Source organism: Spirosoma utsteinense, assembly GCF_014282275.1.
Lineage (GTDB): Bacteria > Bacteroidota > Bacteroidia > Cytophagales > Spirosomataceae > Spirosoma > Spirosoma utsteinense.
This window is the reverse complement of record NZ_VFIA01000007.1, coordinates 1-57671: the sequence shown is the minus strand read 5'-3', so window position 1 is coordinate 57671 and position 57671 is coordinate 1. Positions and strand designations below refer to the sequence as shown.

At 51.9% G+C, this 57671-nt stretch carries 46 protein-coding genes and 1 rRNA gene (1 of these 47 running past the window's edge); 32 read left to right on the top strand and 15 right to left on the bottom strand.

From position 1 onward, the window contains the following. From FH603_RS07395 to FH603_RS07360, 8 genes are all read left to right on the top strand, one after another. Window positions 1–1302, top strand: the 3' portion of a protein-coding gene (locus tag FH603_RS07395; RefSeq protein WP_186736826.1) for a TolC family protein. Its footprint begins 168 nt before the window's first position; only the last 1302 of its 1470 coding nucleotides appear in the window; its start codon lies beyond the left edge, outside the window; its stop codon occupies window positions 1300–1302. Window positions 1303–1366: 64 nt separating this feature from the next. Further along, entirely contained in the window at window positions 1367–2062 is a 696-nt protein-coding gene (locus FH603_RS07390) for an ABC transporter ATP-binding protein (protein ID WP_186736825.1), read from the top strand. A 58-nt stretch (window positions 2063–2120) separates the two neighbouring features. After that, complete coding sequence (locus FH603_RS07385) at window positions 2121–3368, top strand: ABC transporter permease (protein ID WP_186736824.1); 1248 nt, start codon at window positions 2121–2123, stop codon at window positions 3366–3368. 75 nt (window positions 3369–3443) lie between these two features. After that, entirely contained in the window at window positions 3444–4598 is a 1155-nt protein-coding gene (locus FH603_RS07380; protein WP_186736823.1) for an ABC transporter permease, read from the top strand. A 4-nt stretch (window positions 4599–4602) separates the two neighbouring features. Beyond that, window positions 4603–5985 (top strand): sigma-54-dependent transcriptional regulator, encoded by a 1383-nt coding sequence (locus FH603_RS07375; RefSeq protein WP_186736822.1) that lies wholly within the window; start codon window positions 4603–4605, stop codon window positions 5983–5985. Window positions 5986–6048: 63 nt separating this feature from the next. Then, window positions 6049–7332 (top strand): sensor histidine kinase, encoded by a 1284-nt coding sequence (locus FH603_RS07370; RefSeq protein WP_186736821.1) that lies wholly within the window; start codon window positions 6049–6051, stop codon window positions 7330–7332. Between the two features lie 138 nt (window positions 7333–7470). Beyond that, window positions 7471–8382 carry a DUF488 domain-containing protein gene (locus FH603_RS07365; RefSeq protein WP_186736820.1) on the top strand — a complete coding sequence of 304 codons (912 nt, stop codon included), beginning with the start codon at window positions 7471–7473 and terminating at the stop codon, window positions 8380–8382. Window positions 8383–8384: 2 nt separating this feature from the next. Next, window positions 8385–9191 carry a hypothetical protein gene (locus FH603_RS07360; protein ID WP_186736819.1) on the top strand — a complete coding sequence of 269 codons (807 nt, stop codon included), beginning with the start codon at window positions 8385–8387 and terminating at the stop codon, window positions 9189–9191. A 101-nt stretch (window positions 9192–9292) separates the two neighbouring features. Here FH603_RS07360 and FH603_RS07355 read toward each other — a convergent pair whose 3' ends face one another. Then, on the bottom strand, window positions 9293–10222 hold the full coding sequence (locus FH603_RS07355; protein WP_186736818.1) for an AraC family transcriptional regulator: 930 nt from the start codon (window positions 10220–10222) through the stop codon (window positions 9293–9295). A 288-nt stretch (window positions 10223–10510) separates the two neighbouring features. Between FH603_RS07355 and FH603_RS07350 the strand changes: the two genes are divergently transcribed. The 3 genes from FH603_RS07350 (at window position 10511) to FH603_RS07340 (ending at window position 12839) form a co-directional block, all read left to right on the top strand. After that, a complete protein-coding gene (locus tag FH603_RS07350) occupies window positions 10511–12037 on the top strand; it encodes an aldehyde dehydrogenase family protein (protein WP_186736817.1) in 1527 nt (508 codons plus the stop codon). Window positions 12038–12122: 85 nt separating this feature from the next. Further along, window positions 12123–12434, top strand: coding sequence for an EthD family reductase (locus FH603_RS07345; RefSeq protein ID WP_186736816.1), 312 nt, complete (start codon window positions 12123–12125; stop codon window positions 12432–12434). A 21-nt stretch (window positions 12435–12455) separates the two neighbouring features. Beyond that, window positions 12456–12839, top strand: a complete 384-nt coding sequence (locus tag FH603_RS07340; RefSeq protein ID WP_186736815.1) for a DUF779 domain-containing protein — start codon at window positions 12456–12458, stop codon at window positions 12837–12839. A 200-nt stretch (window positions 12840–13039) separates the two neighbouring features. Here the strand turns inward: FH603_RS07340 and FH603_RS07335 are convergent, their stop codons facing one another. Both FH603_RS07335 and FH603_RS07330 read right to left on the bottom strand, forming a co-directional pair. Beyond that, entirely contained in the window at window positions 13040–15472 is a 2433-nt protein-coding gene (locus FH603_RS07335) for a TonB-dependent receptor (protein ID WP_186736814.1), read from the bottom strand. A gap of 292 nt (window positions 15473–15764) precedes the next feature. After that, window positions 15765–18050, bottom strand: coding sequence for a GH92 family glycosyl hydrolase (locus FH603_RS07330; RefSeq protein ID WP_186736813.1), 2286 nt, complete (start codon window positions 18048–18050; stop codon window positions 15765–15767). Between the two features lie 298 nt (window positions 18051–18348). On the opposite strand from FH603_RS07330, the gene FH603_RS07325 reads away from it, so the two are divergent. Beyond that, window positions 18349–19863, top strand: a complete 1515-nt coding sequence (locus FH603_RS07325; RefSeq protein WP_186736812.1) for an amidase — start codon at window positions 18349–18351, stop codon at window positions 19861–19863. A gap of 40 nt (window positions 19864–19903) precedes the next feature. Here FH603_RS07325 and FH603_RS07320 read toward each other — a convergent pair whose 3' ends face one another. The 3 genes from FH603_RS07320 to FH603_RS07310 all read right to left on the bottom strand — a co-directional run bounded on the left by FH603_RS07320 (window position 19904) and on the right by FH603_RS07310 (window position 24401). Continuing rightward, window positions 19904–21139, bottom strand: a complete 1236-nt coding sequence (locus tag FH603_RS07320; RefSeq protein ID WP_186736811.1) for an MFS transporter — start codon at window positions 21137–21139, stop codon at window positions 19904–19906. 129 nt (window positions 21140–21268) lie between these two features. After that, on the bottom strand, window positions 21269–22966 hold the full coding sequence (locus FH603_RS07315) for a sodium:solute symporter family transporter (protein WP_186736810.1): 1698 nt from the start codon (window positions 22964–22966) through the stop codon (window positions 21269–21271). Window positions 22967–23153: 187 nt separating this feature from the next. Continuing rightward, a complete protein-coding gene (locus FH603_RS07310; RefSeq protein ID WP_186736809.1) occupies window positions 23154–24401 on the bottom strand; it encodes an MFS transporter in 1248 nt (415 codons plus the stop codon). Between the two features lie 206 nt (window positions 24402–24607). On the opposite strand from FH603_RS07310, the gene FH603_RS07305 reads away from it, so the two are divergent. From FH603_RS07305 to FH603_RS07290, 4 genes are all read left to right on the top strand, one after another. After that, window positions 24608–26209 (top strand): serine hydrolase, encoded by a 1602-nt coding sequence (locus FH603_RS07305; protein ID WP_186736808.1) that lies wholly within the window; start codon window positions 24608–24610, stop codon window positions 26207–26209. Window positions 26210–26356: 147 nt separating this feature from the next. Beyond that, the gene (locus FH603_RS07300; protein ID WP_186736807.1) at window positions 26357–27010 is read left to right on the top strand and encodes a DUF4142 domain-containing protein; all 654 of its coding nucleotides are present in this window, start codon (window positions 26357–26359) and stop codon (window positions 27008–27010) included. A gap of 178 nt (window positions 27011–27188) precedes the next feature. Continuing rightward, complete coding sequence (locus FH603_RS07295; RefSeq protein WP_186736806.1) at window positions 27189–27740, top strand: gluconate 2-dehydrogenase subunit 3 family protein; 552 nt, start codon at window positions 27189–27191, stop codon at window positions 27738–27740. A gap of 219 nt (window positions 27741–27959) precedes the next feature. Then, window positions 27960–29672, top strand: a complete 1713-nt coding sequence (locus tag FH603_RS07290) for a GMC oxidoreductase (RefSeq protein ID WP_186736805.1) — start codon at window positions 27960–27962, stop codon at window positions 29670–29672. Window positions 29673–29845: 173 nt separating this feature from the next. Here the strand turns inward: FH603_RS07290 and FH603_RS07285 are convergent, their stop codons facing one another. Then, entirely contained in the window at window positions 29846–31651 is a 1806-nt protein-coding gene (locus FH603_RS07285; protein ID WP_186736804.1) for an acyl-CoA dehydrogenase, read from the bottom strand. Window positions 31652–31803: 152 nt separating this feature from the next. Here FH603_RS07285 and FH603_RS07280 point away from each other — a divergent pair, with 152 nt between their 5' ends. Together FH603_RS07280 and FH603_RS07275 are read left to right on the top strand one after the other, a co-directional pair. Beyond that, a complete protein-coding gene (locus FH603_RS07280) occupies window positions 31804–32328 on the top strand; it encodes a DUF2911 domain-containing protein (RefSeq protein ID WP_186736803.1) in 525 nt (174 codons plus the stop codon). A 268-nt stretch (window positions 32329–32596) separates the two neighbouring features. Beyond that, window positions 32597–33463 carry a hypothetical protein gene (locus FH603_RS07275; RefSeq protein ID WP_186736802.1) on the top strand — a complete coding sequence of 289 codons (867 nt, stop codon included), beginning with the start codon at window positions 32597–32599 and terminating at the stop codon, window positions 33461–33463. Window position 33464: 1 nt separating this feature from the next. On the opposite strand, the gene FH603_RS07270 is transcribed toward FH603_RS07275, so the two are convergent. Beyond that, window positions 33465–34379, bottom strand: coding sequence for an SDR family oxidoreductase (locus tag FH603_RS07270; protein WP_235985439.1), 915 nt, complete (start codon window positions 34377–34379; stop codon window positions 33465–33467). 95 nt (window positions 34380–34474) lie between these two features. On the opposite strand from FH603_RS07270, the gene FH603_RS07265 reads away from it, so the two are divergent. Next, window positions 34475–36457: a sialate O-acetylesterase gene (locus tag FH603_RS07265; protein WP_186736801.1), complete on the top strand. Its 1983-nt coding sequence runs from the start codon at window positions 34475–34477 to the stop codon at window positions 36455–36457. A 118-nt stretch (window positions 36458–36575) separates the two neighbouring features. On the opposite strand, the gene FH603_RS07260 is transcribed toward FH603_RS07265, so the two are convergent. The 3 genes from FH603_RS07260 to yidD form a co-directional block, all read right to left on the bottom strand. Then, on the bottom strand, window positions 36576–36956 hold the full coding sequence (locus FH603_RS07260; RefSeq protein WP_235985438.1) for a DUF4174 domain-containing protein: 381 nt from the start codon (window positions 36954–36956) through the stop codon (window positions 36576–36578). 127 nt (window positions 36957–37083) lie between these two features. Further along, window positions 37084–37458 carry a co-chaperone GroES gene (locus FH603_RS07255; protein ID WP_186736799.1) on the bottom strand — a complete coding sequence of 125 codons (375 nt, stop codon included), beginning with the start codon at window positions 37456–37458 and terminating at the stop codon, window positions 37084–37086. 151 nt (window positions 37459–37609) lie between these two features. Then, window positions 37610–37819, bottom strand: coding sequence for a membrane protein insertion efficiency factor YidD (gene yidD, locus FH603_RS07250; RefSeq protein WP_186736918.1), 210 nt, complete (start codon window positions 37817–37819; stop codon window positions 37610–37612). A gap of 96 nt (window positions 37820–37915) precedes the next feature. On the opposite strand from yidD, the gene lgt reads away from it, so the two are divergent. The 7 genes from lgt (at window position 37916) to FH603_RS07215 (ending at window position 46966) form a co-directional block, all read left to right on the top strand. Continuing rightward, complete coding sequence (gene lgt, locus FH603_RS07245) at window positions 37916–38758, top strand: prolipoprotein diacylglyceryl transferase (protein WP_186736798.1); 843 nt, start codon at window positions 37916–37918, stop codon at window positions 38756–38758. A 237-nt stretch (window positions 38759–38995) separates the two neighbouring features. After that, window positions 38996–41119 carry a S9 family peptidase gene (locus FH603_RS07240; protein ID WP_186736917.1) on the top strand — a complete coding sequence of 708 codons (2124 nt, stop codon included), beginning with the start codon at window positions 38996–38998 and terminating at the stop codon, window positions 41117–41119. Between the two features lie 39 nt (window positions 41120–41158). Continuing rightward, the gene (locus tag FH603_RS07235) at window positions 41159–42799 is read left to right on the top strand and encodes a M1 family metallopeptidase (protein ID WP_186736797.1); all 1641 of its coding nucleotides are present in this window, start codon (window positions 41159–41161) and stop codon (window positions 42797–42799) included. Between the two features lie 109 nt (window positions 42800–42908). After that, a complete protein-coding gene (locus tag FH603_RS07230) occupies window positions 42909–43811 on the top strand; it encodes a dihydrodipicolinate synthase family protein (RefSeq protein WP_317171263.1) in 903 nt (300 codons plus the stop codon). An 11-nt stretch (window positions 43812–43822) separates the two neighbouring features. Further along, entirely contained in the window at window positions 43823–44821 is a 999-nt protein-coding gene (locus FH603_RS07225; protein WP_186736795.1) for a 4-hydroxyproline epimerase, read from the top strand. 118 nt (window positions 44822–44939) lie between these two features. Then, window positions 44940–46190, top strand: coding sequence for an NAD(P)/FAD-dependent oxidoreductase (locus tag FH603_RS07220; protein WP_186736794.1), 1251 nt, complete (start codon window positions 44940–44942; stop codon window positions 46188–46190). A gap of 203 nt (window positions 46191–46393) precedes the next feature. Continuing rightward, window positions 46394–46966 (top strand): transposase, encoded by a 573-nt coding sequence (locus FH603_RS07215; RefSeq protein WP_235985437.1) that lies wholly within the window; start codon window positions 46394–46396, stop codon window positions 46964–46966. 107 nt (window positions 46967–47073) lie between these two features. On the opposite strand, the gene FH603_RS07210 is transcribed toward FH603_RS07215, so the two are convergent. Together FH603_RS07210 and FH603_RS07205 are read right to left on the bottom strand one after the other, a co-directional pair. Continuing rightward, window positions 47074–48009: a carbohydrate kinase family protein gene (locus tag FH603_RS07210; RefSeq protein WP_186736793.1), complete on the bottom strand. Its 936-nt coding sequence runs from the start codon at window positions 48007–48009 to the stop codon at window positions 47074–47076. 150 nt (window positions 48010–48159) lie between these two features. Further along, window positions 48160–49536: an MFS transporter gene (locus FH603_RS07205; RefSeq protein WP_186736792.1), complete on the bottom strand. Its 1377-nt coding sequence runs from the start codon at window positions 49534–49536 to the stop codon at window positions 48160–48162. A gap of 120 nt (window positions 49537–49656) precedes the next feature. Between FH603_RS07205 and FH603_RS07200 the strand changes: the two genes are divergently transcribed. Next, window positions 49657–51093: a BamA/TamA family outer membrane protein gene (locus FH603_RS07200; protein ID WP_186736791.1), complete on the top strand. Its 1437-nt coding sequence runs from the start codon at window positions 49657–49659 to the stop codon at window positions 51091–51093. Between the two features lie 72 nt (window positions 51094–51165). Beyond that, on the top strand, window positions 51166–51753 hold the full coding sequence (locus FH603_RS07195; protein ID WP_186736790.1) for a hypothetical protein: 588 nt from the start codon (window positions 51166–51168) through the stop codon (window positions 51751–51753). 107 nt (window positions 51754–51860) lie between these two features. Here FH603_RS07195 and FH603_RS07190 read toward each other — a convergent pair whose 3' ends face one another. Together FH603_RS07190 and FH603_RS07185 are read right to left on the bottom strand one after the other, a co-directional pair. Next, window positions 51861–52931, bottom strand: coding sequence for a branched-chain amino acid aminotransferase (locus FH603_RS07190; protein ID WP_186736789.1), 1071 nt, complete (start codon window positions 52929–52931; stop codon window positions 51861–51863). Window positions 52932–53059: 128 nt separating this feature from the next. Then, window positions 53060–53611: a cob(I)yrinic acid a,c-diamide adenosyltransferase gene (locus FH603_RS07185; protein ID WP_186736788.1), complete on the bottom strand. Its 552-nt coding sequence runs from the start codon at window positions 53609–53611 to the stop codon at window positions 53060–53062. 199 nt (window positions 53612–53810) lie between these two features. Between FH603_RS07185 and FH603_RS07180 the strand changes: the two genes are divergently transcribed. The 4 genes from FH603_RS07180 to FH603_RS07165 all read left to right on the top strand — a co-directional run. Further along, window positions 53811–54320, top strand: a complete 510-nt coding sequence (locus FH603_RS07180) for a hypothetical protein (RefSeq protein WP_186736787.1) — start codon at window positions 53811–53813, stop codon at window positions 54318–54320. Next, window positions 54313–55557: an S-adenosylmethionine:tRNA ribosyltransferase-isomerase gene (locus tag FH603_RS07175; protein WP_186736786.1), complete on the top strand. Its 1245-nt coding sequence runs from the start codon at window positions 54313–54315 to the stop codon at window positions 55555–55557. The genes FH603_RS07180 and FH603_RS07175 overlap by 8 nt, the downstream gene beginning before the upstream one ends. A 105-nt stretch (window positions 55558–55662) precedes the next feature. Further along, entirely contained in the window at window positions 55663–56964 is a 1302-nt protein-coding gene (gene tyrS, locus FH603_RS07170; protein WP_186736785.1) for a tyrosine--tRNA ligase, read from the top strand. Between the two features lie 609 nt (window positions 56965–57573). Then, window positions 57574–57671, top strand: a 16S ribosomal RNA gene (locus FH603_RS07165); the annotation flags it as partial.

The following is a 57671-nucleotide window of genomic DNA, read 5'->3' as shown; positions in this document are numbered from 1 at the left end:
AAATACCGCTCGTTTCTGGCTGATTTCAAGCCCCAGCTAAGCCTCGACGGGTCGCTGCCAGGCTTTACACGCTCGTTTGTAGAGGTGCAGCAACCCGATGGTACGGTGGCTTTCCAGCCGGTGTCGAACAACAACTCGACACTGAACCTGTCGCTAAACCAGAATATTCCACTGACGGGCGGTTCGGTTTTCGTGCAGCATCAGTTGCAACGATTCGACAATTTCCTCAATCGCAGTACGCTCTATAACGGCATCCCGTTTGCTGTAGGGCTGTCGCAGCCGCTGTTTCGCTTCAACCTGATGAAATGGGATCGCCAGACGGAGCCCCTCCGGTATGCCGAAAGCAATCAGCAATACATTGAAGCGCTCGAAAAAGTATCGCTCGATGCTATGAGCCTCTATTTCGACTTGCTGGTAGCCCAGGTAAATCTGCAGATCGCCGAAACGAACCGCGCCAACAACGATACCTTGTTCGTCATAGCCCAGCATAAACTAACGATGGGTAAGATCTCCCGCAACGACTTGCTGCAACTGCAATTAAGTGTGCTCAATGCCCGGAAAGATGTAGCGTCGGCGCGGCAAACGGCAGAAGTGGCGTCGCTGAATCTGCGCTCATTCCTGAACCTGCGCAATGCGGCCAGTGATCAGCCCCGACCGCTCATACTGGGTATTCCAAACCAGCTGACTACGTTTCTGATAGACATCCGGCAGGCCGTGACTGAAGCCTTCGCCAACCGTTCCGACGCCATTGGTTTTCGGCGTCAGTTGCTCGAAGCGCAGCGTGACGTAGAAAAGGCGCGTCGGGAAAACGGCATCAACGCCACGCTGAATGCGGCCTTCGGGCTATCGAACCGGGGCGTTCGTCCTATCGATGTGTATACACGACCGCAGGACCGGGAATTTGTTGAAATTCAGTTTACGGTACCCATTATGACCTGGGGGCGGGCACAGGCGCGCACCGAAACGGCCCGCGCCAATCAGGAACTGGCTTTGCAGACCGTGGAGCAGAGCAAACGGAACTTCGAACAGCAGATTTACACGCAGGTAACGTTGCTGGATATGCTTCGGCAGCAGGTACAGCTAACGGCCGAGGCCGACCAGATCGCCCAAAGTCGCTACCAGATTGCGCAGGATCGGTTCAAACTGAGCGACCTGAGCGTAACCGATCTTGGTATTGCCACTCAGGAAAAAGACCGCGCCCGGCGCGACGCTATCCTTGCGCTGCGCGACTACTGGCAGTCGTTTTATACACTTCGCCTGCTGACGCTCTACGATTTTGAACGAAACCAGAAGATCAACTAACCTGCTTTACCCGTCTTCACCTCCGGGGCAAGACCTGTAAGGCAGCCTAACCAACCAAACGCTCATGATTACGCTGAAAAACATCGAAAAGGTCTACCGTACCACCCGTATTGAAACCCTGGCACTGACCAACATCAACCTGAGCATAGCGCCGGGTGAATTTATTTCCATTATGGGGCCGAGCGGCTGTGGTAAGTCCACCCTGCTCAACCTCATGGGCCTCCTCGATGAACCCAGTGCGGGTCAGGTCCAGATTGGCGGGGAGGTTGTAACGCAGTACCGCGACCGGGAACTGGCCAGACTGCGCAACCGGAAGATCGGGTTTATCTTCCAGAGTTTTCACCTTATAAACGATCTGTCGGTGATCGACAATGTCGAGATTCCGCTGCTATATCGGAAGGGGGATGCCGTTGGCGCATCCCGCCGGGAGATGGCCCGGGAAGCGCTGGAAAAAGTAGGTCTCAGTAACCGGATGAAGCACTTTCCCGGCCAGTTGTCGGGCGGGCAAAAACAGCGGGTAGCTATTGCCCGTGCCATTGTGGGTCGCCCCGACATCATTCTGGCCGATGAGCCAACCGGCAACCTCGACAGTGCGATGGGGAACGAGATCATGAACATACTGCAGCAACTCAACGCCGGAGGAGCCACTATCGTGATGGTTACCCACGACGAAACTATGGCTAAGCAAACGCACCGGCTCATCCGGTTGTTCGACGGCGCACTGGTTGGCGATTCGGTATTAGCAAGAACTGATGATTGATAAACGGACTCTGTCGTCTGGCTCCACCATTTCGTACTCCTCATTCCTCTGTCAACATATGCTGGCTAACTACATTAAAATCGCCTGGAAGGTGCTGCTTCGGCATCCGTTCTATACCTTCATCACGCTCTTCGGCATCAGCCTGACGCTAACGGTGCTGATGGTGCTTACGTCGTTTCTCGACCATCTGTTCGGGAGCCATTATCCCGAAACCAGCCGGTACCGGTCGCTGTATATTCAGCAGATGATCCAGCGGGACTCAGCACGGACCTCCCGAAACGGGGGACCCATGAGCTTCAAGTTCCTGACCCAGTATGCCAAATCCCTGAAAACGCCCGAACGGGTTTCGATCTCTACGTTCTATAGTACCTCAAATGCCTATGTTGGCTCACGGCGGATCAAGCTAAATACCAAATTCACCGATGCCGATTTCTGGCAGGTAACGGACTTTGAGTTCCTGGAAGGAAAGCCATACAACGAACAGACGATTGCGGGTGGCGACCACGTCGCCGTAATCACCGACGATTTTAAACGGCAGTATTTCGATAACCTGGAGGAGTCTGCCGTTGGTAAAGATATTGAGATAGAAAACCTTCATTATAAAGTGATTGGCGTGGTAAAAGGCAGCCCGGTGACGCGCATTTTTACGTATGCCGATGTCTATTTCCCATACACCGCTCCCAAGAGCAATTACCAGCGAACCGGTTTCCGGGGCGATTATGTAGCCATACTGCTGGCTAAGAACAAACAGGATGTGCCCGTCATTCGAACGGAGTTTCAGGATCGTATCAACCGGATTCCGATGCCTGCCGTTTCTGATGGGTTCAAGTTTGATATATTGGAGGTGCCGAGCGAGCCCTATGTCGAAAACTTTATCGGTATGATCTTGGACGGCGGAGCTGGTCTGAGGATGCTGTTTTTTAGCCTGATCGCGTTCATTCTATTCATGCTGTTGGGTTTACCAGCCATCAACCTCGTGAACGTAAATGTAAGCCGCATTTGGGAGCGTGCTTCGGAGATCGGGATACGAAAGGCGTTTGGGGCTCCCGTACGGACCCTGGTATGGCAATTTATTGTCGAAAATGTGTTCATCACCTTCATCGGCGGTGCCATTGCGTTGATACTGAGCTTTATCATTATCAAACTCATCAACGCCAGCGGCTGGATCGCCTACGCCGACCTGACGATCAATCTTAGTGTGTTTCTGGTCAGTGTGCTGGTATGTCTTGTGTTTGGGCTACTGTCGGGTGTTTTGCCCGCCCTGCGCATGTCGAAGCTTAGTATTGCCGAAGCGCTCAAATCCTGATTTCCACCGACTCTATATCAGGCGCGACTAAGTCAAGTGGTCTGTTGCGCTATCATTTATAACTCATCATTAGTCATGATCTCCCATCTCTTTAAATTGATCTGGAACAAGAAAAAAGCCCATGCGCTGCTGATTATAGAGATCTGGGCATCGTTCATGGTACTCTTCGGGCTACTGTCGCTGATCGTTTTCAACATCAGAAATTACAGTCAGCCCCTGGGATTCACCTACGAAAATGTCTGGGCCATCGGCTTGCAGAGTAATCAGGATACCGTTGGCATTCCACAGAAAGCCCAACGCATTTTTCAACGCCTGAAGGCTTACCCGGAAGTAGCGTCAGTCTCCAGAGCCAGCAACAATTTTCCTTTCTCGTCGAGCAACATGAACACGCGTGTTGACCACGAAAAAAGGCATACCATGGTGGAATATTATATAGTCGATGCGCATTTCTCGAACACGCTAGAAATGCCCCTGGTTGCCGGGCGCTGGTATCGGGGAGCCGATAGTGTAGGGAAGTTCAAGCCCATTGTCATCAATCAAAAAGCAAGCGAAGAACTGTTCGAAAACGAAAATCCACTAGGCAAAATCATCAGCAAGGACAAGCAGGTAATTGGCGTGGTCGGTAATTTTAAGGGGAAAGGCGAGTTTATGTCGAACCAACCAGCCCTGTTCGAACAACTGGACGAAAACAACGACTGGAACAAGACGATGCTCGTTCGGGTGAAGCCCGGCACCGACGCGATGTTCGAAGCTAAAGTCGTGAAAGATCTGTCGGCTATGCAGGCCGGGTGGAGCGTGGAGGTCGACCACCTGACCGACTCCCGAAAAACACAGCATAATCTGACACTCGTACCCGTTATTATTGCCTTGATCGTCAGTGGGTTCCTGCTTGTCAATGTAGCCCTGGGACTGTTTGGTATTTTGAATTTGAGCATTGCCAGACGGCGTGGCGAAATTGGGTTGCGCCGGGCGTTGGGCGCTACCGGCAGAGGAATCTCTACCCAGTTTATCGGGGAAATATGGGTATTGGCTACCTTCGCACTGCTTATCGGCTTGCTCTTTGCCGTTCAGTTTCCGCTACTGGACGTATTTGACCTGCAACGAGGCATATACGTAACCGCGATGCTGATCGCGGTGGGCATTATCTACGGAATTGTTACGCTTTGTGCGCTATTCCCAAGCAGGCAGGCTGCTATGATTCAACCCGCTGTGGCTCTGCACGAAGAATAAACCTATGCTGCTCATTATCGACGATGATATTGCCGTACAAACCTCGCTCTCGCTGCTTTTTCGGCGAGAAGGCTTTGCGGTACGGGTAGCCGATGGGCCGTTCGAAACCCGGGAGGTACTGATCGAAGAAACCCCCGAACTGATTTTGCTCGATATGAATTTCTCGATCGACACGTCGGGGATGGATGGCCTGCGGTTGCTACAGGCCATTCGGGAAGCGCACCCCAACGTGCCGGTGATTCTGATAACCGGCTGGGGCAGTATCGACCTCGCTGTAGCCGGGATGAAAGCGGGTGCTCGCGATTTTATTACCAAACCCTGGCAGAACGATCATCTGGTGCAGTCGGTCCGGACGGCGCTGAAACTGGCCGGTGGCGAACCACCTTCGGCGGGTCGGCGGCAGCTGAACCAACAGTTTCAGTTCGATAACATTGTGGGCGAAGACCCGAAACTGCTGGATATACTGGCTACCATTGGGCAGGTGGCACCAACGGACGCACCGGTGCTGATCACGGGAGAAAGCGGCACCGGGAAAGAACTCATTGCCGAAGCCGTACACCAGAATAGCCGTCGCAAACGACAGCCGTTCGTAAAGGTAAATCTGGGGGGTATCTCGGCTCAGCTATTCGAAAGTGAGCTGTTCGGTCACGTGCGGGGTGCCTTCACCGACGCCAAAACAGATCGTGTCGGGCGGTTTGAACTGGCCAGCAAGGGCAGCATTTTTCTGGACGAAATCGGCGATCTGGACCTGGCTTCGCAGGTGAAGCTGCTGCGGGTGTTGCAGGACCGGACCTTTGAACCGCTGGGCAGTAGCAAAAGCCGAACGGTAGACGTACGGATTATCTGCGCCACGAACCGGAACCTGGAAGAAATGGTCGCCAGGGGGCAATTTCGTGAAGACTTGTTCTACCGGATCAACCTGATATCGGTACGGCTGCCCGCTCTTCGCGAACGCCCCGCCGATATCCCGCGCCTGGTGAGCTTCTTTATCGACAACCTCAAGACGCTCTATGCCCGGCCCAATCTGCGCATCAGCAAAGAGGCCTTGGGCTGGCTTAAGGGACAGCCACTGCCGGGCAATATCCGTCAGTTGAAAAACGTGGTGGAACGGGCTGTGCTGCTCACCTCCGGCGATACCCTGAACGTCATGGATGTAGAGAAACACCTCGTTCCGGGCGTTGCCGCTCAGGCATCAGGTGCCGCCCTGCCCGCCCTGGGCCTTCTGACACTGGAGGAGATGGAATACCAGATGATTACTCAGGCCATGGCCCATCACCATAATCACGTTTCCAACGTGGCGCGGGCGCTTGGTATTACCCGATTTGCCTTATACCGGCGATTAGAGAAATTTGGAATACCTTACAAGTCAGACTCTGAATTCTCCTGAACACGGTGCTGTCCGGGTATTCCCTGAGTCCCACCTTTCTCCGTTTTCGCTGTGTTTACTTTCATGCGCCTTACCTTCCGCACCCGTTACCTACTTTACATGGTCGCCGTTCATGCGGTGCTGGTGGCGCTGACGTTCCAACTGCTGAAAGAAAATAAACCGCTGTTTATTGCCTCGGAGATGCTGCTTGTTGCATCGATCTACGGAGCCATTCGCATCTACCGCACCTTCCGCCAACCCGCCGAGTTTATCCAGTCGGGCATTGAAGCGATCCGGGAAAAGGATTTCACGGTCAAGTTCGTACCGACGGGTAATGTAGAGGTCGATGAGTTGATTCGGGTATATAATCTGATGATCGATCAGCTGCGGCAGGAGCGGACCCGGCAGGCGGAGCAGCAGTTCTTTCTGGATAAACTCGTTGAGGCTGCTCCCATGGCCATTCTTATTTTCGACTTCGACGGGCGGCTGTCGGCGGTCAATCCCAAGGCCCGGCAGTTGCTGCATGTCACCGACGATACGCTACTGACCAAACCCCTTTCGGCCACGAACCATCCATTGCTCGTTCAACTGTCCAACCTGCCTCCCGACCAGCCGATGACACTCAAGGGGCCGGGGGCCGAAACCTATCGGGCGTTGCTGGGGCAGTTCATCGATCAGGGATTCAGGCGGCAGTTCCTGTTTATCGAAGAACTGACGGCCGAAATTATCGAGACAGAAAAGAAAGCCTATGGCAAGGTGATCCGGATGATGGCCCATGAAGTCAACAACTCCATTGGTGCCGTCAACTCCATCCTGACCGTTACAGAAGGGGATCTGCCCGACTCTGAACTCCGGGATGCGGTGCGCGTTGCCATCGATCGCAACGACCGCCTGAACCGGTTTATGCGCCGGTTTGCCGATGTCGTGCGTTTGCCAACGCCTAATCCTGCCCCTGCCGACATCACCGAACTCGTGCGCAACGTCGCGCGCCTGATGCAGCCCCAGGCCGATGGGCGTCGTATTTCGCTACAGGTAACGATTCCTGATGAGCCGGTCGTATGGTCGATCGATATGGGGCAACTGGAGCAGGTGCTGGTCAACGTGGTGAAGAATGCGCTGGAAGCCTGCGGGCCGGGACATACCGTTGAACTGGTGGTGACGGGGCGGCAACTCGTCGTGCGTAACGATGGGCCGGCCATTCCGGACACGGTGTCGGCTAACCTGTTCGACCCGTTCTTCAGCACCAAAGCCGACGGGCAGGGTATTGGCCTTACGCTTACACGCGAGATTCTGCTCAATCACGGGCTGACATTCTGGTTGAGATCCGACCCGGACGGCTGGACGCGGTTTGTCATCCGTCTGGCATAACCTGAGGGAGAGGAGTAAAGGGTACTGCAGTGCACAAGTGCATTTTATTATCTTTTTGGACGGACTGTCAACGTTATATGGTTACTGTTACTACTTGTTAGATACATGACATGTAATCAGAAAAGCGTCAAACAAGGCATGATAATAGCTAAATTTGCAAACATGATGTATTACAGGAGAAAGATACTTTTAGCGCTTTTGCAAGCTTTTGATGGCCAGTTAGGTAAAACTGATCTACAGAAGCTATTGTTAATTGTAACTAAATTACAACCAAAGCCTTCATTTGATTTTGTGCCACACCGATTTGGATGTTACTCTTACCAATCAAGTTGGGATTTAAGAGCTTTGAAGGCTTATGGTATCGTCGCTGAATCCGACCATGGTTGGGAAATTATAAAAGTTGAGGACTATCGAGGCATGCTTGTAGAAGATGATAAATCTCGCATTAACCATGTAGCGCGGGCCTATAAGGACTATAATACTGATCAACTTACTAAAGCTACGTACATTGAGTTCCCCTATTATGCAATCAGGAGTGAAAAAGCTTCTAAACTATTAAACAAAGAAGAATTAAAAGTTATAGAAAAGTATATTCCAATTGATGAAGAAAAGTCTCTTTTTACTATCGGTTATGAAGGCCTTAACGTTGAATCGTATTTTAACAAGTTAATTCGCAATAATGTAAAAGTGTTGTGTGATGTACGTCGTAATGCTCTGAGTCAAAAGGTTGGTTTCTCGAAGAGTACCTTAAGTAGTGTGTGCGAATCATTAGGGATTATGTATGTTCACATCCCCAGTTTAGGAATACCGTCTGAAAAAAGACAAAACTTAAAGACCCAGAAAGACTACGACGTTTTGTTTGCTGATTTTGAAAGTACATATTTGGTAAATCAAACAAGTAAACTTTATTCAATATTGTCTTTACTCAACATACACAAACGTGTAGCTTTAACTTGTTTTGAAGCTTCTCCTTGTCAGTGTCACAGAAGCAAAGTCGCCAAAGGGATTACTGAGCTCCCTGAATGGTCTTATAAGCTGAAACATCTTTGAAGATGACGAAAACAAAAGTTCTTATTACGGTCAAAACATATCCAGCGATTTCCTCTACCTATGAAGAGTTAGTTTGTACTGCCGGTGTTCTCGAGAATGGAGAATGGATTAGGATATATCCAGTTCAGTTTCGTAAGCTAGATTTCGCGAAACAGTACGCGAAGTATGACTGGATCGAGATTGATTTAGTCAAAAACGATAAGGATTTTAGACGTGAGAGTTACAGGCCCTACAGTTATGATTCTGCTCCAGATGTCGTCGGTCACATAGGTACAGAGAAGCAATGGATTCATCGGGGCGATCTGATTCTAAGAAATGTGTATAATGACCTAAGTCTTCTGATTAACGAGGCAAAAATCAAGAAGACCTCTTTAGCCGTATTCAAGCCAAATAAGGTTATTGGGTTTGACGTCACTCCATGTGAAAGAGAATGGGATAAAGCTAAGCTTGAAGTCTTAAAACAGGGCAATATTTTCCAAGAGAAAAACGACAAGTTCGAAGTTGTAAAGAAGTTACCCTATGAGTTTAGATATATTTTTGAAGACTGTAATGGTAAGAAAAGTAGACTTTTAATTGAGGATTGGGAGATCGGAGCTTTATATTGGAATTGCTTAATTGATGCAGATGGTAATGAAGATATTGCGTTAAAAAAAGTCAGGAACAGATACTTTGATGAGTTTACTGTTAAGAAAGACCTGTATCTATTTTTAGGTACAAGGTATGTTGAACACGCTAGGAACTACTCAAACCCATTTTCGATAATTGGCGTTTACTATCCACCTAGAGTGAAACAATTAAACCTCTTTTAGATTTATGATACCACAAAAGGTAATTTTTCTATAAGATTAATTTATTTCATACTACTCTATAGGCCTTATTTTGAATCGTATACCTTAATTAAAAGAAGTTTTCACACCACTACCTGCTTCCGGTACTGCGCGGGTGAAAGACCGATTTCCCGCCGGAACAGCTTCATGAAATACGTCAGGTTGTTGAAACCACATTCTAGGCTGACATCGGCTAGGCAGCGGTTGGTGGTCTTGAGTAATTTAGACGCCAGGGTAATGCGCTGCTGGTTGATATAGTCGACGGGCGTCATACCGAACGTTTGTTTGAAGGTCCGGTAAAAGTGCGGCTCGCTCATGCAGGCCTCGTCGGCCAGTTCCCTGATCTGAAGATTGCGGTGCAGGTGTTTGTTAATATACTGCGCCACATAAGCCAGCCGGTTCATGTTCGAGAAGGTCGTATCGGGCCCCAGCAGCAGCGAGCGGGCCTGCGTTTGCATGAGCCGGACGACCAGCTCCTGAAGGACCAGATTGGCAAAAACCTCCTTCGCTTTGTTGTTCTCCGTAAAGATATAGATCAGGCGGGTAATCAACTGGTGGATGGGGACATCGTTGGTCAGAAAGAAATTATGCTGACCAAATTGCCAGCCCTGGGTGTTGTCGACGAGAGGTGCGCGGTCGTTGAGAAGGTCGGTGACCTGTTTTACCTTGTCGGGCGCAATAGCCAGCGCCAGGCATTGGGTCGGGTTCAGTGTCTGCGCTTCGGGGAAATCGATACGCATGGTTTCCTGGCCAGATACAATGACCGATTCACCCGGCAAAAAGTCGAAAGAGGGCGTACCGGGTAAGTGCATCACTTTTTTGCCCCGGATCATACTCGCCAGTACGGGCGTGTTGAAGGTTAGTTCAACCTGCTTCGCAATGTGGTGCGTTTCGTAAATGTTCAACTCCGCGGTATCGATCGTGTAAGCCGTTCGGTTCTCTACTTCCTGTTCCAAACGACGGGAGTTCAGGTGGCGGGAGATATCCAGTGACGAAGTCTGTACACGTTTCATGTCGGTGATGAATTAATCGGCTTTTCGGCTCAGAACCAGTGAGTCATAGTCTGCAAGATAGCCAACTATTGGCCTCCGATCTATGTGCAATATTATAAAATTTATACCTATTGTCTTATCGATGGGGTATCAACGGCCAGACTCTCAGCAATACAGCCGCCGTTTCTCGATCAGCTTGTTGAAACAATGATAGGATAGTGCACAGACAGGATACAATCGCTCAATCAAATTTTGAATAATATGGGCAAACTTTGTAACTAATCCAATTTTAACTTTTCTACGAATCAAATGGAAGTCCTAGAAGCACCCAGCAAACTTCTGCCCCGGCCGCAGTTTAAAGCTCAATACGAAAACTACATTGGTGGTCAGTGGGTAGCCCCGGTAGATGGCGAATACTTCAACAACATGTCGCCAGTCGATGACAGCCTGATTGCCCGCGTACCCCGCTCCAAAGCCGCCGATATCGAACTGGCTGTAGATGCCGCCCATAAAGCATTTGCTACCTGGTCGAGAACATCGGCGACGGAGCGCAGCAATATCCTGCTCCGGATCGCCGACCGGATTGAGCAGAATCTGGAGTTTCTGGCCCGGGTCGAAACGGTCGAGAATGGCAAAGCGGTTCGGGAAACGATGGCCGCCGATCTACCCCTGGTAGTCGATCACTTTCGTTACTTCGCCGGTGTAATCCGGGCCGAAGAAGGGGTGGCTACCGAACTGGATGCCGACACGGTATCGATGATTATCAAAGAGCCGCTGGGTGTGGTTGGCCAGATCATTCCCTGGAACTTCCCGCTGCTGATGGCAACATGGAAGCTGGCCCCTGCGCTGGCGGCTGGCTGCTGCGTGGTGATGAAACCCGCCGAGCAAACCCCAATTTCAATTCTGATCCTGATGGAAGTCCTCGAAGGACTCATTCCGCCGGGCGTTATCAACATCGTGAATGGCTTCGGACCGGAAGCCGGTAAACCCCTGGCGCAGTCGAAACGCATTGCAAAAGTGGCCTTCACGGGCGAAACCACGACGGGTCGTCTGATCATGCAGTATGCATCGGAAAACCTGATCCCGGTAACGATGGAGCTGGGCGGTAAGTCGCCAAACGTATTCATGGAGTCTATTGCCGATGCCGACGATGAGTTCTTCGACAAGTGCGTAGAGGGTGCGGTCATGTTTGCGCTGAATCAGGGAGAAATCTGTACCTGTCCATCGCGGCTGCTCATTCACGAACGGGCGTATGATCGCTTCATCGAGCGTGTTATCGAGCGTACCAAAGCGATCAAGATGGGTCATCCCCTCGATCCGGAAACGATGATGGGTGCTCAGGCCAGTAACGACCAGTACGAAAAAATTCTTTCCTACATCGATATTGGCAAACAGGAAGGTGCCGAAATACTGACCGGTGGTGGTCCTGCTACGATGGTTGGCGACGGTCTGGAAACGGGTTATTATATCGAGCCAACAATTTTCAAGGGCAACAACAAGATGCGGATTTTCCAGGAAGAAATCTTCGGACCGGTTGTGTCGGTGGCTACGTTCAAAGACAGCGCCGAAGCCATTGCCATGGCCAACGATACGCTTTATGGGCTTGGCGCGGGTCTCTGGACACGGGACGCCCACGAACTGTATCAGGTTCCACGTCAGATTCAGGCGGGCCGCGTGTGGGTCAACTGTTACCATAACTACCCGGCTCACGCTCCGTTTGGCGGCTACAAGAAGTCAGGCTTTGGTCGGGAAAATCACCACATGATGCTCAACCATTATCGTCAGACCAAAAACCTGCTGATTTCTTACAGCAAGAACAAATTAGGGTTCTTCTGATAAAGGGTAAGAGCGAAAGCGGGTTATTTTTGTTCATTGGATACGCTTTCGCTCTTACATTTTTTTATTCGTTTATTTCTCCGTTATGATACGACTCACAGTACTCTACCCCAAAACAGAAACCAGTCAATTCGACCTGGATTATTACCTCGACAAGCACATCCCATTAGTGAGAGAACGGTTAACGCCTTTCGGTCTGGTGGGTGTCGATATGCAGGAGGGGCTGGCGGGTGGCGCACCAGATTCGTTACCGCTATATGCCATGATTACCGGGCTTATCTTCAACACGACCGATGAACTCGAAACCGGTATGGGTACCCACGGGCCCGAACTGCTGGGCGACATTCCTAATTTCACCGATGTTCAGCCGGTAACGCAGGTCTGCCGGACACTGTAGCCCTACAAACTCAATTTGTCTATGATTTCCCAAACGATTGCCCGGGTAGAGGTCACACCAGCCGCTGCCGATGTCATTGCCAAACTCCGTTCACAACATGGACCACTTATGTTTCACCAGAGTGGCGGGTGTTGCGATGGCTCCTCGCCGATGTGTTATGCTGAGGGCGATTTTATTGTGGGCCGGTCTGACGTATGGCTTGGACAGATCGAAGGATGCAATTTTTGGATGTCGGAAGACCAGTTCGAATATTGGAAACATACCCACCTAACTATTGATGTTACCCCCGGTCGGGGCGCCAGTTTCTCACTGGAGATTCCGATGGGTATTCGGTTTTTGACCCGCTCCCGGATGTTCGCGCCGGAAGAAGTCGACCACCTGACACCCATCCATACCGGCGAGTAATGCCTGTTACCCGGAAAGCCCCGCAACGATTTATCCGTTGCGGGGCTTTCCGGTATCTGGGATCCGGGGAATTTACAGGTCTACCCGAAAATCGGTCGCCCGTCGGGGTGCCAAACCGCCGGTTGCGTTGGTGAGCTATTCACAGGATTATGGTTAAAATAGCCGCGCAACAACGATTGTTTTCCTGCCGGGTTAAGCGTTTAGAATCGGTAGGACAGGGTTGTTATGAACTGACGTGGCGGAATAGGCATAATGCTGTACCGGTCGTGAATCAGATAGTTCAGCTCATTGGTGATGTTGGAGAGCTTGGCCAGCAGTGAGATCTTCCGGTACGTGTAGCCCGCCGACACATCTAAGGTGGTGAAACCATTGAGCGGAATCAACCGGCTAAAAGCTGGTGTCTGACCGTAGGTGTTGTTGTTGCCGCCGTTGCGGGCACCCGTGTAAAAGGCCGAAGCGCCCAGTTTCAGGCCGCGCAGCCGGGGCAGGTCGAAGGTATAGAAGAGGGTTGCATTGGCTGTGTGCGCCGGGTTATTGATTAACCGTTCGCCTTCGATGAAAGACCCCTTAACCGGCGATGTTTTGGTATACCGCATGTAGTTATAGCCATAGCCGGTAATGAAGTAAACGTTCTTCGACAGGTTACCGGTGATGTCGACTTCCAGACCGTCGCTGGTGGTCTGTCCCGTAAATTCTTTTACGTTCGCATCGATGTTCGGTGTACCATCCAGTCTGACGGCGGCCATCTGGGCAAAATCGCTGTTGACGATATGATAGACACCCAGGTTGGCCGAGATAATACCATTGAACAGGTCATTTTTAATCCCGGCCTCAAACTGATCGACAATGGATGGCTTCAGAATCTGTCCGTAAATGTCAAGCCCGGTATTGATGGTGAAGTTGTTCGAATAACTACCGAATAACGATGTCGTTCGGGTTGGCTGGTAAATCAGCGCCACTTTGGGCGAGAACGCGCCATCGATTTTCGTTTCGGCAGCGCCCCGCGTCTCAACCTGATTGGTCAGGTTAAGGACGGTTGTTTGTACCGTTTTCTGCTGCGACCACCGCAGGCCCGCCAGCACTTTGAGCTTATTGGTGAGGCTGATCAGATCCTGAGCATAAAGACCCATCCGAACCGATGGTGATGTGGTTCTCGAAATAGCGTTGGCATCCGGAATGTCGGTGCGCCGTTCGTATTTGTTTGGATCAAGGATATTGAACTTATCATAGATCGGCACGGCCACGCCGTTGCTCGTAATCGTAAATGCGTTGCTGGTACTTACGATACCTACCAGATCGGTTCCTGCCAGCAGCTGATGTTCGATAGAGCCGGTACTGACGCGCCCGTTCAGGTTCAGCTGACCCGTGTAGTTCCGTTCCGATGTTTGTGTCCGGCTCAGAGACCGGTTCCAGTCGCCGTTGGCGGCAATGTTGTTATTGGGTATGCCCGCGCCGTAAGCACTTACTTTCGTATCCTGAGCAGCCCCGATAGCGGTAAGCTTCCAGTTCGTGTTGAATGCGTGATCGATGTTGATCGAGCCAGAAGCCTGGTCTACCTTATTGTACGCCCACAGCGTATTGATGAACCGGGACCGGGGAATGGTGGCGGGAATGACCGCATCCTGATTCTGGTTCAACGAGCCTACGCCGTTGTCGGGCGTCAGGTTCGATTTCAGGTAATCGCCCTGTAGCAGGATCGTCGTCTTCGAACCCAGTTTATAGAGCAGTGATGGATTGACGTAGACGCGGTTCGATTTCACCACATCCCGGTAACTCTGTGCATTTTCATAGGTACCAACTACCCGAAAAGCCAGGTTTTTCGATAACGGCCCGTATACGTCCACAATTGGCTTGTAGAGGTTATAGCTGCCGACACGCATGGATACTTCGCCCCCGGAAGTGAATTTGGGCTTTTTGGTCACCATGTTAATGATCAGTCCACCCGACACGTTACCGTACAGCAGCGACGAGCTGCCTTTCAGCACTTCGATCGATTCCAGGGTGCTGGCTTCCGGGAAACCCATCGTATTGGACAGCACGCCGTTTTTGAAGATACTGCCACCTGCTCCGGCAATACCGATGCTGTACCCACGGGCAGAAAACGTTTCGGCCACACCACCGCGCTGCTGCGTCAACGACACCCCGCTCACGTTCCTGAGGGCGTCGCCCAGGCGGGAAATTTGCTGATTTTCAATGACAATGCTGCTGACAATACCCGTCATCTGAGGCAGGTCCAGCGGAGCAATGGGCGCTTTACCCAGCGTTACCGTTTGTTTGGTTCCCGTCACCTCGACTTCAGTGAGCTGATCGGCATTTTCGGTCAGTGTAAAGTTGGCTTCGGCAGTCTGGCCAGCGGTGACGGTAATCTGCTTTTCCTGAGGAACCAGCCCTACAAACGTGATTCGTAAGGTATAGGTACCCTCGTTGATGCCCTTTATCAGATAAGCACCATCCTCGGTAGTAATAGCTCCTTTGCGGACTTCCTTAAGCCCAACACTGACGAACGAAGCCGGATTGCCATCACTGGACGTTACTGTACCCCGAATAGACCCCTGACTCTGCGCCATCGCATGACGACTAACGCCCATATAGGCAATGACCGTGAAAAGAAAAGAGTAGTAAAGTGGTTTCATTTATTTAGAATAATTATAATCAAGTGCAAAGCTAGTAGCAGGTGTTTGTAAGTCAAGACTTATTTAGAAAAATTCTTAATAAAAATAGATACAGTATAGATTACCCTTTCGTTTGTCGACCATTCAGGCCTATGTCCCCTATCATATAGGCAAAGGTTATTGCTGATAGATCAGGCCGTTTATGCATGAAAAAGCCGCGTCGGGGTCAACTTCCCTAACGCGGCTCCCTGGAGGAAATAAATAGTATTCGTTTCTAACGCATCGGTTGCGCCAGTTGGCAAACGCAGCGGCTTTACTTTATGGTTGGTTTGGCGCTCATGTAAAACACTAATTTTCCTCCTTTCAGAATATCCGAGTGCGTGATAACCGGCTGGGAGAGTGGCTTGCCATTCAACAGCACTTTTTGGACATACACATTCTTATCGCCCTGATTGATGGCTTCGATGGTAAATGTCTGTCCATTTTCCAGGTTCAGCCGGGCGCTCTTTACCAGCGGGCTACCCAGTGAATAGGCCTCAGAACCAGGCGCTACCGGATAAAATCCCATGGACGAAAACAGGTACCAGGCGCTCATCTGACCACAATCGTCATTGCCACCCAGCCCGTCGGGTGTAGGTTTATACTGCTTGCTGAGAATCATGCGGATACGCTCCTGGGTTTTCCAGGGCTGATCGGTCCAGTTGTAGAGGTAAGCAATATGGTGAGCCGGTTCATTGCCGTGGATATATCCGCCAATGATTCCTTCGCGGGAAATATCTTCGGTTTCGGCAAAAAATTCATCCGGCAAATGCATCGAGAACAGGGTGTCCAGACGGGCGGCAAACCGGTTAGGGCCACCCATGTACTCGACGAGGGATTTTGGGTTCTGGGGCACGAAGAAGCTGAAATTCCAGGAGTTGCCTTCTATGAATCCCTGCCCGTCCGTCTTATATACGTCGAATTCTTTCTTGAACGAACCATCAATCAGCCGGGGCCGCATGAACCCAATCGACTTGTCGAACACATTTTGCCAGTTCTGGGAGCGCTTCAGGAAGGTATCATACACGTCGGTCCGGTTCAACTTTTTGGCCAGTTGGGCAATGCACCAGTCATCATAGGCGTACTCAAGCGTATTGGAAACCGAGGTGCCGTTGGATGAGGCAGGCACGTAGCCCCGATCGATGTAGTCGCCAATGCCTTCATACTCGCGCCGATTGGCGGTGGCTATACAGGCATCGAGCGCTTTCTGGGTGTCGCCTTTAAATACACCCTTGACGATGGCATCGGCCAGGACAGATACGCTGTGGTAGCCGCTCATACACCAGTTCTCGTTCGCGTAATGCGACCAGACCGGCAACATCTTCAGCGTACTCTGGTCGTAATGGTTCAGCATGGATTGGACCATGTCACTGTTACGGGCAGGCTGGATCAGGTTGAAAAACGGGTGCAGCGCCCGGTAGGTATCCCAGAGTGAAAACGTCGTGTAATTGGTAAACCCATTCGCCTGATGAACCCCCTGATCCAGCCCTTTGTACTGGCCGTTGGCGTCCATGTACATCGTTGGGTTGATGAACGAGTGGTAGAGGGAGGTGTAAAAGTTTACTTTGTCGGTTTCCGACGCGTCGATCTGAATCTTGTTCAACTCCCGGTTCCAGTCTGCCTGCGCCTTGGCTTTGGTCTGCTCGAAATTCCAGCCCGGGATTTCGGTTTTCATGTTGGCGAGTGCATTCTCCTGACTAACGGGCGACAGGGCCATCTTCAGTTTTATCTTCTCGCCATCTTCGGTATTGAAATCGAAGTACATGCGTATGCGCTTGCCCGCTATCTCCGGAAAGTTTCTGGTCTGGTCGAACTTCCGCCAGAAGCCTTTGTAGACCTGGGCCTTATCCAGATTCTTCTGGCCGTATGCCTTGAACGGTTTCGAAAAGGACAGCGCAAAGTAGACGGTTCGGGTACGGGCCCAGCCATTCGTTTGCCGGTACCCGGTTATCAACGAGTCGTTAACGACCCGCACATACGTCCAGACGACCTTGTCTTCATAATTGTAGATGCCCGACGTCAGGTCGAGCAGGATGTGCGACTGGTCTGATTTGGGAAACGTGTACTGGTGAAAGCCTACCCGGTTAGACGCTGTCAGCTCGGCTGTTATGGAATGATCGTCGAGCCTGACTTTATAATACCCCGCTTCGGCCACTTCGTTTGCGTGCGAAAAAGCCGACCGGTACCCGCTTTTTGGGTTTGCGGCCACGCCCGGATTGAGTTGCAAAGCCCCCTGAGTAGGCATGATCAGGAAATCACCGAGGTCAGAATGGCCGGTGCCGCTGAAATGCGTATGGCTGAAGCCAACGATCGTTTTGTCCTCGTATTTATAACCTGCGCAATACTTGTAAACGTCCCCGTTATACTTGCCGTTCAACTCATATGACAGCGTATCAGTATCGGGACTTAACTGGACGGACCCGAACGGTACCGTAGCTCCCGGATAGGTATGCCCCATCTTTTCGGTGCCAATGAGCGGGTGTACATAAGGCACAAGGTTCTGCTGAGCGAAGGAAACTAAAAAAAGAAACTGGAAAAGGATCGTAAATGTAACGTTCATCTTTTTTTTAGATAGACCCGGCTTACCGGTAATACGGCGAAAAAGGTACGAAAAGCTTTCGTAAGCGCCCCATGGTGAGCGATAGACCTATGGTTTTAATGCCTTTTTTGCCGGTATAGTGTAACGATCACAGCTTTTGTGAAAGTAAAACCAACAGTCAACTCTCTTCCAGTGCCCGGGGTATGACCATGACTAAGTAAACAGGGTAGTAGCGTTGATGGCGTATGGGCCTATCGTAGTATGTCTGTGCGCCATCAGACTTTAGCAGGTATCCCATTCACGACTGTCCCGTCAAATTATGCAAACGTCCCGCCCACCCGCTTTGACCTTCGCCGAATACAGTAAGCACGACGCAACCGCATTAGCGGAACTGGTCCGTAAGGGCGAAGTTACCCCCGTCGAACTTCTCGAAACTGCCATTGCCCGTGCTGATGTCGTCAATCCGAAGCTGAACGCTATCGTCACGCCCTTATATGACAAAGGACGCGACATGGCGAAGCAGTTGCCGACAACGGGTTCTTTTCGGGGGGTACCGTTTTTGTTGAAAGATCTGGAGCTGGAGTGGGCCGGAACACCCCTCAGATCGGGCTGCCGGGGCTACGGGAACTACGTTTCGCCAATCGATAGCGAGGTGGTGAAGCGACTGAAAGCGGCCGGACTGGTATTGTTCGGAAAAACCAACACGCCCGAGTTTGGCCTGACACCGTATACCGAATCGAAACTGTACGGTCCTGCCCGTAACCCGTGGAAACCAACCCATTCGCCGGGCGGGTCGAGTGGGGGATCGGCTGTGGCGGTGGCGGCAGGGATTGTACCGGCAGCTACCGCTTCAGATGGGGGTGGATCTATTCGTATTCCCGCTGCGTGCTGCGGCCTGTTTGGCCTGAAACCCTCACGTGGACGGGTTACGCTCGGTCCCAATTTTAGCGAGATGTGGGGTGGAGCGGTAGTTAGTCATGCTATTACGCGCTCCGTCCGCGACAGTGCCGGATTGCTCGATGCTATAGCAGGCCCCTTTACCGGCGATCCTTACGGTATTGCTGCGCCTGAGTGGCCCTTCGTGCAGGAGGTACGCCGGGAGCCGGGTCATTTGCGGATTGCCTTCTCAACGCAGGCCCTGATGGAAGCGCAGCCCACCGATCCCGTTTGTGTGAAGGCCGTTCAGGATACGGCCCGGCTGCTCGAAAGTCTGGGCCATACCGTGGAGGAGGTGCCACTGCCTTACGAGAAAAGTATCGTGACGAAGGCGTTTTTCCTGAATGTGCTGAGCGAAACAGCCGCTACCCTGCGGGATCTGGCCGAGTTTCTGGGCCGGCCGGTCCGGCGCGACGATGTCGAGTTGAACACATGGGCGCTTAGCCGGATGGCGGCCAGCTACTCGGCTGAGGACGTCGCTTATCAAAAACGACGCTGGAACACGCTGAACCGAAACATGGGGCAACTCCATGAAACCTATGACGTATTCCTAACACCGACCCTGCCTCGTCCGCCTATTGCCATCGGTACGTTTCAGAACACGGCAACGGAGGAGCGGATGCTCAAACTAGTTGACGCCGTGAGCGGACTTAAATACCTGAAAGGGTCTAAACTGGTCGATGAACTGGCCGAAAAGTCGCTCAATTACATAGCGTATACAGTCATCACCAACATGACGGGGCAGCCGTCGATGTCGGTACCACTCCACTGGTCAGCCGACGGGTTGCCCATCGGTGTCATGTTCGCGGCAAAACTGGGCGACGAAGCAACGTTATTGCGGTTAGCGGGGCAACTGGAACAGGCGCAGCCGTGGTTTGAGAAGCGGCCAGCCCTATAATGAGGCCCCCTTTGTAACGCCGTCGTCACGGCGGTATCTATCACTCAGTATAATCCAGCTCTTTGCCAAATGTTTCTTCAATGGTGGCCAGCGCCCAGAAACCGATGAGGAAACAAACGGCGGCTACAACTGCACCAGCGCCCAATACGCCAATGGCCGGTTTCATCGCCTGAAACGCCGGAATGGTTAGCAGGGTCGTTGCCCGGACATTGTTGGCAACCGACGTGGTGGCCGTAGCGCGTAAATTAGTGCCGAAACTCTCGGCAGTAACGGTCAGGAACATGGCAATGTAGCCGATGCCGAAGCCCATTCCCATGCATACCACATAGAAGACGTCGGCCGACCGAATGCCGCCGAATAAATACACGCCGACGAAGACGAAGGTTAGCCCCATCATGAGTCCGATGGCTTTCCGGCGCGACCGGAACCACTGGCTAAACAAGCCACTCAGCAGGTCGCCAACAACGGTTCCTACGTAAGTAAACATGACGCAGCGCCCCGGCTGAATGGCATCGGGAATGCCCAGTGCCTGACCAAATTCATTGCCAAACGTAGCCAGAATACCAATGACGAGATAAGTAGGTACGGCCAGCCCCATGCAGCGCAGGTAGCGGCCTAACCGACCGCCCCCTTGAAACAGGGCCCAGAAATTACCCCGCGCAATACCTGTTTGCTGCACCCGCCTGAACATCGTCGACTCCAGCACGCTTACCCGGAGAACCAGCAGGGCCAGGCCCAGTCCGCCCCCGATGAAATAGGTCGTGCGCCAGTCGAAAAGTGTGACGGTAAAGTAGGCGACTACGGCCCCTAGCAGGCCCACGCTGGCTACCAGCGACGAGCCATAGCCACGGAGTTCTTTCGGCAGAATCTCGCTGACGAGTGTAATGCCCGCGCCCAGTTCACCCGCCAGTCCTAACCCGGCCACCAGACGCAGGATAGCATAAAGCTCCGGGTCACGAACGAAGCCGCAGGCGATATTGGCCAGTGAATAGGTAATGATACTGCCGAACAGAACCGACAGTCGACCGCGTTTGTCGCCCAGGATACCCCACAGGATACCGCCCATTAACAGACCTGCCTGCTGGTAATTCAGGATGCGCCCACCAATGAGGGAGGTATCGGCATCCGACAGCCCGAGGTCTTTCAGGCTTGGTACCCGAACGATGTTAAAAAGCAACAGGTCATACACATCCACAAAGTAGCCCAGCGCGGCAACGATTACCGGCAGGGCAAACAAGGGACGCAGGGAAGCCGGTGGTGGCGTAGTCGTTTGCATGGGTAGCCGACAAATGAAAAAAAGAAGTTCAAAAAAGAAACGGATGAAATCGATTAAATCTGGATATCAACCTCGTGCTATCCGTTTTAATCAATTTCATCCGTTCAATCTGTGTTCCACCGAATACGCTTACCAGAACCGAACGTACAGGACGGTAACGAGCAGCAGGATAATAACCGTCAGGGCCGTAGCGGCTGGCTGGAGTTTAAACATGCTGGCATCGATGGCAAACGCTTTGGGGTTGATGACCGGTCCTGTCAGACTGATGGCTACCATGAGCAGAATGGTAAAGACAAACGACCAGCCCATGCAGATCAGGAAGGGTATTTCGAAGCCGCCGTTCCCGTTGGGGTAAGCCGTATAAAGAATCGTTTCGTTGCCAAATAAGGCCGGTGCGTAGTTGTTGAACAGCACCGCCAGGGCAAAACCACCCAGGATACCCGCTACCGCAGCGGCACCCGTCGTGCGTTTCCAGAAGAAGCCCAGAATGAACACCGCGAAGATAGCGGGGCTCAGGTAGCCCGTATATTTCTGGATGAACGTAAAGCCGCCTTCCTGCCCGATACCCAGTGCATCCTGCCAGGTAAGCGCAATAGACAGCAGCATGGCAGCAAAAATGGTGACCCGGCCTACCCATACCAACTGCTTTTGGGTGGCGTCTTTCTTGATGTATTTCTGGTAAATATCGAGCGTGAAAATTGTCGATATCGAGTTGGCTTTACCCGCCAGCGACGCTACGATGGCGGCTGTTAGGGCGGCCATCGAGAGGCCCTTGAGACCATTTGGCAGGAAAGACAGAATCGCCGAATAGGCGTTGTCGGCGAGGAGTTTACCGCCGGGTGCCATCTCGTTTTGCAGACTGCCGTTTTTATACAGCACGTAGGCTGCAATACCAGGCAGCATCACGATCAGGGGCATGAAAATTTTCAGCAGGGCCGCGAAGAGAATACCGGTACGGGCTGTTTTCAGGTCGGCACCCAGGGCGCGCTGGGTGATGTACTGGTTGCAACCCCAATAGTTGAGGTTCACGATCCAGATACCAGCGAAGTACATGGCCAGGCCGGGCAAGGTCAGGTATTTATTGATGTCGACCTGCGAGGTATTCGGACCTGGCTTTTCAAAGATCATGTGGAAGTGATCGTCGGCGTCGGCCATCATGGCAGAGAAGCCTGAGATGACATCGTTGCCGAGGCCAAACTTCTGACTCACCAGGGTGAGCGCGATATAGGACGTTACCAGACCGCCAATAATGAGGACCGCTACCTGTATAACGTCGGTATAACCAATGACTTTCATACCCCCCAGGGTAATGAAAATGGCGAATATACTGAGTCCGATAACGATGGGGTGGAAAGAGTCGGCACCAACCAGCGTACTGATGGCCAGCGCACCCAGAAACAGGATCGAGGTCAGGTTGACAAATACGTACAGAAACAGCCAGAAAATAGCCATGATCAGGCTGACCGTTTCATTATACCGCGTTTTTAAAAACTGCGGCATGGTGTAAATGTGATTCTTGAGGTAGATTGGCATGAACCAGACCGCCACGATAATCAGGGCGAGGGCGGCAAACCACTCATATACCGCAACGGCAATACCAAAGGTGAATCCATTGCCCGACATGCCAATAAACTGCTCGGCTGAGATGTTCGACGCAATCATTGAGGCTCCAATGGCCCACCATGTCAACGATCCTTCAGCCAGGAAAAAATCTTTTGTTTCAAGACTGGTCGTCTGTTTTCGCTTGTAAATCCAGTACCCGTAGGACGATACCCCAATGAAATACAAGATAAAAATAATGTAGTCTGTCGTGTTAAGTTGGTTCATTGCTGCACGCAAAAAAGAGAGTTGTAGGGATTAGCCCGTAAAAAAGCAACTATTTCTCCAAATAGGCCTTATTTCAGCTGTAAATCATTTCGCAGAATATCTGCCGGGAGGTAATCGTAAATGATAACTCGTTCGTTTTACGCCTTTTATCTAGAAGCAAAGTAGATTTATCCGCGTCGTCGTCGAGCTACTCGACAAAATCCATGTCTTTGCCATACGTCTCCTCCATGCGGCTGAGCGACCAGAAAGCTAGTCCGTAAACGAGCAAGCCCAGGAGGCCAGCCGATACCAGTGCGCCCAAGCCTGGCTTTAGTGCCTGAAAAAAGAGCGTCATTGGAATCAGGAGCCCCCGTACAACGCTTGGTGCCGAGGTGGTAGCCGTAGCGCGCAGATTGGTGCCGTAGCTTTCGGCAACGGTCGTCAGGTACATGGCGATGTAACCCGTGCAGAAACCCGCCAGCAAACAAACGGTGTAAATACCGCTGGCGGTACTGATACCGCCGAAAAGATAGACCGTACTCAGCAGCAGGCTGAAGATGAGCAGCAGGATGATGGTCCTGAGCCGCGACTTCAGCCACTGACTCAGGGGCCCGCTCAGCAAGTCGCCCCCTGCCAGTCCAACATAAATCATCATCACACAACGGCCCGGTTTAATAACTTCGGCAATGCCCAGCGCCTGCCCGAACTCGTTGGCAAACGTGCCCAGGATGCCGACAATGAACCAGGTGGGTAGCCCTACGGCCACACAGCGCAGGTATTTGAGGGCGTTAGGCCAGCTGCTGAAGAAGTGAAAGAAATTGCCCCGCCCCACACCCTGGTGTTCTGTTTTCATTCGGCTGAACAGACCCGACTCGAACACACTGACCCGAAGCAGCAACAGCGCCAGCCCCATGCCGCCCCCCACCCAGAAGGCCATGCGCCAGTTGAAGTACTCGACGGTGAAATAAGCTACGCCCGCCCCGAGATAGCCGATACCCGCCACGATCGACGAACCATACCCCCGGATTTCTTTTGGTAAGATCTCCGAGACGAGCACCATGGCGGCCCCGATTTCGCCCGACAGGCCCACCCCCGCCACAAACCGCAGAAGGGCATAGCTGTTCACATCCTGAACAAACCCACAGGCAATATTGGTGAGCGAGTAGGTAATAATACTGCCAAACAGGACCGACATCCGCCCCCGTTTGTCGCCCAGAACCCCCCAGAGAATACCACCCACCAGCAACCCGGCCTGCTGGCAGTTCAGGATGAATGTACCCGCCTTTGATACATCGGCTTCTGACAAACCCAGCGATTGCAGGCTTGGCACGCGTACGATGCTGAAAATAAGCATGTCGTAAACGTCCACGAAGAACCCCAGCGCCGAAACGATTACGGGTAAGGCAAACAACAGGCGTAAAGACGGACGGGTGGGGGTGGGCGAGAGGGCTTGCATTGATTGTGGCTGAGGAAACAACCTGGCTGAAAAATAAGAGTAGGCCTACAGGAATAAACCGGTTCTGGCCCGGTGATGCAGCAAGTTAGGGCAAACGGATGGATGTTGGGTGTACTCCGTTCAGAAAAGCGATTCACCTGGTCATTGGGGAGCCAGTGTAGGTCTTGTTCGGTTCGTTTGCTATTTTGGGGCAACAATCAGGCACTATGCGATCAATTCTGTTTATTTTTATTCTGTTTGGCGGTACGCTGGTCGTCCGTCCTCTGTTGGCTCAGAAAAAACGCGTCCCGGCCGATCCCGTTGCCCGTTACGACGCCTACGTAGAACAGGCTGTTCGGGACTGGCGGGTGCCGGGCCTGACCGTTACGGTGGTGAAGGACGGCAAAGTACTGCTCAAAAAGGGCTACGGCGTTCGAAAGCAGGTTGGAGCCGGGTCTGGGGCTCCCGAACCGGTGAACAGCCAGACACTTTTTGCGATGGCATCGACAACCAAAGCGATGACCGCGGCTTGCCTTGGTATGCTTGTCGATGAAGGAAAACTCAACTGGGACGATCCCGTTACGGATTACCTGCCCGATTTTCAACTGTACGACCCGGCTGTAACGCGTGATATCCGGGTGCGCGACCTGCTGACCCACAATGCCGGGCTGGGTAATGCTGATTTTCTTTGGTCGGCTATGCAGATCCCGGCCAATGAGATCCTACACCGGTTGCGCCTGATAAAACCGGCGTATTCGTTGCGGGCGGGTTTCATCTACCAGAACATTATGTATCTGGCGGCCGGGAAAGTTATTGAAAAGGTGAGTGGCCTGCCGTGGGACGTGTTCATCCGCCAGCGCATTTTTGAGCCGCTGGGAATGAGCCGCACCAGGGCTTTGTTTCGCGAGGTAACCGACGCCAACCGGGCCATGCCCCATGTGATGATCAACGATACCATTCGCCTGGTGGAGAGTCGGATCGAAGAGGGGTCGGTAGATGCCGTCGGGCCAGCCGGGTCGGTCTGGTCGTGTCCGGATGATCTGGTGGCCTGGATGCGGTGCATGCTCGACACCGCCCGGTACAACAGCGGTGGGGTCACTACCAAAGCATTACTAACCCCGGCCACCTGGGCCGAGTTGTTCCGGCCGCAGACACTGGTAACCGATGGCCAGTTTTATCCTACCCAGCAACTGACGAAACCTAGTTGGAAAACCTACGGCCTGGGCTGGTTTCAGCATGACTACCGGGGCCATCGGGTTAACTTTCACACGGGCAGCCTGACCGGAATGGTAGCTATTCATGGCCAGTTACCCGACCAGAAGCTGGCGGTTTACGTACAGGCTAACCTCGATCATGCCGAACTGCGCCATGCGCTCATGTATCGGGCCTTCGACGAATTTGGGCTGGACCCCACCGACGTCCGCACGGTCCATCGTGACTGGAGCACTGAATTTCGCCTGCTGTATGGCCGTTTGCAGCAGCGTGCGAAACTGGCCGAGCGCACCGCCGATAGCACACGGGTGATCAATACGAAGCCATCTCTACCGTTAACGGCCTATGCGGGTACGTATCTGGACCCACTCTACGGCAAGGTAGACGTTAGTGTGCAGCAGGGTAAACTCCACCTGTCGATAAACAACATGCTAACGGGAAGCCTGAGCCATTGGCATTACGATACGTTCCGGCTGACCTACGACCAATTCTGGAACGGTAGCGATACCGTTGGCTTTTTGCTCGATACCCAGGGTAACGTAGCTAAATTGAGTTGGGGCGGGGTTGAACTGGCGAAGGTAGTAGCCGGTAAGAACAACGCGCAGGCGGCCCGTTGACAAGGATAGAACGGACACAAAAGGGCCGTTCCATAACAGGTACATTAAGTCTACTCAAGTAATAGGCTTTTTCAGAACAGTCGGTCTGGCTTAATAGTTAGGAATCAGTAATGAGCCTATAGCCATTACTAACAGCCAAATAACGTTATGAAAAAGAAATCGATAGTGCTGGGATTAGCCATTGCCCTGGCAGCTGCGAACGGATCGTTCGCTCAACAAAACAGTGCCATGACCAACTCGGGTACAACAGGCATGGTAGGTAAAGAAAGTAAAGCAGAATTTGATCGGCTGAACAAGAAAGGGGCTGCCGACGTAGCGGCTATCCGCCCCACGAGTGCTAAACTGTCGAGTGCTGATCAGAGCCTGATGATGGAAGTGGCAAAAGGTGGAATGAAGCAGCTTGAAATGAGTAAAGTAGCCGTTCAGAAAGCCAGCAACGAAGCCGTGCGGCAACTGGCGCAGGCAGAAGTACAGGAGCAGACGGGCCTATCGGCAAAACTGAAAGAGATTGCCCAGGCAAAAGGGATCACACTTCCTGCTACGCCGGACGCTGAAGTACAGGCGGCTGTGAGCCGACTACAGGCTGTATCGGGTATGGCATTCGACCGGATGTATGTTACCGAGAGTGGTGTGAAGGGACACGAGAAGCTCGATTCTGTAATGAGTAAAGTGAAAAGCACCGCAACCGATGCCAACCTCAAAAGCGTTGCGCAGGTCGCTCATCCACTCGTAAAAAATCACCTGAAAGTATCGCGCGATATAATGACTAAAATGTCAGATGGGAATACTGGATCACGATAGATGATTAAAGTTTCATTAAATGCCGACACCGGAAACTGTAGGAACAGTTTCCGGTGTTTTTGTTTTATACAACGCTACAGTATCCCTAGGGTATACCCCTGTTTTAGCCGGATACAACAGATAATCACTGCTTTCTTTTGTATATTTGGAGGAGTAAACAGAACTAAAACGGAATCCTGTGGAACGACGTAGTGCTCTCATTACCTTAGCCGGGGCGGTTGCCGGTCTTGTTAGCTTACCTGGCTGGGCTACTGGCTGGTCGGCCGAAAGCATTCAATTGGACCGAGCCCTTGTTACCACCGATCAGCGCGATTTGCTGGCCGAAATCGTTGATACGATTATACCTAAAACAGATACGCCGGGTGCGAAAGAATTAAAGGTACACCAGTTGATCGAGAAGCTTGTGGCGGACTGCTCCGATAAGGCGGCCCAGGATACGTTTGCCAAAGGCCTTACCACGGTGGATGAACTGGCGCAACAGTCATTCAATAAGCCTTTCGCCAAAGGAGATGCTACCCAACGTATGGCGTTACTGACCCAGATGAGTCAGTCAACCGAGCCAGTGCAGAAAGACTTTTATGGATTGGTGAAGAACATGACCATTCGTGGATACATGAACTCTGAATACGTGATGACCAATCTCACAAACTTCCAGTTTATACCCGGCCATTATTATGGCTGTGTTCCTGTGTCGGCGAAAGCCGTTTCTCAACCCAAACAAGGTAAATAGGAGTGAAGTCATCTACTATAGGTGTAAGCCCCGGAAGTCGTAGAAGTCACAAGTCGTAGAAGTCACAAGTCGTAGAAGTCGCAAGTCGTAGTAGTCGTAAGTCGTAGTAGTCGTAAGGGGCCAACAGACTTTTATGTTTACTGCCTGCCACTTACGACTACTACGACTTTTACGACTTACAACCACTATGACTCCCTCCACAACCCCCTTCAACTTAGTATGTCATATTTGAATATCGACGCTCAGGCGTTGAATACATACGATGCCATTGTCATTGGCTCGGGCATCAGCGGAGGCTGGGCCGCAAAAGAACTGACCGGTAAAGGCTTACGCACCCTGGTGCTGGAGCGGGGCCGCGACGTTCGCCATATAACCGATTACCCAACTACCAACACCCAGCCGTGGGAGTTTGAGCACCGGGGGCAGCTAACCAGTGCTGTTCGGGATGCTAACCCGATCATCAGTAAATGTTACGCGTTTTACGAAGGCACAGAACAGTTCTTCGTGAAAGATGCCGAACATCCATACATACAGGAAAAACCTTTCGATTGGATTCGGGGCTATCAGGTAGGGGGCAAGTCATTGATGTGGGCACGTCAAACCCAGCGGTGGAGTGATTTCGACTTCGAAGGTCCCGCCCGTGACGGCTTTGCTGTCGACTGGCCCATCCGGTATGCCGACCTCGCGCCCTGGTACAGCTACGTTGAGCGGTTTGCTGGTATTTCCGGTAACAAAGACGGGCTGGCTACCTTGCCCGATGGTGAGTTTCTGCCGCCCCACGAGTGGAACTGTGTGGAAAGCCATTTCCAGAAACAGATCGCCAGCCGTTATAAAGACCGGCACGTGATTATGGGTCGGGCGGCTCATATCACGCAGCCCAAACAGATTCACTACGATCAGGGTCGGGCGCAGTGTCAGCACCGGACCATTTGCGAGCGCGGCTGTCCTTTTGGCGGTTACTTCAGCAGCAACTCATCGACCCTGCCCTGGGCAGCCAAAACCGGTAAGATGACCCTGCGGCCAAACTCGGTCGTGCATTCGATCATCTATGATGAGAAGAAAGGCCGGGCTACGGGTGTGCGGGTGATCGATACCAACACGAAGCAGATGACCGAGTTCTATGCCCGCGTTATTTTTCTGAACGCTGCTGCCCTGAACTCAAACCTTGTGCTGCTTAATTCTACCTCGAACCGCTTTCCGAACGGACTGGGTAACGACAGTGGTGTGTTGGGTAAGTATGCTGCCTTCCATAATTACCGGGCGGGCGTGTCGGGTGAGTATGATGGTAATCTCGACTCAACCACCGATGGACGTCGTCCCAACAGTCCTTATATTCCTCGTTTCCGCAATGTAGAGAAGCAGGAAATGGGCTTTCTACGGGGGTATGCGGCCGGTTTCTCAGCCGGACGCAGTTCACAGACGAACCGAGATGGGCTGGGGGCAGATTTGAAGAACAACCTGCTCAATCCAACGCTTGGTGGCTGGCATGTAGGTTCGCATATGATGGGCGAAACAATTCCAAAAGAAACGAACTACGTAGCCCTCGATCCAACCCAAAAAGATCCGTTCGGTATTCCGCAGCTGAAAATTTCCATCGCCTACGACGACAACGACGAGAAGATGGTAAAAGATTATCAGGAGCAAATGTCGGAGATGTTTACAGCCGCTGGATTTACCAATATCCAGGTGCGGGATGATAAGCGTAATCCCGGGCTCGACATCCACGAGATGGGGGGTGCCCGAATGGGTAAAGACCCGAAAACGTCGATCCTGAATAAGTGGAATCAGGTGCACGCCTGCAAGAACGTATTCGTTACCGACGGGGCCTGTATGACCTCAACCTCGACCCAGAATCCATCGTTGACCTACATGGCTATGAGCGCGCGTTCTGTCGACTTTGCGGTAAAAGCGATCAAGAAGGGCGAAGTATAAACTATAATGTATCAGGCATAAAAAAACGGCCGTTCGTGAGAGCGGCCGTTTTTTTATGCCCTGCCAGTGGTCCGATAGGACCCTGGTAGTGGCTACTGTCTTTAGTCTACAGCCACTACCAAGGTCTACGACCGGAACGCGGGACCGCACTGGCAGGGCTTTAAGTATGTTTATCAAAGTGCCAGTTCTTTCTCCGACACGATTGTCAGGACTTCGGTGTCTTTCAACCGTACGGCCAGGCCCAGCGTTTTGGGTACTTCGTAGTGGAAGAAGAACTTCATGGTATGAATCTTCCCCTCGTAGAACGTCAGGTCGTCGCCCTGTGGATTTTGCGTCAGGATAATCTGCTTGGCCACGACCGACTGTTTCAGCCACTGCCAGGCTACGACTACAATCCCGAACAACTCCAGGAACAGTGTTGCATCCGACAGGTAGCGTTCTGTATCACCTTTCATCGCATGGGGCAACAGGCTTGCCATAACTTCCTGAACCCGTTTCAACTCATCGGTTAGCTGATCGGCGTAGGGCTTCAACTCATCGAAGGTGCTGGCTTCGGCGATAGTCCTGCTAATTTCGGCGAAGAGCAACTGTGGCGCTTTACCGCCTTTCATGGTCATCTTCCGACCCAGCAGATCCTGCGCCTGGATACCGGTTGTGCCCTCATAAATGGGCGTGATGCGAATGTCGCGGTATAATTGCTCGACCGGGAAGTCCTCGGTGAAGCCATACCCGCCAAATGTCTGTACACTCTGGCTAACCGATTGTACGCCCATTTCAGATGGGTATGACTTAGCCACCGGCATCAACAGATCAAGCATCAGGAAGGCATTTTCTTTTTCTTCACCTTCTGCCACACTACTAATGTCATAGAGCCGGGCGGCTTCGATCAGCAGCGACAGCGAGCCTTCGGTTACTGCCTTCTGGAACAACAGCATCCGCCGAACATCGGGGTGGTTGATAATGGTTGTCTGGGGCGCATCGAGCATGTTCTTCTCGTTCAGTCGACGGCTTTGCGGACGTTCTCTAGCGTATTGCAGAGCCGCGTAATAGGCTGCTGTAGCGATGCCGGCCGCCGTCATACCTACGCCGATACGGGCTTCGTTCATCATCTGGAACATGTAGGGGAGACCCTGATGTGGTTGTCCAACGAGGTAGCCGACCGTATTATCATTGGAACCCATGGTAAGGTGCATGGCAGGAACCCCCTTCTGGCCCATCTTGTGATATACACCCGTGGAAGTAACGTCGTTATCGACAAATTGACCATTTCCATCGGGCCGGTACTTGGGCACGATAAATAGCGATATGCCTTTGGTTCCTTTAGGGGCGCCGTCGATGCGGGCCAGCATCAGGTGAACAATGTTGTCGACCGCGTCGTGGTCCCCCGCAGAGATAAACACTTTCTGGCCTTTTATCTTATAGGAGCCATCGGCCTGGGGGGTGGCCGATGTCATTACATCCGACAGCGACGAACCGGCTTGCGGCTCGGTCAGTGCCATCGTCCCCTGCCACTGGCCCGACAGCATATTGGGTACGTAGAATTCAGTCAGTTCCGGTGATCCGAACGACGTGATCAGGTGGGCTGATCCCGACGAAAGGCCCGTATACATCATGCCATTATTGGCTGCCATCAGAATAAAACCAACGCTGGCGCTGAGCATTTCGGGCAACTGCTGGCCACCGTGTTCAAAGGAAAACCCCGCGCCAATCAGACCGGCGTCACCCATGGCCTTCATAAACTCTTTCACCTTGGGGTGAACAGTTACCTGACCATTTTTAAGCTCGGGCTGATTTTTATCCACCTCTTTCAGATAGGGGTGCATGAGGGTGTCGGCAATGTAAGTGGCTGAATCGAGCACGAGATTGAAAGTCTCGCGGTCGTGAGCACTGAAGTACTCGTATTTGTTCAGCTCTTCGGCTTTAAATACGTCGTGCAGCAAAAACTGCAGGTTACGCTTACTGAAATATGTCGTTGCCATACAGGACGATCTGGTTTAAAACTGGTATGCTTGCATACTATTATAATGGTAAAAATACTGGAATTCCGGTTTATCTTTATATCAATCCCAAAAAACTATCGTTTACTTTACGACGTAAATAAGGCGTTACTTTAACAAACCAACTTTCACACATGAAAAATCTGTTTTTTGCCATTGCTCTTCTGCTTTCTACCGTGTCGCTGACACAGGCGCAGGATAAGAAGCCCCCCATGAGTCCTAAAATCACGGTTGAGAGCCCAGACAAAAATATCAAAGTGGTTTACGGGCAACCCTCCAAGCGCGGTCGGGTTATTTTTGGCGATGCCGGGCTGGAAAAATACGGTAAAGTATGGCGTACCGGTGCCAACGAAGCAACGGAAGTGACATTCAAAAGTGATGTTATGTTCGGTGGTAAAATGGTCAAAGCAGGTACGTACACGCTATACACCATTCCCGGTGAGAAAGAGTGGAGTGTCCTGCTGAACAGCACCCTTGGGCAGTGGGGCGCTTACGATTATGACAAGATCAAAGGCAGTGACGTTGCGATGGTAAAAGTGCCAGTCTCGATGAACAAAGCGCCTATGGAAAAACTGGTCATTACGCCTAGTAACAACAGCATCGCTATTGGTTGGGATAACATGACTGTATCTGTGCCGGTTATGAAGCACGGTAGCTAAATAATAGTACCGCATAGTTACTAATCTATTAAGTGGTGAACAGATAAAGCCTGGCTAATAAGTCAGGCTTTATCTGTTTTTAGATTATTGATAATCAACAGGTTAATCTTTATTTTGAGTAGCTTACTCTAGCGAAGTTTACCTACATGGAATGCAATTCATGTAAAAAGAGCGCTTTGTTTGATTATGGGTGAATAAAAAATGTCGTAACTAATTAACAAACAAACGTTTATCGCGTTATTTGCAGAAACCGCTAAGCCGACGTCACATGATAAGACATTACTTGTTTTGTTTACTAATCGGAATCGCTTTTTCGCCTGTTTACGGGCAGGGCGTTGCCGATTACTACCGGGCACCTGACCGCGGTACCCAGTACAACCGGCTGTTGACGCGCTACGGTGGCCCCAATATCCGTGACCGCTGGTATGTGTCGCTGGACGGTTTCGTTCGTACCGATCGGGCTCATATTGATAACTCCTTCAACGGCCTGATTCAAAGCGATCTCGTTACAAAAGCCGGTATTGGGGCTATGATTGGCTGGACATCCCGTGAACGGTGGTCAGTCGAGGGGGGATATGCCCGGATGCCTATTCATACGCAGGTATCGGTTCGGAACGGCGTTGCTCCTCTGGTATACCGGTACACGAATGGTCGGGATGCTTTTATCCTGCGGGGGAAAAGACTCGTTCTCTCTACCAGTGGCCCTTGGCTGCGGTCGGGTTTCTGGCTGAGCGGGGGTATGTGGCTGGTACCGAACGGTGGTCAGTCTGAGGGCCGTTTCTCGCTGATTGGTTACCGCTATCGGGGCCGGGGCGAGTCGCCCGACACGTTGCGTTTGCTGAGCCAGACTCGTACAGGTACACGCATGACGACCATGGCCGAACTGGGCGCTGAATACAACGTGCGGCTTAGCGATAATGTCGACCTTGGTTTTTCAATCCGCAAATTCTGGGGACTGGGCAGTTCCATCGTTACCGACGTTAACTATACCGTCAACCGGACGCTGGCACAGCAGGCGCAGCTGCAAGGCACAGGAACGGGTATGAACTATGGAGTAACGTTGCGGTACACCCTGGCCATCCAACGTAATTTCCCGAATGCGCTGGAAGTACGGGGTAAAGGACATATCAAGTAAGTCAGGGTAGCCAAACCGACCGGTAGTCGTCGGCAAACTGCCGAAACGTGATAGGAGCGCGCCCAAGTAGCCTACTTGTCTCGTTCGTTAGCTTGGCCGCTTTTCCTAATTTTGAAACCGTATACAAGGCCAGCATCACCAGCGTAAAGCCCAGCGGATTTTTTTCCTTCACCCATTTTCGCCACACAAACCGCAGCATGGATGGGTTACGGTAAGTGATCTGGCGACCCAGCACCGTTGTCAGCGTTCGGGCCACTTCGCTGTAAGTCAGCGCTTCGGAGCCAGTCAGCTCATACCCTTTATACAAGTGTTCGGTCGTCGAACTCGTTAGTGCCAGGGCTGCCACCGCCCCAATATCCCGCACATCGACAAAACTTGTCCGACCGTTTCCTGCCGGGACAAATATTTCATTTTGACGTCGGATCTCATCGCGGTGTATGGTACTGAGGTTTTGCATAAAAAAGCTGGGCCTCAGAAATGTGAACGGCAGGTTGGCTTCGACAAGGATTTTTTCAATTTTATGATGCGGGGTTACCGGGTTGTTTTCAACGCCCTGCAACGACAGGAATACGACCTGTCGAACGCCTGCCTGTTTCATCGCTTCTATGAACGGTTTGAAATAAACATCAACATCGGCTAACTGGGGTGGACGGACCAGCAACACCCGGCTCACCCCCAACAGCGCCCCCCTGAATGTATCGGCTTTGGTGAAATCGAGGGTTACAAACCCATCGGGTTGTACCGTCCATTCCGGTTTCGTTCCAGGCTGTATTGTGTCCCGTATACCGGCTATTACCTCAAACTCCTGCTTGCGGGAGTGCTTCATCAGTTCACGTATGGTCTCCAGCCCGACGTTGCCGCTGGCACCAGTAATAAGGATCCGTACGGCGGGTTGAGCAGGCATTTGTGATGTCATGTTCGTTGCCGGGTTTATGAAGACCTTGTGGTAATAAAAACTGTACTTTGTCTTTTTGTAAGGAGAAGCATTGTACTACTAAATCGTCAATATAGATGAAAGGTTTTAAATGGAGACTGCTCATTGTGGGTATACTGGTTGTGCAGACTGCGCTGGCTGAAGTGCGACTGCCGAAGGTATTTGGGTCGCATATGGTGCTACAGCGCCGGAAGCCAATACCCGTATGGGGATGGGCCGATGCTGGTGAAAAAATAACGGTGACACTGGCCAGCCAAAGCAAAACAGCCAGTACGGGGAAGGACGGTAAGTGGCGGGTTAGTCTCGACCCGATCGAAGCGGGCGGGCCGTTTCAGCTGGTGGTGCGCGGAAAGAAAAATACCGTTACCTACGACGATGTCCTGGCGGGTGAGGTTTGGCTATGCTCCGGTCAATCGAACATGGAATGGCCATTGATAGCCGCCATGAATGGAAAGGAAGAAATCAAAACGGCAAATTATCCACAGATTCGGCAACTGGCCGTCGGCAAGGCCATGAGCCTCTCGCTGGGCAGCGATATTGAAGGCGAATGGACAGTGTGCAGTCCGGCAACGGCTCCCGCTTATACGGCTGTTGGCTACTTTTTTGCCAAACAACTTCAAAAGGAATTGAACGTACCCATTGGTTTAATCAACTCGTCCTGGGGTGGTACCCATTCTGAGACGTGGACCAGCCGGGAAGCTATGAACCGCGACGAAGAGTTGAAGGCCGTAGCCGAAAAGTTGCCGGGTACCTATCAGGAAGTTGTTCAAAGTGGTACTGAGCGCATCAGGAAACTCCTTCAGCAGCAACAGGGTGGATTGCCTACCGTAGGCGAAGCGCAAACATGGGCTGATCCTAACCTGAACACGAGTGCCTGGAAATCCATGAATGCTCCCGGCGACTGGGAGTGGGGCGGTCTGCCAACGGTAGACGGTGTCGTGTGGTTCCGGCGGGAGGTCATGGTACCGGAAACAGGTTCGCTTAAAAACGTAAAGCTATCGATTGGCTCCGTCGACGATGATGATTCGACGTATGTGAACGGCCAGTTGGTAGGCAGTACCAAAGGGCTTCGGGCCAGAGCCTATGCGCTGCCCGATGGCTTGTTAAAGCCCGGTCGCAACGTTATCGTGGTTCGTGTTGCCGATAATGGTGGTGGAGGAGGACTGATGGGTACGGCAGAACAGCTTCGGCTGGTGGGCGATAATCTGGACCTGCCGCTGGCAGGTAGCTGGCAGTATCGGGTAGCATCCATAAATTCGTCGTCCTACAATCCGGGGCCCAATACGTATGCGACCCAACTATTTAATGCCATGATCAATCCACTGGTACCTTACGCCGTTGCTGGCGCTATCTGGTACCAGGGGGAATCGAACGCAGGTCGGGCGTATCAGTACCGGCGTACCTTCCCGCTCATGATTCAGGACTGGCGGCAGCATTGGAAAGAGGATTTTCCGTTTCTGTTCGTCCAGCTGGCCAGCTTCAACGCGTCAAACGGCGACAGCCGGCGGGGAAGTGCGTGGGCCGAACTGCGCGAGGCCCAAACGATGACGCTCCAGTTGCCTAACACGGGTATGGCAATTACGGCCGATATTGGCGAGGCCACCGACATCCATCCCAAAAACAAGCACGATGTCGGTAATCGCCTGGCTGCCGAGGCCATGCGGGTCGTCTATCGCAAACCGGGTGGCCCGGCAGGCGAGGTTCCAGCCGCTGAAGCATCTCGCGGACCTATGCTGGACAAAATGACACCGGATAAAAACCGGGCCATTCTGACCTTCAGGAATGCAGCCGACGGGTTGATGGTGAAAGATAAATACGGATACCTCAAAGGATTTGAGGTTGCGGGAGAAGATCAGAAGTTTTACTACGCCAAAGCCGACGTTCAGGGTAATTCAGTGATCGTACACTGCGATTCGGTGGCGGCACCCGTAGCCGTCCGGTATGGATGGGCAGATTATAACGGCGAGGTCAATCTCTTCAATAAACAGGGCTTTCCGGCTGTACCGTTCCGTACAGACACCTGGAAAGGAGTCACGGAAGCGGCCAGGTTTGGGCAGTAGTGTTGAGGGGGATTGACGCTGAATAAGCCTTGTTGCGTGGGATGGGTGACCCGGAACTTTGCCAAAGTTCTAGATTTTGGCAAAGTTCCGGGTCACCCATCCCTCGCAACAAGGCCGATTAATGCTTCGCTTCCTGCTTACGCATCGGCATGCCATCGACAAGCTTGAAGAGTTCGTCGGCCGTTACGAGCTTTTTGAACGTTTGCTTGACACCGCCGTCTTTGCCAATCAGCCAGCCGACAAAATCTTCGGAAGGCAGTAGCTTGAAATCGTGCATCAGAAACTGGCGGTCCGGCTCGGTCACCATCGATGCAATCAGGACAATCACGTCCATATCGCGTTCTGCCAGCCCTGCTTTGGCTTCACTCAGGGCTTCCTGCTGATCGATCAGGAAATGCTGTGCATCGTCGCGACCGTATAGCAGAATTACCCGCCGGTTATCTTTTTTTTCGTTCAGTATCGCCTTGAGCGACGTCTTCTGATTCGCTACACTTTCCATAACAAGAGTTTGTCCAATTAGTAATACAATCAGACTCATCAACCACTGATATCGCATAAGTGTTAAAGTAGTGCGACCGGGAAGCCGCTGTTTACTGGATGAACTCCTTCTTTTCCGAACACGAGGCTCACAGATCTTCTGACCGTTCCAGCATCAGAATCGACGCCTGTGGCACAATCACGTATTGCTCCCCTTCATATTGCAGTTCAATGGCATTTCGCTGTAAATAAAGGGCCACGTCGCCTTCCTGCGCCTGAAGCGGCATGTACTTTACTTTTTCTTCCGTTTCTTTCCAGGGCTCATCCTCCGTTTGTACAGGAATGGGATAGCCCGGTCCTACTTTAATAACATAGCCCGACTGGACTTGTTCTTTTTCCTGCACCGTGGGCGGCAGATACAGGCCGCTGTTGGTCCGGTCGGTGGGGTCTTTGGGTTTGATTAATACGCGGTCGCCAACCACAATCAGGCGTTTTAGCTTGTTATCGGCTGTTATTCCAATCATAATCAGTTTGTTAGTTAGTCAGTTGATCAGTCGGTGAGTTGGTGAGTTGGTCAGTTGTTCAGTCGGTGAGTTGGTCAGTTGTTCAGTCAGTGAGTTTATAGAGAACGCGTCAGCAACTAACCAACTGACCGACTCACCAACTAACTGACTGTTACGGTACAGGATCGTAGCCGTGCCCGCCCCAGGGGTGGCAGCGGCTTATGCGTTTCAGGCCCATCCAGCCACCCCTGAGGGCGCCATGTTTGCGGATTGCTTCAATGGCATACTGCGAGCAGGTGGGTGTATACCGGCAGGCGTTGGGCAGATAAGGCGACAAAACCGCCTGGTATACGCGCACTAACCCGATCAGTACAGACTTCATCATGTGCGTATAACACCAGAACGGCTGAAAACTTTCCCGCAATTCCTATCTTTGTCGGCCGTCGTTCGCTATTAACCGGCGCTGACCCGACTCATTATGTTGCAATATGTTATCTGGGACGTCAATCCCGAAATTTTTCACATCGGCGCGTTTTCCGTTCGCTGGTATGGGCTGCTCTTCGCGCTGGGTTTCCTGATCGGGATGCAGATCATGACTCATATCTTCAAGGTAGAGAGAAAGCCCATCGCCGAGACCGATTCGCTACTGATCTATATGGTCGTATCCACCATAGTTGGTGCCCGTTTAGGTCACTTCCTGTTCTACGAACCAGAAGTTTTGCTGCGAAATCCACTCGAAGTTATTTTGCCGCCTTTTGCGGGCTTGGCCAGCCATGGTGCTTTCATTGGTATCATGATTGGCCTCTGGCTCTACTCACGGCGGCAGGAAAGCCGGGCAACCGGGCAGTCATTCCTGTGGGTGGCCGACCGTATTGTGATTACAGTGGCACTGGCGGGGGCCTCCATCCGGTTTGGTAACCTGATGAATTCCGAGATTGTTGGCCGACCAACTGATGTATCGTGGGCGTTCGTATTTATGAACAACAACGAATACGCCAAAATACCCCGTCACCCCGCCCAGCTATACGAATCGTTGTCGTGTCTGGTTCTGTTTTTCTTTCTGATGTGGTTCTGGAACCGCCGGAAGGAGCGGACCCCGCAGGGAAGCATGATGGGTATTTTCCTGATCTGGGTGTTTACCCTGCGTTTCTTCTACGAATACATCAAAGAAGATCAGGTAGCCAAAGAGGCCAGCATGTACCTGAATATCGGTCAGCAACTGAGCATTCCAGTGGTGTTGGTAGGCCTTTTCTTCCTCATCCGCAGCTATAGAAATCCTGCCCCAAAGCTGGAAGACGAGCCAAAGACGATCAATTCATGAGGTGAATAGTGCTAACCCTTCCAACACTTATTCTGGAATGGGTGATTGCCCAACTTAGTTAAATTGTCTGCTTTAATAGGAGACGGTGCATCGAAATCGTGTACTTTTGGAGAGTAATCACTTCATTTACGCGACTACTTCGTGAATCCGTCTCCTTTTCTTTTGCGCTGTAAACTGCTGACGACAGCGCTCAGCTTAACGATTTTCGCTACATACGCCCAGGTTCCCGGTCGCCAGATGCACTGGACCGCCGATGGTAATGCTTATGCCGCTGTTGAACAGGGCGACCTGGTCCAGATCGACATCCGAACAGGGCGTAAAACAACACTTCTACCCAAAGAAAAACTTCGTCAGCCGGGCGGTTCACTGCCTATGCCGGTGACAGATTTCGCCTTTACTCCCGATAGCGCCAGTGTTCTCGTATTTACCAACACGGCCCGGGTCTGGCGCTATAATACGCGGGGCGATTATTTTCTGATAAACCGCGCAACTGGTCAGGTACGCCAGCTGGGGCAGGGCGCGGGTGTCGTAGCCAGACCGGCCCAGTCCCTGATGTATGCAAAACTGGCCCCCGATGGACGTAGTGTTGCGTATGTGAGCGAACACAATGTATTCGTTGAAGAGGTTGCCACCGGCAAGATCCGGCAACTAACCGCCGACGGTACCCGCAAACGCATTAACGGCACGTTCGACTGGGCGTATGAGGAAGAATTTGGATGCCGTGATGGGTTTCGATGGAGCCCCGACAGCAAGCAGATTGCCTACTGGCAGGTCGACGCAACCAATATCCGCGACTACCTGATGCTGAACACGACCGATTCAAACTATTCCCATGTTGTACCGGTCGAGTATCCTAAAGTTGGCGAAAGTCCCTCGCCAACGCGGGTGGGTATCGTATCTGTATCAGGTGGACCAACAACCTGGCTGAAACTACCCGGCGATTCGCAGCAGCATTACATAACCCGGATGGAGTGGTTCCCATCGGGCGAGTCGGTGATCGTGCAGCAGCTGAATCGGAAGCAAAACGAAAGCAGACTCTTTACCTGCAACCCTGCAACGGGGGGCACCAAAGAATTTTATACCGAGACGGGCCAGAAGTGGATCGATATCAAGTCCCGCTGGAGCCGCGATAATCCGGTCGGATGGGAATGGCTCTATACGGGCAACGCATTTATCTGGGTGTCTGAAAAAGATGGGTGGCGTCACCTGTACCGGGTTAGCGCCGACGGGAAAAAAGAGACGCTGCTAACGCCCGGTGCTTATGACATTGCTACGATCAGTCACATCGACGAGGCTGCCAATCAGATTTATTTCATTGCCTCGCCCGAAAATACCAACCAGCGGTATCTCTACCGAACCCGGCTGGATGGGAAAGGTAAAGCGGAGCGCGTAACACCTGCGGGACTCGCCGGGACGCATGGCTACACCATCTCGCCCAACGGCAGACTGGCTATGCACACATTCACCAATTACCAGACACCTTCGGCCCGCGAGTGGGTTAGCTTGCCCGACCATAAGGCCGTCGACCCCGCCGAAAGCCTCACCGCCCGGCTGAAAACCGTTGCCAAACCTAATGTCCGCTTCTTTACCATCACCACCGACGATGGGGTTACGGTAGATGGCTGGATGGCTAAACCAACCGATTTTGACAGCACCAAAAAATATCCGGTTGTCTTTTATGTGTATGGCGAACCAGCGGGCAGCACCGTCAACGACGATTTCTCGGTGGGTCAGAACCGGCTCTTCAATGGCGACATGGCTAAAGCTGGCTATGTCTACGTAGCCCTCGACAATCGGGGGACGCCTAACCTGAAAGGGGCTGACTGGCGCAAGTCCATTTACCGCCAAATCGGCCGTATCAATATCCGGGACCAGGCGATGGCTACAAAGAAACTGCTGGCGCAGCACGCCTATCTGGATTCGAGCCGGGTAGCCGTTTGGGGCTGGAGCGGTGGCGGGTCAACGACACTGCATCTTTTGTTTCAATACCCCGACATTTATAAAACCGGTATTGCCATTGCGGCCGTTGGCAACCAGTTATTTTACGATAATATCTATCAGGAACGATACATGGGACTGCCGCAGGAAAATCGGGATGATTTCGTAGCGGGATCACCCATCACGTATGCCAAAAATCTGCGGGGTAACCTGCTGTATATTCACGGTACCGGCGACGATAATGTGCATTACGACAATGCCGAGGTGCTGATCAATGAACTGGTGAAGCACAACAAACAGTTTCAGGTAATGCCCTATCCAAACCGGACACACAGCATTTCGGAGGGAGAGGGGACAGCGCAACACCTGAAAACGCTGTACACGAATTACCTGCTACAGCATTGCCCGCCGGGCGGACGATAAAAGTCCTGTTTCTACTACGTTGTTTATCTGGTATTTTACATGCGTTTTCTTCATTTCCCTTTACTGCTTTTACTCCTTACGCCGGTTGTCGTTAAAGGGCAACAGGCTGCATTTACGCACGACGATACGTTGCGGGGGTCTATCACGCCCGAACGCGCCTGGTGGGATCTAACGTTTTATCACCTCAACGTTCGGGTTCATACCAACGACAGCACGTTGAGCGGCTCAACAACGATCCGGTACCGGGTACTGAAACCGGGCCGGACCATGCAGGTCGATCTACAGCGGCCCCTGCGCGTAATCAGCGTTGAGCAGGACGGAAAGCCGCTCAACGTCCGTCAGGATGGAAACGCTTATTTTGTTACGCTGATCAAAGATCAGAAGCCGGGCCAGACCGAATCTATCCGGGTGGTATACGCAGGAAAGCCACGGGTAGCTAAACGCCCGCCCTGGGATGGCGGTCTGGTCTGGTCGCGCGACAAGCGGGGCGAGTGGTTCATTGCAACGGCCTGTCAGGGACTGGGTGCCAGCGCATGGTGGCCCTGCAAAGACCATATGTACGACGAGCCCGACTCGATGGCGATCAGCGTAACTGTTCCCGAAAACCTCATGGACGTATCCAATGGGCAGCTTCGGCGGGTAACAACCAACACCGACCATACCCGTACCTTCGACTGGTATGTATCAAACCCAATCAATAACTACGGCGTAAACCTCAATATTGGCCGCTACGAACACTGGTCCGAAACGTATGCCGGTGCTAAAGGGCCACTGCCCGTAGATTATTACGCGCTTACCGAACATGTCGACTCGGCCCGGACACAGTTCCGGCAGGTGCCGCTGATGCTGAAAGCCTTCGAGCATTGGTTTGGACCCTATCCATTCTACGAGGATGGCTATAAACTGGTTGATACGCCTTATCTGGGCATGGAACACCAGAGTTCGGTTACGTACGGCAATGGTTTCCGGAATGGCTACCTGGGGCGCGATTTGTCAAAAACAGGTTGGGGATTGCTGTGGGATTTTATCATCGTCCATGAGTCGGGCCATGAGTGGTTTGCCAACAACATCACGTATAAAGACGTGGCAGATATGTGGATTCATGAGAGTTTCACGAATTACTCGGAGAATCTGTTCACGGAGTATTATTATGGCAAGGACGCCGGCGCGCAGTACGTAATCGGGTGCCGGGCCAACATCCGCAATGACAGCCCCATTATTGGAACCTACAACGTCAACCAGTCGGGTTCGGTTGATATGTATTATAAAGGCGGTAATATGCTGCATATGATTCGGCAGCTCGTTGGCGACGATGAGCGGTGGCGGCAGATACTGCGGGGTATGAACAAAACCTTCTACCACCAGACCGTAACGACCAGCCAGATCGAGCAGTATATGATTCGGGAAACGGGTAAAGATCTAAAGCCGATCTTCGATCAATACCTGCGCGATATCAGGATTCCAGTGCTTGAATACCGTACAGTGGCAAATGGAGTTCAGTATCGCTGGGCCAACTGCATTGCTGGATTCGATATGCCGGTGCAGGTCTGCCTGAACGAGGCCGGACCGTTTGAGTCGCTGAACCCAACCGAACGGTGGCAAACGCTGGCCAACAAAAAAATCACTACACTGACGCCGGATGCCAATTATTACGTCCTTAGCAAGCGGGTTAGCCGGTAAGCTTCTATCGCAGACTGGCACAAGTTCTAAGTTGCTGCCTGTTACTTACATGACATGCCTGACCATTCTCTATTTTTGTTCATAACCCCCAATTACGTACTCCATGGCAATTAACTGGCAAGGTGTTTTTCCCGCCCTGACGACCAAATTTACAGTAGAAGAGGAGCTGGATCTTCCGGCTTTTATCACCAACCTGCAAGCTCAACTCGATGCCGGTGTCGATGGTATCATCCTCGGTGGCTCATTGGGCGAAGCCAGCACATTGTCAAACGAGGAGAAGAATACACTGGTGCAAACGGCCGTCGAATATGTTGATGGGCAGGTGCCGGTGGTGCTCAATATTGCTGAAGGCGCTACCCGCGAAGCCGTTCGCATTGCTAAAGAAGCGGTTGGGCTAGGTGTGAGTGGACTGATGTTACTGCCGCCCATGCGCTACAAGGCCGACGAGCGCGAAACCTGCACGTACTTCAAGGCTATTGCTACGGCCACCGATCTGCCGATCATGTTGTATAACAACCCGATCGATTACAAAATCGAAGTAACGCTTGCTATGTTCGACGAGTTGATTGCGCTGCCAACGATACAGGCCGTCAAAGAATCGACCCGTGATGTATCGAACGTAACGCGCCTGCGCAACCGGTTCGGTGATCGGGTTCGCATTTTGTGCGGAGTCGATACGTTGGCGATGGAAGAGCTGGTCATGGGTGCCGATGGCTGGGTGGCGGGCCTGGTGTGTGCGTTCCCCCGCGAAACGGTGGCCGTTTACAAACTCGTTAAAGCCGGGCGGATTGAGGAAGCGCGCGCTATTTATCGCTGGTTCCTGCCCTTGCTGGAACTGGATATTCATCCCAAGCTGGTTCAATATATCAAACTGGCCGAGGTGGGAGCGGGTATCGGTACCGAGCATGTTCGAGCGCCACGCCTGCCGCTGGTAGGTACCGAACGGGATCGGGTACTGGCCATTATCAACGAAGGGCTGGCCAATCGGCCTGAATTACCCCAGTTCTCGTAAACCGGCTCGCTATGAAATCATTTTTCTGCATCGATGCTCACACCTGCGGAAATCCCGTTCGGGTGGTTACGGGTGGGAGTATCCCTTATTTGAATGGGGCAACGATGAGCGAAAAGCGCCAGCATTTTCTGCGTGACTATGACTGGATCCGAACCGGGCTTATGTTCGAACCCCGCGGTCACGACATGATGTCGGGTAGTATTCTTTATCCGCCCAGCGACCCGGCCAACGATGTTGGTGTGCTGTTCATAGAAACGTCGGGTTGCCTGCCTATGTGCGGGCATGGTACAATTGGGACCGTTACGGTGGCTATCGAGCAGGGTCTTGTAACGCCAAAAACGCCGGGTGTGCTGAACCTCGAAGTACCGGCTGGGCTGGTCCGGGCCGAGTATCGGCAAGAAGGCAAAAAAGTTAAGTCGGTAAAGATTACGAACATCAAATCGTATCTGGCGGCTGAGGGCCTGACCGTCGAATGCCCCGATTTGGGGACGTTAACGGTAGACGTTGCCTATGGTGGTAATTTTTACGCCATTGTCGACGTGCAGCCCAACTTTCCGGGCCTGGAGCATTACAAAGGCGAGCAGCTCATTGCCTGGGCCAGAACGATGCGTCAGCGGATGAATGAACAATACACGTTCGTTCACCCCGAAAACCCAACGATCAACGGCCTGAGCCATATTCTCTGGACCGGCACCCCCCTGGATCCAACTTCTTCGGCTCGTAATGCGGTATTCTACGGCGACAAAGCCATTGATCGGTCGCCCTGTGGGACGGGCACGTCGGCCCGGCTGGCGCAATGGCATGCCAAGGGGTGGTTGAAGGCAGGGCATGATTTCATTCACGAGAGTATTATCGGCTCCAAATTCATTGGGCGTGTCGAGGCTGAAACCGAGTTAGGTGGTCAACCGGCCATTATTCCAAGTATCGAAGGCTGGGCCATCATCCATGGCTTCAACCAGATCTTACTGGACGAAGACGATCCCTATGTACACGGCTTCCAGGTAATTTAACAGTTGATCAGTTAGTGAGTCAGTCAGTCGGTCAGTTGATGAGTAGCTGACGCAGGACTGACTCACAGACTCACTAACTGATCAACTGACTGACTCATTAACTGATCAATTGAATACGATGAAAGTAGGCATCATAGGCGGGGGCGTGAGTGGATTGTTCTCGGCCTATTACCTGCGTCTGGCAGGCTGCGACGTAACCGTTCTGGACAACGGAACCTTTGCCGATAGCTGCTCGCATGGCAATGCGGGCATGATTGTACCCAGCCATATCATTCCGCTGGCCGCGCCGGGAATGATTGCCAAGGGCATTCGGTGGATGTTCCAGTCCGACAGCCCTTTCTACGTGAAACCACGTCTGAACTGGGAACTGATGCGCTGGGGCTGGCTTTTTCACCGGCACGCTACGGCTGCGCATGTTGAACGGGCCATTCCTATTCTGCGCGACCTGAGTTTGCTTAGCAAGAAAGGGTATCAGGAACTGGCTATGGCCGACGAGTTTGACTTCGGCTGGCAGGAGCGTGGTTTGTTCATGCTTTACCAGACTCCCGAAAACGAGCACGAAATGGCCGAGGAAGCCGAAGTAGCTAACCGGGCCGGTGTTGAAGCCCAACTGCTTACGGGGCAACAGGTGCAGGACCTCGAACCTGATGCACGGGTTACCGTGCGGGGTGCTATTTACTACCCCGGCGATGCTCATATCTATCCCAATCAATTGATTCCGGCGCTGGTGGCGCGGCTGCGTCAGATGGGGGTAACGTTATTGGAAAACCAGCAGGTGACCGACCTGACGGTGCAGGGCGGGTCGGTAAGGCAGGTTTTGACGAAAACGGGTGAGTACGTATTTGACGAAATTGTACTGGCCGCTGGAGCCTGGTCACTAGAGCTCATGCGTAAACTGGGTCTGAACCTACCTTTGCAGGGTGGCAAAGGCTATAGCTTCATGGTGCCAAAGCCCGGTAAAACCATTCAGATACCGGCCATCATGCTTGAAGCACGCGCGACAGCTACGCCCATGAACGGACAGGTGAGGCTGGCCGGGACGCTCGAAATTGCCGGCACCGACCTCTCAGTTAATACCAATCGGGTGCGGGGTATTGTTCAGTCGATCAATCGCTATTATCCTGATTTGCCCGTTTCCCAGCCTGCTACCGAAACCGTCTGGCGTGGACTACGTCCCTGTTCGCCGGATGGGTTGCCCTACATTGGCCGGCTAAGTCATTTGAATAACGTGACACTGGCGACGGGCCACGGCATGATGGGCGTTAGCCTCGGCCCCGCTACCGGTATGTTGGTTGCCGAAGCCGTTACCGGGCAAACCAGTAGCCTCCCGTTAGACCCGTTCGCGGCCGATCGTTTCCGCCGGAAGTAATTCATCTTCCGTTAGGTGCCTTTCTTTCAGGCGGCATTACCTGATTTGTCGATAGGTGGTGATAACGCTTACTCAAAATATTGATAGCTCAAAAGAAGGAATGCGTAAGTTGCTGATCAGTAGTTAATCTCATCATTTAAACCTGGCTTATTATGTAACTGAAACCGTGTTTACTGTGGGCCGCGCTATCCTGCCTGTCTCTGTTGACGAATTGCGGAGGTAAAAAGGAGAAAGAGGAAAAGGCAGAAGAAGCGTCGGTTTCGTCGCTGGGTGCCGTAGGTGCGTTGAAAGAAATGGCCGCTCAGGCCGAATCTATGCAGAAAAATGGCCCGGTTAAAACCGTTGATTTTCGGGATCTGAAAGCATTACTTCCGGCCGATGCCGACGGGTTAGACCGTAAAGAAGCTACGGGTGAAAAGAATGGCGCAACCGGATTCACGATCTCAACCGCAACCGGCGAGTACGCCAATAATGATAATACGGAGACCATTGAGCTGACACTTGTAGATGGTGGAGGATCGCCTATGATGATGCGTTTAGCCGCCTGGTCGATGATGGAAGTAGATAAAGAAACCGATGATAGTTATGAAAAGACCAGCACCATGGGTAACTATAAATCCTATGAAAAGTACGATAACCGCGACAAGAGCGGAGAGATTGCTGTATTGGTAAACAAACGATTTGTGGTTACCGCCAAAGGCCGTGGTATCAGCATGGATAAGCTCAAGGCGACACTAGAGGACATAGATCTCGACAAGCTGGCCCGTATGAACTAAGTAACAGAGACAGAACCAAGACGGGATGGGGTCAACTCATCCCCGTCTTGGTTCTGTCTCTGTTACGGTTGCTTTGGGAAAGCCAGCCCATGCTGCTAACTACTCTGCTAATAGATAGATTCCCGATCCACTTTGTAGGGTAGTGGTCCTAAGCGGGTCAATTTCATGCGGGCTAAGGCTGCTCCCGATCGGGCGCACTGCTCGGGGGCGTGACCGTCGATATAAGCGGTTAGAAAGCCCGCCCAGTAGGCATCGCCTGCACCGGTAGCGTCGATCACGTCGAGCTTCTGGCCCGTTATCCGCACCTGCTTGTTGCCCCCTTCATACGAAACTAGACTCCCTTCGGCGCCCAGGGTCAGGCAAATGAGGGAGGCCCCCATTTCGTGGAAATCGTTCAGAATCCGGTCTATCGGTTGAGGCTCACCGTAAATTCGGGCTGCATCGTCTTCGCTGATCTTGACAAACGCTCCGGCGGCACAATACTCGCTGATGATACGCCGGGCATAGTTACGGTCGGGCCAGATGCTGGGTGCGTAATTGGCATCGATACTAACCTGGCAACCGGCGGCCTGCGCACGCCGGGCCGCATCAACAATAGCAGCCTGGGCAGGCTGGCGGCTGAGGGCAAAGCAGGTTGTATGAAAAATGGTTGCCTGCGCCAGTAAAGAATCTGGTAGCTGGCTCGTCTTGATCTGGCAGTCGGCGGTGCGGTAAGCGATGAAGTCAGGTGTACCGGCCGTACGGGATACAATTACAATACTGGTTGGCGCTAGTGGGTCGGTGGTGATATGCTGCGTGTCGACGCCCGCTTCGGAAACCTGTTTTATCAGATAACGCCCAATATTATCGTTGCCAACGCAGGCGACTAAGGCAGCAGAACAGCCTAACCGGGCCATATTTGCGGCCATGTTGGCCGGGCTACCCCCCTGATACCGGCGAAAATCAGGCGCATCGAATAAACTTGATGAAACATGGTGGCCAATAAAATCGGCTAACAGTTCACCGACCGACAGAAGGGCGTAAGGACGAGAAGTAGGAGTCATGCTAGGTTGAACGGTGAAGCGTTACCGGAAACCCTGCCCGTGGCTGAAAGCCCAGGTAGTGGTTGAATGGGCAGGCCTAATGGCTTTATTCAACCACTACCAGGGCTTTCAGTCACGGGCAGGGTTTCTTAAGTGAGCGTCAAAAGTACATTAATTTCCGCCTGGATTGATCGGTAAGGCGGCTGCTTCGCTGGCAGGGGTTTCTTTAACCAGGAAACAGGCTGCTGCTGCCAGGACCAGACAAATGCCGCTTAGGACAAGCGCATTACGGGGGTCACCTTTCAAAACACTATTGTACAGAAAAGGTATGGTGATCATGTTCACAATCTGGGGCACAACGATGAAGCCATTGAACAGGCCCATGTAAACACCCATGCGCTCGCCCGGTACCGAGTTCGACAACATGACATAAGGCATTGACAGGATCGAACCCCAGGCCAGCCCTACCATCGCCATCCCGATCAGGAAGACGTTCTTGTCCTCGCCGAGCATCATCGACAGGAAACCCAGTCCGCCAATGGTGAGGAACAGCGCGTGTGTTTCGCGCCGACCAACGCGCCGGGCAATGGCAGGCAGGAAAAACGAAATACCGAAACAGCCAATATTGAACAATGCAAAGCAGTCGTTACCTACTTCAATACCCCGCTCAAAACCCGGTGACTGGGGCGTTGGCGCGTTGAAGGCATGCCGCGAAATAGCCAGCGACAGGTACTGCCACATAAGGGGTAAACCATACCACGTAAAAAATTTGACCCACCAGAGTTGTTTCATCGTGGTTGGCATATCCCGGAGAGCATGAAAAACTTCGGTAAAAGCTTTGAGTACGCCACCCCCTTCTTTTTTCTCTTTCTCGAAAGCCACCATATCTTCCGGTGGGTACTCGTCGGTGGTGTACATCGTCCAGATGACGGCGGCCACAATAGCCACGGCACCAATGTAAAAGGACCAGCGAGTGATATCAGGAATAGCGTTACTGCCGGTGGCCACCATAGTCAGGCCAAAAATGGGGAGTATGCGGGGCATCAGATTGGCCAGTGTCTGTCCAAAACCAACAAAGAAGCTCTGCATGGCGAAGCCAACCGTGCGCTGCTCGACCGGTAGTTTATCGCCGATAAACGCACGAAAGGGCTCCATTGATGCGTTTAAACCTGCATCCAGCATCCACATCATGCTAGCCGCCATCCATAACGTAGACGAGTTCGGCATCAGGATCAGCGCAATACTGCCAATAACGGCCCCAATAAGAAAGTACGGTTTCCGACGGCCCCAGCGCGGTGACCAGGTGCGGTCGCTCATGGCACCGATGATGGGCTGAATCAATAGTCCAGTGACTGGTCCTGCTAACCAAAGGGCTGGAATTTCGGACTCGTTTGCATTCAGATATCGAAAGATGGGGCTCATGTTAGCCTGCTGAAGACCGAAGCCATATTGGATACCAAAAAATCCAAAGCTCATATTCCATATCTGCCAGAAGCTCAGACGTGGGCGTGCTACCCGCGTTGGCTGCTTGGTTTTTTCAGTTTGCATGTGCAGTGCTGTTTTGTCGAATGACCGTAGCTTTAGCGAACGGATAACAATATTACGTACCGATTTGCAGGATACAGAGATAGTTTTGTCTTATTTTTTTGAAAAGGAGTATTTTTGAGTATGATCCCAAAAACCTGGTTGCTGGTTATATCAACCCTGATTGCACTGTGGTTATCCGATGGTGACGTACTGGCAACACCCACGGCCGACTCAGCCCGGTTCGTTCGGGTGCGATCGGTATCGCTTAAAGGAAATTACCGAACCCGTGACCGGATTGTACTGCGCGAGATGACGTTGCACACGGGTGATACGGTGCGTTTGGGAGATTTGCCGGGAAGACTGGCCTGGGATCAGCGTAACATCAATAATACCAATCTATTCATAACGGTAGCACTGACTACGGAGCAAACTACCGGGGCCGATACGACTCAGCCAGCCTTGATCGACCTGACAGTTACGATGAAGGAGCGCTGGTATTTTGTAGCCTATCCCGTTTTCGATATTGCTGACCGGAACTTGAACGAGTGGTGGTATGATCGGGGCCGAGATTTACGACGGGTGATTTACGGCGGTCGGCTGAGTTACAGGAACGTGACGGGTACCAACGATCGGCTTCAGGTTGAGTTTATACGGGGATTTCTCAAAAGAACGGTCGTTTCCTATACCAAGCCTTATATTGATCGGGCGCAGAAAGTAGGGTTGCGGGTCGATGTGGGGTACCTTACCAATAACGAAATCCCGTTTCGCACACAAGCCGATAAATGGGTGTACGTTAAGTCGGATCAGTTGCTGCGCGAACGGACCTACGCCGGCCTCATACTGACCAATCGACGTGGGCTGTATCATTATCATTCGATCGAGACTCGGTATAACATCAACACCATCGCCGATACGGTTGCCCGACTTAACCCGGACTATTTCCTGAATGGGCGAACACGTCAGCAATACTTGATGCTTAGTTATGGCTACCGCTACGACCGGCGCGATAACGTTGCCTATCCATTACAGGGGACCTTGTTCCGGGGTGGTATCGGACTGTACGGTCTGCTGCCGGGCGATAATTTTCGCTTTATGGATATGTCGGCGTCTATCACCCAGTATTGGTCGTTGGGCGGCCGTTTTTATGCCGCCGGGGGGCTACGGGGCCGTTTATCCTGGCCGCAGCGCCAACCTTATTATAATCTTCGCGGGTTGGGCAGCGTGCTGGACATGGTGCGTGGCTATGAATTGTACGTAATTGACGGGCAACGCTTCGGAATCTGGCGTAATAGTGTTCGTTATCAGTTATTCAATACGGTTAAGCAACTTGACTGGTTAAAAGTGAGGCAGTTCAATACCCTTCCCATTGCGGCCTATATCACCGCCTTTGGCGATGCAGGCTACGTCAGCAGCACCGTAGCTGAGCAGTACCAGAGCCAACTGGCTAATCGATTACTGGTGGGTACAGGAGTGAGCCTGGATTTCGTAACTTATTATAACCTGGTTTTTCGGCTTAGCGCAACGGTAAACGGGCAGGGAAAAACAGGCTTCTTTTTCAATCTGGTACAGGAGTTATAGGACCCATGCTGGCGGGTTCCTGTTCCCTGAAGCGTACCTTTGTCAGGTGAATTACACCTTTAAAAAAATCGTATGAATCGAATTGCTTTACTTTTCCTGGTTGTCAGCACCGTCTTCGTCCAGCAGGCATGTAACAGTAAAAAAACAGCCAGCAACCAAACAACGGATTCCTCTACAGCAACCAGTCCCGACCCGGCCGTCGACTACGCGCCTGAAGCTATGCCTGCTCGTCTGGCTGGTTTGGGGTTGACCCGTGATAGTCACTGGCGCGGTATCAATTTAGGCGACGCGTTTTCGGTCGTAAAAGAAAAGGAGAAAGGCGACGCATTCGAAAGTGACGCCAAACACGTTGGGTACACGGTTGAATTTCCAAATCTCGAAACTGCCGACATGCTGTATTATCAAGCGGGAGGGAAGGTGTCGGCCATTGAGATAGACTTGTTTCTGAACTCCCGCCAGTCGGTCGATGAATACCGGAAGGCACTGGAACCGTATTTCACAACTCGCTATGGTACGCCGAAATCAACAGCCGGAGCCTTGACCTGGACTGGCTCAACCAGCGAGCAGCTTAGTTTAAAAGATGTATCGAAAGGAAAAGATTTCGGGCTCAAGATCCGGATTCAACCCGTTGGCGGCCCGGTAACCGCTTCAACAAAATAAGATAAACCCTGCCAGTGGTCGAAGACCCTGGTAGTGGTTGAGCAGATTATACATTTCTCAACCACTACCAGGGGCTACGCCCACTGGCAGGGTTTATTCACTTTAACCTACAATTTCTGCACGAAGCCGAACTCGTCGGCAATTTTACCCGTGCGCAAGTCGGTGAGGTACGTTTTGACCCGAACGGCAAACGAATCTTCCGGCGCAAACTCGGGTAGCATGTGGTCTTTGCCATTATAGCCGATGAGCGAGTAGGGCGAAACGACAACGGCTGTTCCTGCGCCAAACGCTTCGGTAAGCCGACCGGTTTCGATACCGCTGATAACCTCATCAACCGACACGAGTCGCTCTTCGACGGTAACCCCCCAACTCCGGGCAATTTGCAGGATGGTATCCCGGGTAACGCCTTTCAGGATCGAATCGGAGGTGGCCGGCGTAACCAGCTTACCATCGATCATGAACATAATATTCATCGTACCCGACTCCTCTATGTATTTGTGCTCACGGGCATCGGTCCAGATCAGTTGATCGTAGCCCTGCTGCTGCGCCATCATGGTTGGATACAGCGAGCCCGCATAGTTACCGGCACACTTGGCGTATCCTACACCACCTGGGGCTGAGCGGATGTATTCAGTTTCTACTTTCAGTTTCGGCGGGTTCGTATAATAGGCACCAACCGGGCAGGTAAAGATGCAGAAACGATATGTTTTCGATGGAGCCACCCCCAGCGACGCATCCGTTGCGAACATGTAAGGCCGGATATAGAGCGAACTGTCGGGTGTGCTTGGTACCCAATCCGCATCAACGCGAAGTAGTGCTTCCAGACCACCCATAAACACCTCTTCGGGAATGGTAGCCATGCACATGCGCCGGGCCGATTCGTTCATGCGCTCCATGTTAGCGTGCGGACGAAACATAAGCACTTCACCCGCTTCGTTTTTGTAGGCTTTCATTCCTTCAAAAATCGACTGGCCATAATGCAGGGACGATAGGGCAGGACTTAGGGTAAAGTTCTCGAAGGGCACAATCATCTGATTCTGCCACTCACCGTCTATAAAATCGGCCACAAACATGTGGTCCGAGAAATGTTTTCCGAAAGGCAGGTGGTTGAAATCTACCTCCTGAATACGGGAGCGCTCCGCTTTCCGTAATTCAATTTGAAAGACGTCCGTCGTCATAATAAGGGTGTTTTTTAAGGAGTTAGGCAGTAACCAACTGGCAGATTACCCACTCGGGACAAAGCTAAAAATTAAGACTGAAGAAATTTAGTTGTTAAGACAACTTTATTTCAATCCGTCCTTATTACCTACGTTCTAGGCTTCCAGACGACTTCGTCGACCTGTAGATCCTGGGCCATTTTTCGGCTCAGCACGAAAAGATAATCGGATAACCGGTTGAGGTATTGAATAACCAACGGATCTACCATTGACGTATCAGAGAGGGAAATAACCAGTCGTTCGGCCCGGCGGCAAACGGTTCGGGCCAGATGACAGAAGGAAACCGATTCGTGGCCACCGGGTAGTACAAAGGCCCGAAGTTCTGGCAGTTCGGTATCCATATCGTCCATGCTAGTCTCCAGCAGGGTTACGTCGGTTAGCTGAATAGCGGGGAGCGCCTGTTTAGGGCGTTTTACCGGATCGGTGGCTAGTTCAGCCCCAATAGTAAACAGGCTGTCCTGAATTTCTTTCAATAACGCTTTACGACTGTCGTTCACGGATTGATCGCGTACTAATCCAATCCAGGAGTTCAACTCGTCAATGGTACCATAAGCATCGATCCGTAAATCAGCTTTACTCACCCGACGTCCACCAATTAGTCCAGTTTGGCCTTTATCGCCTGTTTTTGTGTAAATCTTCATAGAATACCTAAACCAAAATGTCTGACAAATGGCTAATCTAACGGATTTCCCCCGTTCGGCCCGTACCTTTGCGCCCTGATTTGCAATCAGGATCGTTTTAGGTTCTACTGTAATGAACGGGGAATGACAGGGCATGTTTCGGTCAGTTGATCTTTGGTTCTGTACCGGTATGCCGGTTTTGCTTTTTTACTAATCACACATGAAAACAGGTACGTTCTTTGTTCGCGTTTGGCGCATTATGTCCATTCTCGGGCTGTTGTTCACTTTATTTAACAGCTATATATCATATCCCAGTGACGTTGCTGTTCGGTTCGATGAATTGAACCAGCCCATCCAGTTTGTTGATCGCGAAACGCTGTTTTATATTGCTGTTGCTATTTTCCTGATCAACAACACCCTCATCAATGCGGTGGCCCGGCTTTTCCCCCGCGTTCCAACAGCTCAGATTCCTGTTCCAAATCGGGAGGTGTGGGCTACACATCGGTCAGCCCTGAACGAGGTTATTACCAATTGGTTTTACGCACTGATGGCAGCTATCAATACCATTCTCGCGTTAGGGCTTATGGTGCTATCGTTCCTGAATCGCTCGAATCACGGGATAGAGGCTATCGACTTTGCCTGGCTATTACCACTCAGTACGGCCATTTTGATTATTGTGCTGATTGCATTGCCCATTCGACTGTTGATGAAACCCGGTAAAGATGCCTGAGACGACCGAATTACGCCTGAGCCAGTTTCAGTACGACCTGCCCGACGAGCGTATCGCCCGGTTTCCATTACCTCAGCGTGATGCGTCGAAGTTACTCGTCTACCAGTCTGGCAGGATCGTGCATGCCCGGTTTACTGATCTGCCCGGTTTTTTACCGGACCGGAGCTTTCTTGTTTTCAACAATACAAAAGTCATTCCGGCCCGGTTGCATTTTACCAAACCAACCGGTGCGGTAATTGAACTGTTCCTGTTGAATCCCGTATCCGGTGAGGCTAGCCCGTCGGGCGAACCGGTCGCTTCGCAGCCCATCAGTCTGGCTATGGAAGCAACCGGTTCGGTTATTTGGCAGGGAATGATTGGCAACCGGAAGCGTTGGAAACCAACCGAGTCGCTCAGCCTTACCCTGTCGACACCAAAAGGCACGGTAATGCTCAGAGCAAGTTGGCATGATATAGAACAGTCGACGGTACAACTGACCTGGACCCCCGCCGATCTTACTTTTGCGGAAGTAATCCGGTATGCGGGCGAAATTCCGCTGCCACCCTATCTTAAACGCGCCACCACTGAAACCGACCGGGAAACGTACCAGACAGTTTACTCTAAACAGGAAGGCGCTGTAGCATCACCTACGGCCGGCCTTCATTTTACCCCGGCTGTGTTCGATAAACTGAAAGAAAAGGCCATAAACTCCGATTACCTGACACTGCACGTTGGTGCCGGAACGTTTCAGCCTATCAAAGCCGAGGACGTTCGGGAACATCACATGCATACTGAGCAGGTTATCTATACAAGGCAGAACCTGAATAATCTGCTTCTGAATCTTGATACGCTTATTGCGGTGGGAACTACGTCGATGCGGGCGCTGGAGAGTTTGTACTGGATGGGCGTAAAGCTATTGCGCAACGAACTTAACCCCTTCCAGCTCGATCAGCATTTTGCTTACCAGATCCCCACCGATCAGCAACCACCGGCCGAAACCGCAATCCGGGCAGTTTTGCAGTACCTTATCAGTACAAACCAGGAATCGGTTGTGGCACATACGGGCATTTATATAACGCCCGGCTATGTGGTCAAACTCTGTAAAGGAATCATTACAAACTTTCACCAGCCGGGCTCTACATTAATTTTGCTCATTGCCGCGCTGATTGGTGACGATTGGCGTACTATATATAAGGAAGCACTAGCAAATGATTACCGTTTCCTGAGTTATGGCGACTCGTCTTTACTTTTGCCCTAAATAATAATGAGTGACTGAACGATAAAGTGATTAAGTGTATGAATCAATCAGGTATTTGTGACTGCAGACTTCTCACTCAATCGCTCATCACTCAATGAAGACTCTATGAATTTCATTGAAGAACTCCGCTGGCGGGGCATGTTACACGACATGACGCCGGGTACCGACGAACAGCTAACCAGTCAGATGACGGCGGGTTACATTGGATTCGATCCAACCGCTGCATCCCTGCACATTGGCAACCTGGCAACGATTATGCTGCTGGTACACTTGCAACGTGCCGGACACAAACCATATGCGCTCGTAGGGGGTGCTACCGGTATGATTGGTGACCCATCGGGCAAAGCCGCTGAGCGTGAATTCCTGTCAGAAGAAACCTTACGGCATAATCAGGAAGCGATCCGGCTTCAGTTGACAAAGTTTCTGGATTTTGAAAGCGGAGCTAACTCCGCCGAAATGGTCAACAATTACGACTGGTTCAAAGAGATTTCGTTTCTGGGCTTTCTGCGCGAAGCGGGCAAGCATATCAGCGTGAACTATATGATGGCGAAAGACTCGGTGAAGAAGCGGCTCGAAACGGGCATATCATTCACGGAGTTCTCTTACCAGTTGTTACAGGGATACGACTTCTACTGGCTATACAAGAATAAGAACGTACGCCTACAGATGGGTGGCTCTGACCAATGGGGTAACATCACAACAGGAACGGAGCTTATTCGCCGGAAAGAAGCAGGGGAATCACCCGTGCGGGAGGAGCATCAGGCTTTCGCCCTCACAACGCCACTCGTTACCAAAGCCGATGGGACCAAGTTCGGCAAATCGGAAAGCGGCAACGTCTGGCTCGACCCGGCGCTGACGTCACCTTACCAGTTCTATCAGTTCTGGCTCAATGCCGCCGACGCTGACTGCGCCCGGTTGATTCGCGTCTTTACGTTGCTGTCACGCGAGGAGATCGAAGAAACAGAGCGGCTTCACACCGAAGCACCGCATCTGCGTCTGTTGCAAAAAGCTATCGCAAAAGACGTAACCATACGCGTGCACTCCGAAGCAGGTTATGAACTGGCCGTGAAAGCATCTGAGGTGCTGTTTGGAAAAGCTACGCTCGAAACGCTTCGCTCCATTCAGATCGATGAATTTGGCGTTATTTTCGAAGGTGTACCCCAAACTGACGTTTCGGCTGATGAATTAGCCGCTTGTAAAGACATCACCGATCTTTTGTCGGTAGCCAGCCGGGGCGAAGTGTATGCCTCAAAAGGAGAGGCACGCCGTGCTTTAGTCCAGAATGCAGTTAGTATCAATAAAGAAAAAGTAGCTGATCCTACCACGCCTGTACCTTCTGAGTGGCTACAGGGCCGGTATATTCTGGTTTCAAAAGGCAAGAAAAATCACCTCCTAAAAAAAGTTTAAAAACTTTTCTGCGGGTAAGTTGCTGATTGGTGGCGACTTACCCGCAGGCAACGCAAATCACTCCGAAATGTTTAACCCGAGCCCTTGACAAACCCTGTTTTTTGCCTACCTTTGCACTCCCAAATCGAACGAAACACGGGCCTCCTGATCAGCAACGGCTGACCCCACGAGGATAAACGAAACAGAGTGAGTGGCGAATGACTCGAAAAAGATTTTAAACTTTCTCTTGACAATCAAAATAAGAACCACTACCTTTGCACTCCCAAATCGAATGAAACGGGCACTGAGCATTAACAAACAGTTAGTAATCAGTGAGTTAAGGCAAAAGCAACGCCGACCAACCGAGAAAAATAAATTAAGTTTTTCTTGACAAGTTAAAAAGAAAGCGTACCTTTGCACTCCCAAACAACGGGAAAACAAAAAAGAAGAATACCAGTAACGAGTTAAATAAGTACCGAGCTTCTCAAACGAGAGACACTCACCACGTCAGACCAATGGGTCCGACGCCAGTTCTTTGACAAACGGTCAGCACAACAACACGCAATCACACCACCCTCGGGTGGTCGGTTGAACAAGACAGTGGGTTGAAATATACCCACACAATTATTTACGATGGAGAGTTTGATCCTGGCTCAGGATGAACGCTAGCGGCAGGCCTAATACATGCAAGTCGAACGGTCCGCAAGGACAGTGGCAAACGGGTGCGT

Bases quoted from the DNA above. Each gene is read 5' to 3' on its own strand.
- FH603_RS07390 (WP_186736825.1), top strand. From the start codon at position 1,367: ATGATTACGCTGAAAAACATCGAAAAGGTCTACCGTACCACCCGTATT.
- FH603_RS07385 (WP_186736824.1), top strand. From the start codon at position 2,121: ATGCTGGCTAACTACATTAAAATCGCCTGGAAGGTGCTGCTTCGGCAT.
- FH603_RS07380 (WP_186736823.1), top strand. From the start codon at position 3,444: ATGATCTCCCATCTCTTTAAATTGATCTGGAACAAGAAAAAAGCCCAT.
- FH603_RS07375 (WP_186736822.1), top strand. From the start codon at position 4,603: ATGCTGCTCATTATCGACGATGATATTGCCGTACAAACCTCGCTCTCG.
- FH603_RS07370 (WP_186736821.1), top strand. From the start codon at position 6,049: ATGCGCCTTACCTTCCGCACCCGTTACCTACTTTACATGGTCGCCGTT.
- FH603_RS07365 (WP_186736820.1), top strand. From the start codon at position 7,471: ATGATAATAGCTAAATTTGCAAACATGATGTATTACAGGAGAAAGATA.
- FH603_RS07360 (WP_186736819.1), top strand. From the start codon at position 8,385: ATGACGAAAACAAAAGTTCTTATTACGGTCAAAACATATCCAGCGATT.
- FH603_RS07355 (WP_186736818.1), bottom strand. From the start codon at position 10,222: ATGAAACGTGTACAGACTTCGTCACTGGATATCTCCCGCCACCTGAAC.
- FH603_RS07350 (WP_186736817.1), top strand. From the start codon at position 10,511: ATGGAAGTCCTAGAAGCACCCAGCAAACTTCTGCCCCGGCCGCAGTTT.
- FH603_RS07345 (WP_186736816.1), top strand. From the start codon at position 12,123: ATGATACGACTCACAGTACTCTACCCCAAAACAGAAACCAGTCAATTC.
- FH603_RS07340 (WP_186736815.1), top strand. From the start codon at position 12,456: ATGATTTCCCAAACGATTGCCCGGGTAGAGGTCACACCAGCCGCTGCC.
- FH603_RS07335 (WP_186736814.1), bottom strand. From the start codon at position 15,472: ATGAAACCACTTTACTACTCTTTTCTTTTCACGGTCATTGCCTATATG.
- FH603_RS07330 (WP_186736813.1), bottom strand. From the start codon at position 18,050: ATGAACGTTACATTTACGATCCTTTTCCAGTTTCTTTTTTTAGTTTCC.
- FH603_RS07325 (WP_186736812.1), top strand. From the start codon at position 18,349: ATGCAAACGTCCCGCCCACCCGCTTTGACCTTCGCCGAATACAGTAAG.
- FH603_RS07320 (WP_186736811.1), bottom strand. From the start codon at position 21,139: ATGCAAACGACTACGCCACCACCGGCTTCCCTGCGTCCCTTGTTTGCC.
- FH603_RS07315 (WP_186736810.1), bottom strand. From the start codon at position 22,966: ATGAACCAACTTAACACGACAGACTACATTATTTTTATCTTGTATTTC.
- FH603_RS07310 (WP_186736809.1), bottom strand. From the start codon at position 24,401: ATGCAAGCCCTCTCGCCCACCCCCACCCGTCCGTCTTTACGCCTGTTG.
- FH603_RS07305 (WP_186736808.1), top strand. From the start codon at position 24,608: ATGCGATCAATTCTGTTTATTTTTATTCTGTTTGGCGGTACGCTGGTC.
- FH603_RS07300 (WP_186736807.1), top strand. From the start codon at position 26,357: ATGAAAAAGAAATCGATAGTGCTGGGATTAGCCATTGCCCTGGCAGCT.
- FH603_RS07290 (WP_186736805.1), top strand. From the start codon at position 27,960: ATGTCATATTTGAATATCGACGCTCAGGCGTTGAATACATACGATGCC.
- FH603_RS07285 (WP_186736804.1), bottom strand. From the start codon at position 31,651: ATGGCAACGACATATTTCAGTAAGCGTAACCTGCAGTTTTTGCTGCAC.
- FH603_RS07280 (WP_186736803.1), top strand. From the start codon at position 31,804: ATGAAAAATCTGTTTTTTGCCATTGCTCTTCTGCTTTCTACCGTGTCG.
- FH603_RS07275 (WP_186736802.1), top strand. From the start codon at position 32,597: ATGATAAGACATTACTTGTTTTGTTTACTAATCGGAATCGCTTTTTCG.
- FH603_RS07270 (WP_235985439.1), bottom strand. From the start codon at position 34,379: ATGACATCACAAATGCCTGCTCAACCCGCCGTACGGATCCTTATTACT.
- FH603_RS07265 (WP_186736801.1), top strand. From the start codon at position 34,475: ATGAAAGGTTTTAAATGGAGACTGCTCATTGTGGGTATACTGGTTGTG.
- FH603_RS07260 (WP_235985438.1), bottom strand. From the start codon at position 36,956: ATGGAAAGTGTAGCGAATCAGAAGACGTCGCTCAAGGCGATACTGAAC.
- FH603_RS07255 (WP_186736799.1), bottom strand. From the start codon at position 37,458: ATGATTGGAATAACAGCCGATAACAAGCTAAAACGCCTGATTGTGGTT.
- yidD (WP_186736918.1), bottom strand. From the start codon at position 37,819: ATGAAGTCTGTACTGATCGGGTTAGTGCGCGTATACCAGGCGGTTTTG.
- lgt (WP_186736798.1), top strand. From the start codon at position 37,916: ATGTTGCAATATGTTATCTGGGACGTCAATCCCGAAATTTTTCACATC.
- FH603_RS07240 (WP_186736917.1), top strand. From the start codon at position 38,996: ATGCACTGGACCGCCGATGGTAATGCTTATGCCGCTGTTGAACAGGGC.
- FH603_RS07235 (WP_186736797.1), top strand. From the start codon at position 41,159: ATGCGTTTTCTTCATTTCCCTTTACTGCTTTTACTCCTTACGCCGGTT.
- FH603_RS07225 (WP_186736795.1), top strand. From the start codon at position 43,823: ATGAAATCATTTTTCTGCATCGATGCTCACACCTGCGGAAATCCCGTT.
- FH603_RS07220 (WP_186736794.1), top strand. From the start codon at position 44,940: ATGAAAGTAGGCATCATAGGCGGGGGCGTGAGTGGATTGTTCTCGGCC.
- FH603_RS07210 (WP_186736793.1), bottom strand. From the start codon at position 48,009: ATGACTCCTACTTCTCGTCCTTACGCCCTTCTGTCGGTCGGTGAACTG.
- FH603_RS07205 (WP_186736792.1), bottom strand. From the start codon at position 49,536: ATGCAAACTGAAAAAACCAAGCAGCCAACGCGGGTAGCACGCCCACGT.
- FH603_RS07200 (WP_186736791.1), top strand. From the start codon at position 49,657: ATGATCCCAAAAACCTGGTTGCTGGTTATATCAACCCTGATTGCACTG.
- FH603_RS07195 (WP_186736790.1), top strand. From the start codon at position 51,166: ATGAATCGAATTGCTTTACTTTTCCTGGTTGTCAGCACCGTCTTCGTC.
- FH603_RS07190 (WP_186736789.1), bottom strand. From the start codon at position 52,931: ATGACGACGGACGTCTTTCAAATTGAATTACGGAAAGCGGAGCGCTCC.
- FH603_RS07185 (WP_186736788.1), bottom strand. From the start codon at position 53,611: ATGAAGATTTACACAAAAACAGGCGATAAAGGCCAAACTGGACTAATT.
- FH603_RS07180 (WP_186736787.1), top strand. From the start codon at position 53,811: ATGAAAACAGGTACGTTCTTTGTTCGCGTTTGGCGCATTATGTCCATT.
- FH603_RS07175 (WP_186736786.1), top strand. From the start codon at position 54,313: ATGCCTGAGACGACCGAATTACGCCTGAGCCAGTTTCAGTACGACCTG.
- tyrS (WP_186736785.1), top strand. From the start codon at position 55,663: ATGAATTTCATTGAAGAACTCCGCTGGCGGGGCATGTTACACGACATG.